Source organism: Streptomyces longwoodensis (assembly GCF_001514125.1).
GTDB lineage: Bacteria > Actinomycetota > Actinomycetes > Streptomycetales > Streptomycetaceae > Streptomyces > Streptomyces longwoodensis.
The window spans coordinates 280393-338063 of the sequence record NZ_KQ948552.1 but is presented as its reverse complement, the minus strand read 5'-3'; the positions used below and the strand labels follow the sequence as shown (position 1 = coordinate 338063).

The following is a 57671-nucleotide window of genomic DNA, read 5'->3' as shown; positions in this document are numbered from 1 at the left end:
CTCGTCGCCCGCGGCGGTGACGCCGTCACCGGCTTCCCCACCGACCGGGGCTGGGACGTCGAGGGCCTGTACGACCCCGACCCCGCCCGCAGCGGCGGGAACTACGTCCGCGGCGGCGGCTTCCTCGACGGCGTCACCGACTTCGACGCCGGGTTCTTCGGGATCTCCCCCCGGGAGGCCCTGGCCATGGACCCGCAGCAGCGGCTGCTGCTGGAAGGCGCCTGGGAGCTGTTCGAGCGCTCCGGCATCGACCCCGCGTCGCTCAAGGGGAGCCCCACCGGCACGTTCATCGGCTTCAGCTCGATGGACTACGGCTGGGAACTGCCGAGGATCCCCGAGTCCGTCGAGGGCTACTTCGCCACCGGCAACTTCGCCAGCGTCATGTCCGGGCGCATCGCCTACACCTTCGGCCTCGAAGGGCCCGCCGTCACCGTGGACGCGGCCTGCTCCTCCTCACTGGTCGCCCTCCACCTGGCCGCCCAGGCGCTGCGCTCGGGGGAGTGCTCCCTGGCCGTCGCCGGCGGCGTCACCGTGATGTCCACGGCCGTCGGGTACGCCGAGTTCAGCCGGCAGCGCGCGCTGTCCCCCGACGGGCGGTGCCGCGCCTTCTCCGCCTCCGCCGACGGCTTCGGCCCCGCCGAAGGGCTCGGCCTGCTGCTCGTCGAACGGCTGGGCGACGCCCGCCGCAACGGCCACCGCGTCCTCGCCGTGGTCCGCGGCTCGGCCGTCAACCAGGACGGCGCCAGCAACGGCCTCACCGCCCCCAACGGCCCCTCGCAGGAACGCGTCATCCGCGCCGCCCTGCGCAACGCCCGGGTGTCCCCCGACGAGGTGGACGCGGTCGAGGCGCACGGCACCGGCACCCCCCTCGGCGACCCCATCGAGGCCCACGCCCTCCTGGCCACCTACGGCGAACGCCGCCCGCAGGAGCGGCCGTTGTGGCTCGGCTCCGTCAAGTCCAACATCGGACACACCTCCGCCGCGGCCGGAGTCGCGGGCGTCATCAAGATGGTGCAGGCCCTCCGGCACGGCGTCCTGCCCAGGACCCTGCACGCCGACGAGCCCACCCCCCACGTCGACTGGTCGCCCGGCACCGTCCGCCTGCTCACCGAGCCCCGGCCGTGGCCCGACACCGGCGACCGCCCGCGCCGGGCCGGCGTGTCCGCGTTCGGCATCAGCGGCACCAACACCCACGTCATCCTCGAACAGGCCCCGGCCACCCCGCCCGACGACACCGAGTCCGCGCCCGCCCCCGGGACACCCTCCGGACTCACCGCGACGGCCGTGCCGTTGCCGCTCTCGGCACGCTCCGCACCCGCCCTGCGCGCCCAGGCGGAACGCCTCACCGCCTACCTCACCGCACACGCCGAAGCCCCCCTGGACGGCATCGGCCGCACCCTGGCCACCGCCCGCGCCGCACTCGACCACCGCGCCGTACTCCTCGCCACCGACCGCGACCAGACCCTCACCGCCCTGGCCGCCGTCTCGGCCGGGAACCCGGACGCGCACGTGGTCCAGGGTGTCGCGCTGACCGACGGAACCGAACAGGAACTGGCCGGTCGGGTGGTGTTCGTGTTCCCGGGTCAGGGGTCGCAGTGGGTGGGGATGGGGGCGGGTTTGTGGGAGTCGTCGCCGGTGTTCCGGGAGCGGCTCGCAGAGTGTGACGCTGCGCTGTCCGCGTTGGTGGACTGGTCGGTGACCGATGTGGTGCGGGGTCTGCCGTCGGCTGCTTCCCTGGACGATGTGGTGGTGGTGCAGGCGTCGTTGTGGGCGGTGATGGTCTCGCTCGCGGCGGTGTGGCGTTCGGTGGGTGTGGAGCCGGGTGCGGTGATCGGTCACTCGCAGGGTGAGATCGCCGCTGCTGTGGTGGCGGGCGGGCTGTCCGTCGAGGACGGTGCCCGGGTCGTGGTCCTGAGGGCGCAGGCGATCGCGGAGAGCCTGTCCGGCAACGGCGGCATGGTGTCGGTTGCCGTGAGCGCGGACCGGGTGCGGGAGCTGATAGCGCGGTGGGGCGAGCGCATATCGATCGCCTCCATCAACGGGCCCACGTCCACGGTCGTTTCGGGTGAGCCGGGTGCTCTGGACGAGCTGACGGCCGCCTGCGAGGCCGAGGGGATACGAGCGCGTCGTATCGCCGTGGACTACGCCTCCCACTCCGCCCAGGTGGAGTCCATCCGGGACCAGGTCGTCGAGGCCCTCAAGAACATCGAACCGGGCCCCGCGCAGGTGCCGTTCTACTCGACGGTGACTGGTGCGGTGATCGACACCAGTGGTCTGGATGCCACGTACTGGGTGACGAACCTGCGCCAGGAGGTGCGTTTCGACGCCACCGTCCGTGAGCTTCTCACCGACGGCTTCGGCTATTTCGTGGAGTGCAGTCCCCACCCCGTCCTGACCGTCGGTATGCAGGAGACCTTCGAGGACCACGCCGACGCCCAGGCCGCGGTTGCGCTGGGCACCCTGCGTCGCGACGAGGGTGGGCCCGAGCGGTTCCTGACCTCCCTCGCCGAGGGCTACGTCCGCGGGCTCACCGTCGACTGGATCGCCCTCTTCGCCGGGACCACCGACGCCGAGCCGCTGCTCGACCTGCCCACCTACGCCTTCCAGCGCAGGCGCTACTGGCTGGACGGGGGCGCCGCGGCCGTCACCGACCCGTCCGGGCTCGGGCTCGCCGACGCGGGCCATCCCCTGCTGGGCGCGACGGTCCACGTGGCGGACGACGAGCGGAAGTTGCTCACCGGACTGCTCTCCCGCCGGGCCCAGCCCTGGCTGGCCGACCACGTCGTCCACGGCACGGCACTCGTAGGTGGTGCCACCGTCGCCGAGCTGGCCTTGGCCGCCGCCGCGCAGGCCGGTGCCGAGCTGGTGGAGGCGCTGGTGGTGGAGGCGCCGCTGCCGCTGCCCGAGAAGGACGGCGTGCAGATCCAGCTGTCCCTCGGTGCTCCGGACACCGACGAGCGGCGCGAGCTGGCCCTGTACGCCCGACCCGGCGACGCGCTGCCGGACACCCCGTGGACCCGGCACGCCCGAGGCACCGTGGCCACCTCCACGTCCCCGACCGAGCCTCCCGCAGAGGAACCCTTCGGGACGTGGCCGCCCGAGGGTGCCGTGCCCGTGGGGACCGGTGGGGCGTACGAGCGGCTGGAGCCCGTCGGGTACGGGTACGGTCCCGCGTTCCAGGGGCTGCGGGCCGTGTGGCGGCGGGGGGAGGACCTGTTCGCCGAGGTGGCGCTGCCGGACGAACAGGCCCGGGACGCAGGCGCGTTCGGCCTGCACCCGGCCCTCCTGGACGCCGCCCTGCACCCCGCCCTGCTCGACCACCTGGACGGCGCCGACGACACGGGGCTGCGACTGCCGGCCGAGTGGCACGGTCTGGCCCTCCACGCCGTGGGCGCCACCGTGCTGCGCGTCCGGATCCGGCCCACGGGACCCGGCGCCGTGTCGCTGCTCCTCGCCGACGCCGCCGGCAACCCGGTGGCCTCGGTCGACGAGGTGCGACTGAGCGAGCACGCCCCCGAGGACGTGGCCGGCGCCGCGCGGTCGCTCCGGGACGCGCTGTTCCGGCTGGAGTGGACCCCGTTCGACCGGCCGCTCCCGGCGGTCGCCCCCGCCGGCTGGACCGTCGTGGGCCCGGACGAGCTGGGCATCGGCGCGGGCGCGGAGCAGGACGCCGAACCGTCCCTCGCCCTCGCCTCGTTCGTGTCCTCCGCGGAAGGTGCCCCCGGTGCCGCGCTCGCCCCGCGGGTGCACGAGGCGGCCACGGCCGCGCTGGGCCTCGTGCAGAAGTGGCTCGCCGACGAGCGGTCCGAGGCCGTCCCGTTGGTTTTGGTGACCGGCGGCGCGGTGGCCGCCGCACCGGGTGACCGGGTCACGGACGTCGTCAACGCGCCGCTGTGGGGCCTGGTCAGGTCCGTCCAGGCCGAGTACCCGGCCGGCAGGTTCCTGCTGGTGGACGTGGACGGGCACGAGGCGTCCCGTACGGCGCTCGCCGCCGCGGCCGCCGCGGCGTTGGAGGCGGGCGAGCCGCAACTGGCCGTCCGCAACGGCACCGCACTGGTGCCGCGCCTGGTCCGCGCGGAAGCCCCGACGCAGGACACCGCGACACCCTTCTCCGCCTCCGGCACGTTCCCCGCCTCCGGCACGTTCCCCGCCTCCGGCGCGTTCCCCACCTCCGGCACCGTCCTCGTCACCGGCGGCACCGGCACGTCCGGCGCCCGCGTCGCCCGCCACCTCGTGGCCGCCCACGGCGTGCGGCACCTGCTGCTGATCGGCCGGCGAGGACCGGACACCCCCGGGGCCACCGAACTCCTGGACGAGCTGCACGCGCTGGGCGCCGACACCGTGGACCTCGTGGCCTGCGACGCCGCCGACCGCGACGCTCTGGCAGACGTCCTCGCCTCGGTACCCGCGAGCCGTCCGCTCACCGCGGTCGTGCACGCGGCCGGAGTGCTGGACGACGCCCTCACCACCTCCCTGACCGCCCCGCAGCTGGAACGCGTGCTGCGGCCGAAGGCCGACGCCGCACTCCACCTGCACGACCTGACGCGCGACCGCGAGTTGTCGGCGTTCGTCCTGTTCTCGTCGGCCGCCGGCACGCTCGGCAACGCGGGACAGGCCAATCTCGCCGCCGCGAGCACCGTCCTCGACGCCCTCGCCGAACACCGGCGCGCCCTCGGCCTGCCCGCCGTCTCCCTGGCCTGGGGCCCCTGGACCACGGAGGGGAACGAGGAGGAAGACGGCGGGGCGGCCGGCGGGGGAGTGCTCCCGTTCTCCCCCTCGGAGGGACTGGCGCTGCTGGACGCGGCCCTCGCGGACGGCGCCGCCCTCGCCGTGCCGGTACGGCTCGACCTCCCCGCACTCGGCGCCGCGGCGGCCGCCGGGACGCTCCCCGCAGCCCTGCGCCGCTTGGTGCGCGTCCCCGCCCGGCGCGCCGCCGCCTCGGGACCGGGCACGGCGGCGGACACCGGTCTCGCCCGCGAGCTGGCCGCGGCGCCCGAGGCCGAGCGGCGCAGGATCCTGCTCGACCTGGTGCGCACCGAGGTCGCGGCGGTCCTGCGGCACGCCACCGTGGACGACGTGGAGGCCGACCGGGCGTTCAAGGAGCTCGGCTTCGACTCCCTGACCGCCGTCGAGCTGCGCAACCGGCTCGGCGCCGCGACCGGCCTGCGGCTGCCGCCCACGCTGGTCTTCACCTACCCGAACCCCACGGCCCTGGTGCGCTTCCTGCTGGACGAGATCGCGCCGGGCGCCGGGGAGGGGGCCACGACCCCGGTCCTCGCCGAACTGGACCGGCTCGACGCCGACCTGTCCGGCCTGACCCCGGACGACGCGACCCGCGACCGGATCACCCGGCGCCTGGAGGCGCTGCTGTGGAAGTGGAGCGGTGAACCGGACGGCGAGGAGGCGGTCCTCGGCCGGGAAACCCTCGAAGACGCCTCGGACGACGAGATGTTCGCGCTGATCGACCAGGAACTCGGCGAAGCCGGCTGAGGACCCGACACCCACCACGCGGCGGAACCGGCCGCGGGCGCACCCGCGCCGGAACCGCTCGAACGGCTTGCGAAGGAGTTCTGGGGAAGATGTCCAACGGCAGCACCGAGGCGAAGCTCCGCGACTACCTCAAGCGGGTCACCGCCGAGCTGGGCCAGACCCGGCACCGTCTGCGGGAGGCCGAGGCCGCCGCCGCGCAGCCGATCGCCATCGTCGGCATGGCCTGCCGCTACCCGGGCGGGTCCGACTCCCCCGAGGGGCTGTGGGACCTGGTCGCGCGGGGGCGGGACGCCATCACGCCCTTCCCCGCCGACCGCGGCTGGGACCTCGACGCCCTGTACCACCCGGACCCGGAGAACCGCGGCACCAGCTACGTCAGGGAAGGCGGGTTCCTGCACGACGCCGCCGACTTCGACCCCGCCTTCTTCGGGATCACCCCGCGCGAGGCGCTGGGCATGGACCCCCAGCAGCGCCTGATGCTGGAGACCTCCTGGGAGGCGTTCGAACGGGCCGGCATCGACCCCCTCACCCTGAAGGGCGCCCAGGTCGGCGTCTACACCGGCATCGTCACCTCCGGCTACGTCACCCGGCTGCGGGAGACCCCCGAGTCCGTCGAGGGCTACGTCGTCACCGGCACCATGGCGAGCGTCGCCTCCGGCCGCGTCGCCTACACCCTCGGCCTGGAAGGGCCGGCGGTCAGCGTCGAGACCGCCTGCTCGTCGTCCCTGGTCGCCCTGCACCTCGCCGTACAGGCGCTGCGCGACGGCGAGTGCGCCATGGCCCTCGCGGGCGGTGTCGCCGTCATGCCGGTGCCGGACGCCTTCGTGGAGTTCAGCCGCCAGCGCGGCATGGCCCCGGACGGGCGCATCAAGGCCTTCGCGGCCGCCGCCGACGGCACCACCTGGTCCGAGGGCGCCGGTGTGCTCCTCGTGGAACGGCTCGCCGACGCCCGCCGCAACGGCCACCCCGTCCTCGCCGTGGTCCGCGGCTCGGCCATCAACCAGGACGGCGCCAGCAACGGCCTGTCCGCCCCCAACGACCTCGCCCAGGAACGGGTGATCCGCGCCGCCCTCGCCAACGCCCGGCTCACCCCGGCCGACGTGGACGCCGTCGAGGCCCACGGCACCGGCACCACCCTCGGCGACCCCATCGAGGCCCAGGCCCTGCTGGCGACCTACGGCAGGGAGCGCCCCCCGGACCGGCCCCTGTGGCTCGGCTCCCTCAAGTCCAACCTCGGCCACTCCGGCCCCGCGGCGGGCGTGGCCGGGGTGATCAAGATGGTGGAGGCGCTGCGCCACGGCGTCCTGCCCAGGACCCTCCACGTGGACGCCCCCACCCCCCACGTGGACTGGTCGTCCGGCGCGGTCCGCCTGCTCACCGAACCCGTCGACTGGACCGGCCACCCCGACCGCCCCCGCAGGGCGGGCGTGTCCGCGTTCGGCATCAGCGGCACGAACGCGCACGTGATCCTGGAGGAGGCACCGGAGTCGGAGGCCGCGGAGGAGCCCCCCGGCGACCCGCGCCTCACCTCGGGTGCGCTGCCGTGGGTCGTGTCGGGGCGGTCGGAAACGGCGTTGCGTGCCCAGGCGGGGCGGCTCGCGGGGTTCGTCGGGGAGCGTCCTGCTCTGACGGTCGCCGACGTGGCTCGGTCGCTGGTGGAGACGCGGTCGGCTCTGGAGCACCGGGCGGTGGTCCTGGCGGACGACCGGGATGCCGCTGTGGAGGCGTTGCGGGCGGTGGCGGAGGGCGTGCCGTCGCCCGGTGTGGTGGCGGGAACGGTGTCCGGCGAGCCGGGCCGAGTCGTGTTCGTGTTCCCGGGTCAGGGGTCGCAGTGGCTCGGGATGGGGGCGGGGCTGTGGGAGTCGTCGCCGGTGTTCCGGGAGCGGCTCACCGAGTGTGACGCTGCGCTGTCCGCGTTGGTGGACTGGTCGGTGGTTGATGTCGTGCGGGGTCTGCCCACGGCTGCCTCCCTGGACGATGTGGTCGTGGTGCAGGCGTCGTTGTGGGCGGTGATGGTCTCGCTCGCGGCGGTGTGGCGTTCGGTCGGCGTCGAGCCGGGTGCGGTGATCGGTCACTCGCAAGGTGAGATCGCCGCCGCTGTAGTGGCGGGAGGGCTGTCGGTCCAGGACGGTGCTCAGGTCGTCGTGCTGAGGGCGCAGGCGATCGCGGAAAGTCTGTCCGGGAACGGCGGCATGGTCTCCCTAGCCGTAAGCGCGAACCAGGTACGCGAGTTGATCGACCGGTGGGGTGAGCGAATATCGATCGCCTCCATCAACGGGCCCACGTCCACCGTCGTTTCGGGTGAGCCGGAGGCTCTGGACGAGCTGACGGCCGCCTGCGAGGCCGACGGGATACGAGCGCGTCGGATCGCCGTGGACTACGCCTCCCACTCCGCCCAGGTGGAGTCCATCCGGGACCAGGTCGTCGAGGCCCTCAAGAACATCGAACCCGGCCCCGCGCAGGTGCCGTTCTACTCGACGGTGACCGGTGCGGTGATCGACACCAGCGGTCTGGACGCCACGTACTGGGTGACCAACCTCCGTCAGGAGGTGCGTTTCGACGCCACCGTCCGCGAGCTTCTCACCGACGGCTTCGGCTACTTCGTGGAGTGCAGCCCCCACCCCGTCCTGACCGTCGGCATGCAGGAGACCTTCGAGGACCACGCCGACGCCCAAGCCGCCGTCGCACTCGGCACCTTGCGCCGCGACGAGGGCGGGCCCGAGCGGTTCCTGACCTCCCTCGCCGAGGGCTACGTCCGCGGGCTCACCGTCGACTGGACCGCCCTGTTCGCCGGCACCGGCGCCCGGCGCGTGGAACTCCCCACCTACGCCTTCCAGCGGCAGCGCTACTGGCTGGAGGAGCCCCCGGGGACGGCGTTCCGGCAGGGTGCGGGGGAGTCGGACGGCGCGGACGCCGGGTTCTGGGCCGCCGTGGACGCCGGGGACCTGGAGACGCTGACCGCCGAGCTGGGCGTACCCGCCGACGAGCCGTTCAGCGGACTGCTGCCGGCCCTGTCGTCCTGGCGCGGTCGACGGCAGGAGGAGGCGCAGGCCGACGGGTGGCGCTACCGGGTGGTGTGGCGGCCCGCCCGCTTCCCGGCCGGCCCGGGACCGCGGGGGCGCTGGATCGTCGTCGTTCCCGAATCGTACGCGGACGACCCCTGGGCCGCCGGGTCCGTACGCGCCCTGGAGCAGTCGGGCGCCCTCGTGACGCGGCTGGTCGTGGACGGGGGGAGCACCGATCGCGGGCGGTGCGCGGAGGCGCTGCGCCAGGCGTTCGCCGGAGGCCGGAGCGATGGGGCCGAAGGCGAGGTGGCCCCGGGCGGCGTGCTGTCCCTGCTCGCGCTGGACGACGCCCCGCACCCCGCCCATCCGTCCGTGCCCGCGGGTCTGGCCGCGACCGTCGCGCTGGTGCAGGCGATGGTCGAGGTGGGGGAGGGGATGCCCGTACCGCCCCGGCTGTGGTGCGCGACGCGGGGTGCGGTGTCCACCGGCGCGTCCGACCCGCTGACCCGTCCGGCGCAGGCCCAGGTCTGGGGCCTCGGCCGGGTCGCCGCGCTGGAACACCCGCTGCTGTGGGGCGGTTTGGTCGACCTGCCCGGGGACGCCGGTGACACCGAGGTCGCCCGGCTGGCGGCCGCGCTCGCCGGGCCCGCCGACGAGGACCACCTCGCCGTGCGCGGGGACGGCCACGGCGTCTACGTCCGCCGTCTGGTGCGGGCGCCCGCCACCGGGGTGCCCGCGGTGCGTGCGTGGCGGCCGCGCGGCAGCGTCCTGGTCACCGGGGGTACCGGCGGCATCGGCGGTCATCTGGCGCGCCGTCTGGCGCGGGCGGGCGCCGAGCACCTGGTGCTGGTCAGCCGGAGCGGCCCCGAGGCGCCCGGCGCCACCGAACTGGAGGAGGAGCTGACGGCGGCCGGGGCGAAGGTGTCCCTGGTGGCCTGCGACGTCTCCGACCGGGACGCGCTCGCCGCCGTACTCGCGGCCGTCCCCGCCGACCAGCCGCTGACCGCCGTCGTCCACGCCGCCGCCGTACTGGACGACGGGGTGATCGACTCGCTGGACCCGGAGCGGATGGAACGCGTACTGCGGGTGAAGGCGCAGGGCGCGCTGCACCTGGACGAGCTGACCCGGGACGCGGAGCTGTCCGCGTTCGTGCTCTGCTCGTCGTTCGGCGCCACCTTCGGCCTCCCGGCCCTCGGCAACTACGCGCCCGGCAACGCCTTCCTCGACGCGCTCGCCGAGCGGCGCCGCGCCGAAGGGCTGCCCGCCACCTCCGTGGCCTGGGGCACCTGGGCCGGCACCGGCATGGCGGCCGGGGACGTCGGCGCCCGCGGCCGTCTGGAGGGCATCCACGAGATGGAGCCGGAACCCGCCTCCGCCGCCCTCGAACGCGTCCTCGACCGCGACGAGACCACGTCGGTCCTCATCGACCTGCGCTGGGACCGCTTCGCCCCGGTCTTCCACGCCAAGCGGCCCACCGCCCTGTTCGCCGAGATCCCCGAGGCCGTGCGGGCGCTGGCCCGCGGCGGCGACGCCGACGAGGACCCGGCCACGGCCGGCGAGGCGGCCGGCGGACTGCGGACCAGGCTCGCCGGGGTCCCCCGGGCCGAGCAGGAGCGCGAGCTGCTCGAACTGGTCCGCTCCCACGCGGGCGTCGTCATGGGCCACGTCACCCTCACCGGCAACGCGCGCGACGCCGTCGCACCCGACCGGCCCTTCCGCGACCTCGGGTTCGACTCGCTGATGGCCGTGGAACTGCGCAACCGGGTCGGCGCCGCCACCGGTGTCGCCCTGCCGGCCACGCTCGTCTTCGACCACCCGACCCCGGAGGCGGTGGCCCGTCACCTGCGGGAGGAGATGGGCCTGACGGACGCCGACGGCGCCCCGCCCGGCTTCGCCGAACTGGAACGCCTGGAGGCCGCGCTCGCCGCAGCGCCGGCCGACGGGGAGGCACGGGCCCGCATGGCCAGACGCCTGGAACGGCTGCTGTGGACGGTGAGCGGAGACGCCCCCGCGACGGCACCCGGAGAGGACTCCGGGGACACCGAGTTCTCCACCGTCAGCAACGACGAGATGTTCGACCTCATCGACCGCGAACTGGGGGCCTAGCCGACATGACCACCGACGAGAAGAAACTCCGGGAGTACCTCAACAAGGTCATGACCGACCTGCGCCGCACGCAGCGCCGCCTGCGCTCGGTCGAGGAACGGGACCACGAGCCGGTCGCCGTCGTCGGCATGGCCTGCCGCTACCCCGGCGACGCGGACTCCCCCGAGGGACTGTGGCGGCTCGTCGACGGCGGCGGTGACGCCATCTCCGGCTTCCCCGCCGACCGCGGCTGGGACCTGGACGGCCTGCGGCTGACCGACCCGGAGGGCAGGGAACTGGCGCCCGAGGGCGGCTTCGTGACCGGGGCCGCCGCGTTCGACGCCCAACTGTTCGGCATCTCCCCGCGCGAGGCCCTGGCGATGGACCCGCAGCAGCGGCTGGTCCTGGAGTGTGCCTACGAGGCGTTCGAACGGGCGGGCATCGACCCGTCCTCGCTCGACGGCACCGACACCGGCGTGTTCGTCGGCGCCTCCTACACCGGCTACGGCGCCGACGTGGAGCAGATCCCGGACGGCCTCGAGGGCTACACCATGACGGGGTCGGCCAACAGCGTCGTCTCCGGGCGGGTCGCCTACACGTTCGGCCTCGAAGGGCCCGCCGTGACCATCGACACGGCGTGCTCCTCCTCCCTGGTGGCGCTCCACTGGGCGGTGCAGTCGCTGCGGTCCGGCGAGACCGGCCTGGCCCTGGCGGGAGGGGCGATGGTCATGCCGAGCCCGATGGAGTTCGTCGAGTTCAGCAGGCAGCAGATCCTGGCCGCGGACGCCCGCTGCAAGGCCTTCGCCGAAGCGGCCGACGGCACCGGCTTCTCCGAGGGCGCCGGCCTGGTCCTCCTGGAACGGCTGAGCGACGCCCGGCGCAACGGCCACCGCGTCCTGGCCGTCATCCGCGGCTCGGCGGTCAACCAGGACGGTGCCAGCAACGGCCTCACCGCCCCCAACGGCCCCGCCCAGCGACGCGTCATCGAAGCGGCCCTCGCCAACGCCCGGCTCACCCCGGCCGACGTGGACGCCGTCGAGGCCCACGGCACCGGCACCACCCTCGGCGACCCCATCGAGGCCCAGGCCCTCATCGCCGTCTACGGCAAGGACCGCCCCGCGGACCACCCGCTGTGGCTGGGCTCGGTGAAGTCCAACATCGGCCACACCCAGGCCGCCGCGGGCGTCGCCGGCGTGATCAAGATGGTCGAGGCACTGCGGCACCGCTCCTTGCCCCGCACCCTGCACGTGGACGCCCCGACCCCGCAGGTCGACTGGTCCGCGGGAACGGTACGGCTGCTGACCGAGGCCCGCCCGTGGGACACCCCCGGAGGGCGGCCGCGCCGCGCCGCGGTCTCCGCGTTCGGCATCAGCGGCACCAACGCCCACCTCGTCCTGGAGGAGGCCCCCGAGGACGCGGGGACCCCCGACACCGCCGGGCCCGACGAGGGAACCCCGTCCTCGGCACGCCCCACCGGTCTGGTGGGCGGTGCCGTCCCCTGGCCGCTGTCCGGCCGGACGGCGACGGCCCTGCACGCCCAGGCCGCCCGCCTCACCTCGTACCTGGACGACCACCCCGGCACCTCGCCGCTCGACGTCGGCGCATCCCTGGCGCTCTCCCGGGGCGCCCTCGACCACCGCGCGGTGCTGCTGGCGACCGACGCGGAGACCACCCACACCGCCCTCACCGCCCTCGGCGAGGGCGTCCCCACGGCCGACGCGGTGACGGGCGCGGTCCTCCCGGGCGCGCCCCGGGTGGTGTTCGTGTTCCCGGGTCAGGGGTCGCAGTGGCTCGGGATGGGGGCGGGGTTGTGGGAGTCGTCGCCGGTGTTCCGGGAGCGGCTCGCGGAGTGTGACGCTGCGCTGTCGGCGTTGGTGGACTGGTCGGTGACCGATGTCGTGCGCGGCTTGCCGTCGGCTGCCTCGCTGGACGATGTGGTGGTGGTGCAGGCGTCGTTGTGGGCGGTGATGGTCTCGCTCGCGGCGGTGTGGCGTTCGGTCGGTGTGGAGCCGGGTGCGGTGATCGGTCACTCGCAGGGTGAGATCGCCGCCGCTGTGGTGGCCGGTGGGCTGTCCGTCGAGGACGGTGCCCGGGTCGTGGTCCTGCGCGCGCAGGCGATCGCGGAGAGCCTGTCCGGCAACGGCGGCATGGTCTCCGTCGCCGTGAGCGCGGACCGGGTGCGGGAGCTGATAGCGCGGTGGGGCGAGCGCATATCGATCGCCTCCATCAACGGGCCCACGTCCACCGTCGTTTCGGGTGAGCCGGAGGCTCTGGACGAGCTGACGGCCGCCTGCGAGGCCGAGGGGATACGAGCGCGTCGTATCGCCGTGGACTACGCCTCCCACTCCGCCCAGGTGGAGTCCATCCGGGACCAGGTCGTCGAGGCCCTCAAGAACATCGAACCGGGCCCCGCGCAGGTGCCGTTCTACTCGACGGTGACCGGTGCGGTGATCGACACCAGTGGTCTGGACGCCACGTACTGGGTGACCAACCTCCGTCAGGAGGTGCGTTTCGACGCCACCGTCCGTGAGCTTCTCACCGATGGCTTCGGCTATTTCGTGGAGTGCAGTCCCCACCCCGTGCTGACCGTCGGTATGCAGGAGACCTTCGAGGACCACACGGACGCCCAGGCCGCGGTTGCGCTGGGCACCTTGCGCCGCGACGAGGGCGGGCCCGAGCGGTTCCTGACCTCCCTCGCCGAGGGCTACGTCCGTGGCCTCCCCGTCGACTGGACCGCCCTGTTCGCCGGCACCGGTGCCGACCACCGGCTCGACCTGCCCACCTACGCCTTCCAACGGCAGCGGTACTGGCTGGAGTCCGGCCCCGGCGGTTCCGGTGACCCGGCCGGGCTCGGGCTCGCCGACGCGGGGCACCCGCTGCTGGGCGCGGCCGTCGAGGTGGCGGGCGGTGACCAACTGCTGCTGACCGGACGGCTGTCGCTGCACGCCCACCCGTGGCTGGCCGACCACGTCGTCCAGGGCACGCCGGTGCTCGCGGGAGCCGCCTTCGCGGAGCTGGCCCTGCACGCCGGTGAGCGGGCCGGGGCCGAAGTGGTCGAGAGCCTGACCGTGGAGGCGCCGCTGGTGGTGCCGGAGGCCGGCGGGGTACAGCTCCAGCTGTCCGTGGGCGCGCCCGGCGAGGACGGCGCGCGTGAACTGGCCGTCCACGCACGGCCGGAGACGTCGGAGGAGGCGGCGCCATGGGTGCGCCACGCCACCGCCCGGCTGGTTCCCGGAGGGGCCGACGACGACGCCTCCGGGCCCCTCGAACGGCTCGCGCAGTGGCCGCCCTCGGGGGCCCAGCCGGTGAGCGTCGCCAACTTCCACCAGCGGATGGCCGACGCCGGGCAGGGCTACGGACCCGCGTTCCACGGGCTGCGCGCGGTGTGGCGGCACGGCCGGGAGACGTACGCCGAAGTGGCCCTGCCCGAGGACCAGGAGAGGCGGGCCGCCGGGTACGGGCTCCATCCGGCGCTGCTCGACGCCGCGCTGCAGCCGGCCCGGCTCGAGGAGCGCGCCGGGGTGCTGTGGACCGACTGGTCGGGCCTGTCGCTGCGTGCCGTGGGGGCCACCGAGCTGCGGGTGCACGTACGGCCCGCGGACGACGGGGCCGTCACGGTGACCCTCGGCGACGCGTCGGGCCGTCCGGTCGGCACGGTGGCGGCGGTGGCCGCGCGCGCGGTCGCCCCCGAGGAGCTGCGGCGGGCCGCGGACGGCGTCCGGGACGCGCTGTACCGGGTGGAGTGGTCGCCGGTGCCCGCGCCCGGACAGACCGCCGACTGGGTGGTGCTGGGCGCCGACCCGGTCGGGGTGGCCGACGTGCTGGAGGAGGCGGGCGCCTACCCGCAGACGTACGAAGACCTGGACGCGCTGGCCGAGGCCGTGGACGCGGGCCTGCCGCTGCCCGAGCTGACCGTCGTCTCCCACGGCGGCCCGGTGCCCCCGGACGACGGCGCCCTGGCGCGGCACGCCCTGGACGCGGTCACCGACCTGCTGGCGGTCGTGCAGCGCTGGCTCGCCGACGAGCGGTTCGCCGGGGGACGGCTGCTGGTGGTGACCAGGGACGCGGTCGCGGCCGGTCCCGGGGGCGGCGCCGGCGACCTGGCCCACTCCGCCGCGTGGGGACTGGTGCGCTCCGCGATGGCCGCCCACCCGGGCCGGTTCGGGCTGCTGGACCTGGACGGGGACGACGGTTCGCTCGCCGTGCTCCCGGACGCCGTGCCCGCCGTCGTCGCCTCCGGTGAGCCCGAGATGGCCCTGCGCGCGGGTGTGGTCCTGGTGCCCAGGATCCGCCCGGCGTCCCCGGCGCCCGCCGCGGCCCCGGCCGCCTGGGACCCCGACGGCACCGTGCTGATCACCGGCGGCACCGGCGCGCTCGGCCGGGTGCTCGCCCGTCACCTGGTCAAGCAGCACGGTGTGCGCCACCTGCTGCTGCTGAGCCGCCGGGGCCGCGCCGCGGACGGCGTCGAGGGACTGGAGCGCGAACTGTCGTCGCTGGGTGCGTCGGTGTCCGTGGAGGCGTGCGACGCCGCCGACCGGGAGGCGCTGGCCCGGGTGCTGGCCTCCGTACCGGCCGACCGGCCGCTGACGGCCGTGCTGCACGCCGCCGGGACGCTCGCCGACCGGCCCCTGGAGGCCCTGACGCCGCAGGACGTGGAGCACGTGTTCACGCCCAAGGTGACGGCGGCCCTCAACCTGCACGAGCTGACCCGGGATTCGGACCTGGCGGCGTTCGAGCTGTTCTCCTCGGCGTCCGGTGTGCTCGGCAGCCTCGCCCAGCCGAACTACGCGGCCGCCAACGCCTTCCTCGACGCCCTCGCCGCGCACCGCCGGGCGGCGGGCCTCGCCGGCCGGTCCCTGGCCTGGGGCCTGTGGGCGGGGACGAGCGACATGGCGGGCGGCGCGGACACGGCCAGGTTCGCCCGCGCCGGCATCCTGCCGCTGTCCCCCGACGAGGGCACCGCCCTGTTCGACGCCGCGTCGGGCACCGACGACGCCCTGCTGGTGCCCGTGCTGCTGGACACGGCGGCGCTGCGCTCGCGCGCCGCCGAGGGCACCCTGTCCGGGATGCTGCGCGGCCTGGTGAAGGCGGCCCCCGGCAAGCGGGCCGCCGCCGCGTCCGGCGCCGCGTCGCAGGAGCCCGACTGGGCGGCCCGGCTCGCCGGGCTCACCCGGGACGAGCAGACGCACCGGCTGGTCGAGCTGACCCGCGCCCACGTGGCGTCGGTCCTCGGCCACGGCACCCCGGAGGCCATCGAACCCGACCGTCCGTTCAAGGAGATCGGCTTCGACTCGCTGACCGCGCTGGAGCTGCGCAACCGGCTCGGCGCGGCCACCGGCCTCACCCTGCCCGCCACCCTGGTCTTCGACCACCCCACGCTGAACGCCACCGCCGCCCTCCTGCTCGACCTGCTCGCCCCCGAGTCCGCGACCGCGGCACCGCCCGCGCTGGCCGAACTCGACCGGCTGGAGGAGGCCCTGGCCGCCGTCCCCGACGGCGACACCGCCACCCGCGCCCGGGTCAGGGAACGGCTCCAGGCCCTGCTGGCCGGGTGGTCCGGCGCGGCCCGGCCGGCCGACGACGGCGACGAGGAACTGGACGACGCCACCGACAGCGAGCTGTTCGCGCTGCTCGACGACGAACTGGACACGCCGTGACCACGGCCCGCCCCCGACACAGCGACCCGAGGAACCCGGCCATGGATGGGTGTGACAGCCGATGAACAGCGAAGACAAGCTGCGGGACTACCTGAAGCGGGCCACCGCCGACCTGCGCAGGGCGCGCCGCCGCATCCAGGAGCTGGAGGAGCCCGAGCCGGTCGCCGTGGTCAGCATGGCCTGCCGCTACCCCGGCTCCGCCGACACCCCGGAGGCCCTGTGGGAGCTGCTGGCGGCCGGCGGCGACGCCATCTCCCCGTTCCCCGACAACCGGGGCTGGGACCTGGAGGCCCTGTACGACCCGGACCCGGACGCCGAGGGCCGCAACTACGTGCGCGAGAGCGGGTTCCTGCACGAGGCGGGCGAGTTCGATGCCGACTTCTTCGGCATCAACGCCCGCGAGGCGCTGATCATGGACCCGCAGCAGCGGCTGCTGCTGGAGACCTCGTGGGAGCTGTTCGAACGGGCGGGCATCGACCCGCGCTCCGTCCGGGGCAGCCGTACCGGGGTCTTCGTGGGCGCCGCCACCGTCGACTACGTCACCGGGCACCAGTACGTGCCCGAGGGCCTGGAGGGGTACACCGGCGTCGGCTCGTTCGCCAGCGTCATCTCCGGCCGGGTCGCCTACTCCTTCGGCATGGAGGGGCCCGCGCTCACCGTCGACACGGCGTGCTCGTCGTCCCTGGTCGCGCTGCACCTTGCGGTGCGGTCGCTGCGGCAGGGCGAGTGCGCCATGGCGCTCGCCGGGGGCGTCGCGCTGATGCCGACGCCGCAGGGGTTCATCGCGTTCAGCAGGCAGCGCGCCCTGGCGCCCGACGGCCGCTGCAAGGCGTTCGCCGACGCCGCCGACGGCTTCGGGCCCTCCGAGGGCGCCGGGCTGCTGCTGCTGGAACGCCTGTCGGACGCACGCCGCAACGGCCACCCGGTGCTCGCCCTGATCCGCGGCACCGCCGTCAACCAGGACGGCGCCAGCAACGGCCTCACCGCCCCCAACGGCCCCTCCCAGGAGCGGGTCGTGCGCGACGCCCTCGCCGACGCCCGGCTGACGACCGCCGACGTGGACGCGGTCGAGGCGCACGGCACCGGCACCACCCTCGGCGACCCCATCGAGGCCCGCGCCCTGCTCGCCACCTACGGCAGGGACCGGGACCCGGCCCGCCCCCTGTGGCTGGGCTCGGTCAAGTCCAACTTCGGGCACACCGCGCACGCGGCCGGCGCGGCCGGGGTCATGAAGATGGTCCTGGCGCTGCGCAACGAGCTGCTCCCGCGGACCCTCCACGTGGACCGCCCCTCCACGCACATCGACTGGTCCACCGGCGCGGTCGCGCTGCTCACCGAGCCCGTGGCGTGGAAGCGCGAGGGCCGCCCGCGCCGCGCCGGCGTGTCCGCGTTCGGCATCAGCGGCACCAACGCCCACGTGATCGTGGAGGAGGCCCCGGAGCCTGCCGAGGGGGCCGAGCCCGCCGGGAGTCCCCGGGAGGCTCACGCGGCCGGCAGCGGCGGGAACGGCACCCCGACCGGGACCCCCGCCCGCACCTCCACCCCCGCCCCGCTCGCCCTGCCCGTCGTGCCCTGGGTCCTGTCCGCCCGGTCGCAGCCCGCGCTCGCCGCGCAGGCCGAGCGCCTGGCCGCCTTCGTGGAGCGGCGCGGCGAGGTGCCCGCCACCGACATCGGCTGGTCCCTGGCCACCGGGCGCGCCGCCCTCGAACACCGCGCCGTGGTGCTCGCGGGTGACCGCCCCACCGCCCTCGCCGGCCTGGACGCCCTTCGCCGCGGCGAGCCCGCCGCCGGGGTGGTGACCGGCACCGCGCGGCCCGGCGCCGCCCGCGTCGCGTTCGTCTTCCCCGGCCAGGGCTCCCAGTGGCAGGGCATGGCCGCCGAACTGCTGGAGTCCTCCCCGGTGTTCGCGCAGCGGCTCACCGCCTGCGACGCCGCCCTGCGGCCGTGGACCGGCTGCTCGGTGATCGACGCCGTCCGCGGCGGCGAGGGCGCCGCCCCGCTGGACGACGTGGTGGTCGTCCAGTCCGCGCTGTGGGCCGTCATGGTGTCCCTCGCCGCGCTGTGGCGCTCCGCCGGGGTGGAGCCCGCCGCCGTCATCGGGCACAGCCAGGGCGAGATCGCCGCCGCCGTCGTCGCCGGCGCGCTGTCCCTGGAGGACGGGGCCCGGGTGGTGGCCCTGCGCGCCCGCGCCATCGCCGGGGGCCTGTCCGGACGGGGCGGCATGGTGTCGCTGCCGCTGCCCGCTGAGCGCGTCGCCGAGCGCCTGGCCCGCTGGGAGGGCCGCGTCGGGATCGCCTCCGCCAACGGGCCGTCGTCGACCGTGGTCTCGGGCGACCCCGAAGCCCTCGACGAACTGCTGGCCGCCTGCGAGGCGGACGGCGTGCGGGCCCGCCGCATCGCCGTGGACTACGCCTCCCACTCCGCCCACGTCGAGGCCGTGCGCGACGAGGTCCTCACCGCCCTGCACGACATCCGGCCGCGCGGCGGCGACATCCCCTTCCACTCCACCGTCACCGCCGGCCCGCTCGACACGGCCGGGCTGGACGCCGGGTACTGGTACACCAACCTGCGGCAGACCGTGCGCTTCGAGGAGACCGTGCGCGGCCTGCTGGCGGGCGGCATCCGGTTCTTCGTCGAGTGCAGCGCCCACCCGGTGCTCGCCGTCGGCCTGCAGGAGATCTTCGACGACGCGGGCACCGACGCCGTCGCGCTCGGCTCGCTGCGCCGCGACGAGGGCGGCCCGCAGCGCTTCCTCACCTCGCTCGCCGAGGGCCACGTACGCGGACTGCCCGTCGACTGGGACGCCGTGTTCGCCGGCACCGGCGCCCGGCGCGTCCTGGACCTGCCCACCTACCCGTTCCAGCGGCGCCACTACTGGCTGGAGGCCGAGTACCGCAACGCGGGCGACGCCGGGGACCTCGGCCTCAGCGCCGCGGGCCACCCCCTGCTCGGCGCCGCCGTACGGCTCGCCGAGGGCGACCGGCTGCTGCTCACCGGGCGGCTGTCGCTGAAGACCCACCCCTGGCTCGCCGACCACGCCGTCGGCGGGACCGCCCTGGTGCCCGGCACCGCGTTCGCGGAACTCGCCCTGGAAGCCGCCGCGCGCACCGGCTGCGGCGGTCTCGCCGAGATGACCCTGGAGAGCCCCCTCACCGTGCCCGCACGCGGCACCGTGCACCTCCAGGTGGAGGTGGACGCCCCCGACGGCGCCGGACGGCGCGCCCTCACCGTGCACGCCCGCCCCGGCGACGCCGCCGACGGCGACCCCTGGACCCGGCACGCCACCGCGCTGCTCACCCCGCCCGGGCCCGCCGACGGCGAGGCGCTCACCGCGTGGCCCCCGCCCGGCGCGGAGCGCCTGGACACCGCGGGGATGTACGAGCCGGTCGAGGGCGGCGCCTACCGGTTCGGCCCCGCCTTCCAGGGGCTGCGCTCGGCCTGGCGGCTCGGCGACACCGTCTGGGCGGAGGCCGCGCTCCCGCCCGAACTGCACCAGGACGCCGCCCGGTTCGGCGTGCACCCGGCCCTGCTGGACGCCGCCCTGCACGCCATCGGCTTCGGCGGCTTCCTCGGTGAGGGCACCCACCTGCCGTTCTCCTGGCACGACGTCGCCCTGCACGCCGTCGGCCCCACCGCCGTCCGCGTACGGGTGCGCGCCGCCGGGAACGACGCGGTCACCGTCACCGTCGCCGACGCCGAGGGCGCCCCCGTGGCCACCGTCGGGCGCCTGGTGTTCCGTCCCCTGCCCGCCGGCGGCGAGGGCGCGGGCGACGACCTGCGCGACACGCTGTTCCACGTCGACTGGGCACCGCTGCCCGTCGACGCCGCCGCCCCGTCCGGCGCCCGCTGGGCCGTGCTCGGTGCCGACGGCCACGGCCTGGTGCCCGCCCTGCGCGGCGCCGGGGTGTTCGGCGGTGCCCACCACGACCCCGCCGCACTCGCCGCCGCCGTCGCGTCCGGCACGCCCGCCCCCGAGGTGGCGCTGCTGTCCTGCGTGCCGGACCCCGCCGCCGTCTCCGCGGAGGGACTGCCCGCCGCCGTCCGCCGCGCCGCCGAGGGCGTGCTGCGCGCCGCCCAGCAGTGGCTGGCCGAGGACCGGCTGCACGGCAGCGTGCTCGCCGTCGTCACCCGCCGCGCCGTGGCCGCGGGGCCCGGCGAGGACGTCGAGGACCTGGCGCACGCCGCCGTGTGGGGCCTGCTGCGCTCCGCGCAGATGGAGCACCCCGGCCGGTTCTTCCTCGTCGACCTCGACGGGCGCGACGAGTCCCGGGCCCGCACCGCGGCCGCCGTCCGGGCCGCGCTCGCCGCGCAGGAGACCCAGCTCGCCCTGCGCCTGGGCGCCGCCCGCGTCCCCCGCCTTGCCAGGACCCCCGCCGCCTCCTTCCTCGTGCCCCCGCCCGGCGAGGCCGCCTGGCGCCTGGACACCACCGGCCCCGGCGACCTGGACCAGCTCGCGCTGCTGCCCCATCCGGAGGCGCTGGCGCCCCTCGGGGACAACCAGGTCCGGGTCTCCGTGCGCGCCGCCGGCCTCAACTTCCGCGACGTACTGGTGGGCCTCGGCATGGTGCCCTCCCAGGAACGCCTGGGCAGCGAGGGCGCCGGCGTCGTCACCGAGGTCGGCCCCGGCGTCACCGGCGTCGCCGTCGGCGACCGCGTGATGGGCCTGCTGCCCGACCCGTTCGGGCCCGTTTCCGTCGTGGACCGGCGCCTGGTCACCCGCGTCCCGCGCGGCTGGAGCTTCGAGCAGGCCGCCGCCGTGCCCGCCGCGTTCCTCACCGCCTGGTTCGGCCTCGCCGACCTCGGCGGGCTGCGCGAGGACGAGACCGTGCTCGTCCACGCCGCGACCGGCGGCGTCGGCATGGCCGCCGTGCAGCTCGCCCGCTACTGGGGCGCCGAGGTCTACGCCACCGCCAGCGAGGGCAAGTGGGACACCCTGCGCCGGATGGGCTTCGACTCCGGCCACATCGCCTCCTCCAGGACCCTCGACTTCGAGGGCACGTTCCGCGCCGCCACCGGGGGGCGCGGCGTCGACGTGGTGCTGAACTCCCTCGCCCACGACTTCACCGACGCTTCCCTGCGGCTGCTGCCGCGCGGCGGCCGGTTCCTGGAGATGGGCAAGACCGACCAGCGCGACCCGCGCGAGGTCGCCGAGCGGCACCCCGGCGTCACCTACCGCCCCTACGACCTCATCGACGCCGGCGCCGACCGCATCGCCGAGATCCTCGCCACCCTCGTCCGGCTCTTCGAACGGCGCGTGCTGCGGCCGCTGCCGGTGCGCACCTGGGACGTCCGGCGCGCCCCCGAGGCGTTCCGGTTCATGAGCCAGGCCCGGCACACCGGCAAGCTCGTCCTCACCGTCCCCAGGCCCCCGGACCCCGACGGGACCGTGCTCGTCACCGGCGGCACCGGCACCCTCGGCGGCATCCTCGCCAGGCACCTGGTCACCGCCCACGGCGTGCGGCACCTGCTGCTGGCGGGCCGCCGCGGCCCGCAGGCGCCCGGCGCCGACGGCCTGCGCGAGGACCTGCTCGCGCTCGGCGCGCGCACCGTCACCGTCGCCGCCTGCGACACCGCCGACCGCGACGCGCTGTCCGCGCTGCTGGCCTCCGTACCCGGGGACCGCCCGCTGACCGCCGTGGTGCACGCCGCGGGCACCACCGCCGACGGCGTCCTCGGCTCCCTCACCCCGCAACGGCTCGACGAGGTGCTGCGGCCCAAGGCCGACGCCGCGCTGCACCTGCACGAGCTCACCCGGGAGTCGGACCTCACCGCGTTCGTCCTGTACTCCGCGGGCGCCGGCGTCCTCGGCAACCCCGGCCAGGCCAACTACGCCGCCGCCAACACCTTCCTGGACGCCCTCGCCCACCACCGCCGCGCCGCCGGTCTGCCCGCCGCCTCCCTGGCCTGGGGCTACTGGGCCGAGACCAGCGAACTCACCGGCCGGATGGACGACTCCCACGTGGAGCGGATGACCCGCTCCGGGGTGCTGCCCATCGACGCCGCCCACGGCATGCGCCTCTTCGACGCCGCCCTCGGCGCGGGCGAGGCCCTGCTCGTGCCCACCCGGCTCGACGTCCCCGCGCTGCGGGCGGGCACGTCCACGGGCCCCGGCCCCGCGATGCTGCGCGGACTGCTCGGCGGCGCCCGGCGCCCGGCACCCCGCCAGGCCGCCCGGGCCGGGACCGCCGCCGTGGAGGCCCGCTCGCTCGAGGCAAGGCTCGCCGCCCTGCCCGCCGACGAGCAGCGGCTCCTGCTGGAGGACTTGGTGCGCGGCCACGTCGCCGCCGTGCTCGGCGCCTCCGGACCCGAGGCCATCGGCGCCGAACGGGCCTTCAAGGACATGGGCCTGGACTCGCTCACCGCCGTCGAACTGCGCAACCGCCTCGGCGCCGCCACCGGCCTCACCCTGCCCAGCACCCTGGTCTTCGACTTCCCCTCGCCCCGGGAACTCGCCGGCCACCTGCACCAGGAGCTCGCCCCCGACGCGGCCGCCACGGCCGTGGACGGCCCCGACCCGGAGGAGGCCCGGGTGCGCGCCCTGCTCGCCACCGTCCCGCTGGCCCGGCTGCGCGCCGGCGGGCTGCTCGACCCCCTGCTGGGACTCGCCGAGGACCCGGCACCCGGCACCACCGGGCCCGCCCCGGACCGGGACGCCGGGGCGATCGCCGAGATGGACGTCGAGGACCTGGTGCGCGCCGCCCTCGGCAACAGCGGTCCGTGAACCGGCCACCGCCCGCGACGCGGCACCGCCGTACCCCGGCCGATCAGGAACGGCGCGCCGAGCGCCCCACAGAGAGGGAGTGACCGATGGCCTCCACCGAACAGATCATCGAGGCCCTGCGCGCGGCCCTCACCGACAACGAGCGGCTGCGCGAGCAGAACCGGCGGCTGGTCGCCGCGGCGTCGGAACCCCTGGCCGTCGTCGGCATGGCCTGCCGCTTCCCCGGCGGCGCCACCTCGCCGGACCTGCTGTGGGAACGCCTCGCGGACGGCCGGGACATGATGTCCCCGCTGCCCGGCGACCGGGGGTGGGACCTCGACGCCCTCCTCGGCACCGCCGGCGGCGGCCCCGCCGCGTCCGCCGCGCGCGAGGGCGGGTTCCTCGCCGACGTCTCCCGCTTCGACGCCGAACTGTTCGGCATCTCGCCCCGCGAGGCCCTCGCCATGGACCCGCAGCAGCGGGTGATGCTGGAGGTCTCCTGGGAGGCGTTCGAACACTCCGGCCTGGACCCGCTGTCCCTCAAGGGCAGCCCCACCGGCGTGTTCCTCGGCGTGTCCTACGCCGCCTACGGCTCCGACGTCACCCACGTCCCCGCCGAGGTCCAGGGCTACTCCATGACCGGCAACGTCACCAGCGTCGCCTCCGGCCGCATCGCGTACACGCTCGGCCTGGAGGGCCCGGCCGTGTCCGTCGACACCGCCTGCTCCTCCTCCCTGGTCGCCCTGCACCAGGCGGCGCACGCGCTGCGGGCCGGCGAGTGCTCGCTCGCGCTCGTCGGCGGCGTGTCGGTGATGCCCACACCGGCGCTGCTCGTGGAGTTCACCCGGCAGCGCGGCATGGCGGGCGACGGGCGCGCCAAGGCGTTCGCGGCCGCCGCCGACGGCACCGCCTGGGCCGAGGGCGCCGCCGCCGTCGTCGTGGAACGGCTGTCCGACGCGCGGCGCCACGGCCACCCGGTGCTCGCCCTGGTCCGCGGCTCCGCCGTCAACCAGGACGGCGCCAGCAACGGCCTGACCGCCCCCAACGGCGCGGCCCAGCGCCGGGTGATCCGCGCCGCGCTGGACAGCGCCGGCCTCACCCCCCACGAGGTGGACGCCGTCGAGGCGCACGGCACCGGCACCCGCCTCGGCGACCCCATCGAGGCCCGCGCCCTGTTCGACACCTACGGCCGCGACCGGGACCCGGCGCACCCGCTGTGGCTGGGCGCCGTGAAGTCCAACTTCGGGCACGCCGGGCCCGCCGCGGGCCTCGCCGGGCTGGTCAAGATGGTGCTGGCGATGCGCGCCGGGCGGCTGCCGAGGACCCTGCACGTGGACGAGCCCACCCCGGCCGTCGACTGGTCGTCCGGCACCGTACGGCTGCTCACCGAGGACGTCCCGTGGACCCGCGCCGGTCACCCGCGCCGGGCCGGGATCTCCTCGTTCGGCATCAGCGGCACCAACGCCCACGTGATCGTCGAAGAGGCGCCGGAGCCGGCGGAAGCGTCGGAGCCGTCGTCCGCCACGACCACGCCCCCCGTCACGACCACGCCCCCCGTCACGACCGCGCCCCCCGACGCGGGCGCGGCGACCCCGCGGACCACCGCGGTCGGGCCGGGCCCGTCCGGCCCCGGCCCCGCCGAGACCCCCCTGCCCCTTGCCGGGAAGACCGAGGACGCGCTGCGCGCCCAGGCCGCCCGGCTCGCGGACCACCTGGCCCGCCGCACCGGCGTCCCCCTCGCCGACGTGGGCTTCTCGCTCGCCACGACCCGCGCCCGGCTGCCCCGCCGCGCCGTCGTCGTCGCGGACGGCCGGGAGGAGGCCCTGCGGGCCCTGCGCGCCCTCGCCGCGGGCGAGCCCGACCCGGCGGCCACCGAGGGGGAGGCGCGGGCGGAGACCCGGCCCGCCTTCCTGTTCACCGGACAGGGCGCCCAGCGCCCCGGCATGGGCGCCGACCTGCACGCCGCCTTCCCGGTGTTCGCGGCGGCGTTCGACGAGGCGTGCCGGGCCCTGGACCGGCACCTGGAGCACCCGCTGCGCGAGGTCGTCCTCGCCGCGCCCGGCACCCCGCGGGCCGCCCTGCTCGACACCACCGCCTACACGCAGCCCGCCACCTTCGCCCTGCAGGTCGCCCTCCACCGGCTGTGGGAGTCCTGGGGCGCCGCCCCCCGGTTCCTCATCGGCCACTCCGTGGGGGAGATCTCCGCCGCCCACGTCGCCGGCGTGCTCTCCCTGGACGACGCGGCCACCTTGGTCACCGCGCGGGGCGCCCTGATGCAGGCGCTGCCGCCCGGCGGCGCCATGTACGCCCTCCAGGTCACACCGGACGAGCTGGCCCCGCAACTCGTCGGACAGGAGGCCGAGTTGTCCCTGGCGGCGGTCAACGGGCCCCGCGCCACCGTGCTGTCCGGCGACGCCGAGGCCGCCGCCCGCGTCGCCGGGCACTGGGCGGAGCGCGGCCGCAGGACGAAGCGGCTGCGCGTCGGCCACGCGTTCCACTCGGCCCGCATGGAACCCGTGCTGGACGCCTTCCGCGAGGTGGCCGCCGGCCTCTCCTACCGGCCGCCGACCGTTCCCGTCATCTCCAACGTCACCGGGCGGGCGGCCACCCCCGGCGAACTCGCCGACCCCGGCTACTGGGTGCGGCACGTGCGCGGCACCGTCCGCTTCCTCGACGGGATGCGCGCGCTCGCCGACGAGCACGTCACCGCCTACGTCGAGCTCGGGCCCGACGCCGTCCTCACCGCCATGGCGCGCGAGTGCCTGGGCGGCCGCGCCGCCGCCTGCGTCCTGGCCCCCACCCTGCGCCGCGACCGGCCGGAGACGCGCACCGCCCTCACCGCCGTCGCCGCCCTGCACGCCCACGGGGTGCCGCTCGACTGGGAGGCGGTGTTCGCCGGGCGCGGCGCCCGCCGCACCGACCTGCCCACCTACCCCTTCCAGGGCAGGCGCTTCTGGCTGACCGGCGCGCCCGACCCGGACGCCGGAGACCTCGTGCCCACCGTCCTGGCCCAGGCTCCGCACCACGCCCCGGCCGCCACCGGGACCGGCGCACCGCCCGGGGGAACCGCGCTGCCGAACGCCCGCGAGCGGCTGGCGGCGGAGCTGCCCGGCCTGGACGAGGAGGCCAGGACCGCCCTGCTGACCGGGCTGGTCCGCCGCCACGTCGCCTCGGTGCTCGGCCACACCTCCCCCGAGGAGGTCCCCGTCACCCGCGACTTCGGCGAACTGGGGCTGGACTCGATGCCGGCGGCCGACCTGCTGACGCGGCTCCAGGCTGCCACCGGGCTCGACCTGCCCGCCACCGCCGTCCTCGACCACCCCAGCTGCGAACGCCTCGCGGCGCACCTCGCCCAGCACCTCGCCGACGGCGTCCCGGGGGCCGAGCCCGCCGCGTCCGCCGTGCCCGGCGTCCGGGCGGAAGGACTCGGCGGGCTCTTCCTGCGGGCCTGCCGCGAGGGCCGGGCGCGCGAGGTCCACGAGCTGACCGCCGGACTCGCCGCGTTCCGGCCGTCGTTCACGGACGCGGCCGGACTCGACCGGGCGCCGCGCACCGCCTGGCTGTGCGACGGGCCGGACGAACCGGTGCTGCTGTGCTTCCCCTCGTTCGTGTGGCAGCAGAACTTCTACACCTACGCCCGGCTGGCCTCCGGCTTCCGCGGCAGCCGCGCCGTCGCCGCGATCGGGCTGCCGGGCTTCGAGGCGGGCGAACCCCTGCCGGCCTCGGTCGACGCCCTCGCGCAGGCGCTGGCCGACGCGGCCGTGCGGACGGCGACCGGCCGGACGTTCGCCCTGCTCGGGCACTCCGGCGGCGGCAACATCGCCGCGGTCGTCGCCGCCCGGCTGGAGGCGCGCGGCACCCCGGCCCGGGCCCTCGTCCTGCTCGACACCCCGGCGTGGGGCGGCGAGCACGGCCTCGGCGGCGAACGGTGGGGCGACGCCGTACAGCGCGCCCTCGTCGAACGGGCCGACCTGGTGGCACGGGCCGGGGACGGCACCGCAGAGGCGTGGATCACCGCACGGGCCCGCTACGCCGGGTTCGACTACGCCGTCCCCGCGCTCGGCACCCCGACGCTGCTCGTGCGCGCCACCGAACCCCTCCCGGCCCAGGGCGCCCCGGACCCGGCCGACGACGGCTGGCGCGTGACCTGGACCCTGCCGCACGCCGTCGCCGACGCCCCGGGCGACCACTTCTCGATGCTGGAGGCCGACCACGCGGCCAAGACGGCCCAGGCCGTCGACGACTGGCTGCGCGGCCCCCGGTGAGCCCCGACGCCGCGGCCCCGGTGCGCCCCGCGGCCGCACCCCCGGTGCGCCCCGACGCCGGCCCAGGAGCCGGCGCCCCCTCCTCGCCCCACCCGCCCCCGCGACAGAAACGGACACACGGCATGACCCCCTGGGACCGCGGAGCCGGAGCATGGCTGACGCGCTACACCCCGCACCGGCCCGGCGGCGGCCGCGTCCAGCTCGTCTGCCTGCCGCACGCCGGCGGCTCGGCCACCTTCTTCCAGCCGCTGGCCCGGGCGTTCGAGGCGCTGCCCGACGCGCCGTTCGAGGTGCTCGCGGTCCAGTACCCGGGCCGCCAGGAGCGCCGCTCGGAACCCCTCGTGGACGACCTGCTGGTCCTCGCGGACCGGGTGGCCGAGGCGCTGCGGCACGCGGGGGACACCCCGGTGCTGCTGTTCGGGCACAGCATGGGGGCGCTCGTGGCCTGGGAGGCCGCCCGCAGGCTGCGCCGCCCCGGCGACACGCCCCCGGTCGGGCTGGTCGTCTCCGGCCGCGGCGCGCCTTCCCTGCACCGTGACGTACGGCTGCACCTGCGCACCGACGCCGAGCTGGTCGCGGACCTGCGCTACCTCAGCGGCACCGCGTCCGACCTGCTGACCGACCCGGGCGTGCTCGGCATGGTCCTGCCCGTGCTGCGCGCCGACTACAAGGCCGTGGACGGCTACCGCTACCAGCCCGCGTCCCCGCTGGGCTGCCCCGTCTCCGTCTTCCTCGGCGACCGCGACCCGTGGGCCAGGGAGCGGGAGGCGCGCGGCTGGCGGGAGGAGACCACCGGACCGGTCACGTTCCGCACCTTCCCCGGCGACCACTTCTACCTCACCGCCGGGTGGGACGCGGTGGCCCTCGCGGTCGCCGGGTCCCGCACCGGCGTCACGGCCGGCTGACGGCGCCCACCCGCACGATCGTCTTCCCCGAAAGGAACGTGAGAGGAACGATGTCCGAAACGACACGGGCGGTGGTCCTGGGCGCGGGTATGGCGGGCATGCTGGCCGCCACCGCACTGGCCCGCCACGTCGACGCCGTCACCGTGCTCGACCGGGACCGGCTGCCCGGCAACGCGGACCCCCGCCGCGGTGTGCCGCAGGCCCGGCACACCCACGTGCTGTGGTCGGGCGGCGCCCGGGTCATCGAGTCGCTGCTGCCCGGCACCACGGACCGGCTCCTCGACGCGGGCGCGCACCGCATCGGGCTGCCCGAGGACCTGGTGTCGCTGACCGCGTACGGCTGGCAGCGGCGCTTCCCCGAGACCCAGTTCATGATCGCCGCCAGCCGCTCCCTGCTGGACTGGACCGTGCGCGACCAGGCCATGGCGGACCCGCGGATCACGGTGACCGGAGACACCGACGTCATCGGCCTGCGGGGCGACGCGACGGCCGTCACCGGAGTCACCTACAAGCCGCGCCGGGAGGGGACGGTGTCGGTGCTGGACGCCGACCTCGTGGTGGACGCCACCGGCCGGGGGTCCCCGGTCAAGCGCTGGCTCGCCGGGCTCGGCCTGCCGCCGGTGCAGGAGGACGTCATCGACTCCGGCATGGCGTACGCCACGCGCGTGTTCCGGGCGCCCCTGGGCGCGCGCAAGAAGTTTCCGCTGGTCAGCGTGTACGCCGACCACCGCGCCGGGATACCGGGGCGCAACGGCATCCTGCTGCCCATCGAGGACGGCCGCTGGATGGTGACCCTCTCCGGCACCCGCGGCGGCGAACCCCCGACCACCGAGGACGGCTTCACCGCCTACCTGCGCACCCTGCGCCACCCGCTGATCGCCGACCTGGTCGAGCGCGCCGAGCCGCTCACGGGCGTCCAGGCGTCCCGGTCCACCGCCAACCGGCGCCTCTACTACGACCGGCTCGTGCAGTGGCCCGACGGGCTGGTGGTGCTCGGGGACGCGGTCGCCGCGTTCAACCCCGTCTACGGGCACGGGATGAGCGCCGCGGCGCTCAGCGCGGCGGCGCTCGGCGGCACCCTGGCCGCGGACGGCCTGCGGCCGGGCACCGCCCAGGCCGTGCAGCGGGCCGTCGGCGCGGTGGTCGACACCCCGTGGTCACTGGGCACGTCCCAGGACGTCTGCTACCCGGACGTGTTCGCCAGCACCGACGACCCGCGCCTGACCCGGCACGCGGCGCAGCGGCGCGCCCAGGCCGACCTGATCGGCACGGCGGCGCTCGCGGACGCCGCGGTGTGCGCGGCCGCGATGCGCGTCAACACCCTGTCGGGCGTCGCCGACGACGCCTTCCAGGCGCCCGAGGTGCGCGCGGCGCTGGCCTCGGCCGCCGCGCTCGACCTGCCCGGCAGGCCGACGCTGAGCGAGGAGGAGTACGAGGCGGCGCGGATCGCGGTGCCCACGGGCCACTGACCGCAGGGGGACGACTGTCCGAGGGGCACCCCGATCGGGTGGAGCACTGAACGGGTGCTTCCCCTTGCCCCGTTCAGTCGTTACAGTGATGACTGAAACGACTAGAGCTCACTAGGAGCTTCAGGAGGTGCTGCAGCATGTCGTCGTCGGACGACGCCAGGACACCGCAGGATCCCGACGGGGAGCGGCTCAGCGCCTGGATGGAGCGGGTGACGGCATGGTTCATGCAGCAGGCCGGCTGGCCGCCGATCATGGGCCGGACCATGGCGTGGCTGATGGTCAGCGAGCCGCCGGAGCAGACGGCCGCGCAGATAGCCGAGGCGGTGCAGGCCAGCCGCGCGTCGCTGACCACGACCCTCCGGCTGCTCACGGAGGCCCGCATGGTGCAGGCCGTCACGCGCGCCGGTGAGCGGGCCACGTACTACCGGATCACCGAGGACGCGTGGTCCGGGGTGCTCAAGCGGCGCCTGGAGAGCCTCACGTCCTTCGTGGACATCACGGCCGAGGGGCTGCGGCTGTTCCCCGAGGACGGGGTGCGCGCGGCCCGGATGCGCGAGGCCCACCGCATGTTCAGCTGGCTGGACTCCGAGGCCGAACCCATGTGGAAACGCTGGGACGCCGTCAACGGCGGCGACCGGGCGGACGATCCGAACGACGAGGACGGGATGCCGTGATGAGTGATGAGCAGAGCCGCAAGTGGTGGGCCCTGGGGGCCATCGGCTTAAGCCTGCTGGCGGTCGGCGTGGACGCGACGATCCTCAACGTGGCGCTCCCCACGGTGAGCGCCGACCTCAACGCCTCCACCAGCCAGCTCCAGTGGATCGTCGACGCGTTCACCCTGGTCCTGGCCGCGGTACTGCTGCCCGCCGGCCTGCTGGGTGACAAGTTCGGCCGCAAGAAGTTCCTGGTCGCCGCCCTGGTGCTGTTCGGCGCGGCGTCCCTGCTGTGCGCCTACTCCGGCTCCTCCGGACAGCTCATCGCCGCCCGCGCCACGCTCGGCCTGGCCGCGGCGTTCCTCGTACCGCTGTCCACCTCCGTGCTGCTGAACCTCTTCGAGACCGAGGCGGAGCGCACCAAGGCCATCGGTGTCATCGCCGTCTCCCAGATGCTCGGCCTGCCGCTCGGCCCCATCGTCGGCGGCGCCCTGCTCGACCACTACTGGTGGGGCTCGGTCTTCCTCATCAACGTCCCCCTCGTGCTGCTCGGCGTCCTCGCCGTGGCGAAGCTCGTGCCCGAGTCCCGCAGCAGCGAGCGCGTGACCATCGACCTGGGCGGCGTGGTCCTCTCCAGCGCCGGCCTGACCGCGCTCACCTACGGCGCCATCGAGGCGGGCGAGAAGGGCTGGGACAGCACCGAGACGGTGGTCTCGCTGCTCGTCGGCGCCGCCCTCATCGGCCTGTTCGTCCTGTGGGAGCTGCGCGTCGCCGCGTCGGGCAAGGACCCGCTGGTCGACCTCGGCCTCTTCCGCGGCCGCGGCTTCGTCTGGGGCTCGATCCTCAGCACCATCGTCAGCTTCGCGATGTTCGGCCTGATCTTCGCCCTGCCGCAGTACTTCCAGGCGGTCCTCGGCACCGACGCGCTCGGCACCGGCCTGCGGCTGCTGCCGCTCATCGGCGGGCTGCTGGTCGGGGCCAGCGTCATCAACAAGATGCCTGCGCAGCTCGGCCCGCGTACCGTCCCCGCCCTGGGCTTCCTGCTGGTGAGCGTGGGCCTGTTCATGGGCACCGCCACCGAGACCGACTCCGGCTATGGCTACGTCGCCATCTGGCTCGTCGTCATCGGCGCCGGCCTGGGCCTGGCCATGACCCGCTCGATGGCGGCCGCCCTCAACTCCCTGTCCAAGGAGCGCAGCGGCGTCGGCTCGGCCGTGGTGCAGGCGCTCCGTCAGGTCGGTGGCGCCATCGGCGTCGCGGTGCTCGGCGCCGTCGCCAACTCCGCCTACCGCGGCAACCTCGACCTCGACGGCACCCCGCAGCAGATCGCGGACGCGGCCGGGCGCAGCGTCTCCACCGGCGTGGCCGTCGCCGCCAAGCTCCGCGACGCCGCGATGCTCGAAGAGGTGCGGGACGCGTTCATGACCGCCATGCACACCCTGCTGTACGTCTGCTCGGCCATCTCGCTGGTCGCGGCGCTGCTCGCCCTGGCCTTCATGCCCAAGCGGGCCGCCGTCCCGGCCGAGGACGCCAAGGACGCCACGGACTCCAAGGACACCGAGGAGGGCGCGGGAGGGACCCGCATCACCGGCTCGGTCGCCTGAGGATAAATCCCCCGGTTCCAGGCGACCGTGGAAAGGGCCGCGGTACGGCCGGCACCCGCCGGCGGTACCGCGGCCGCCGCATGCCCCCGCCCCCGTCCTCCACGCCGGTCCCGGTACCCGGCCGCACCCCTAACCACCGCCCGCGCACCCCTGTCCCGTGGGGGAACGCGGCCCACAATTTAGGGGTTCTGGCCCCTCGCCGCCGGTCCCTACAGTCACAGACGGCGGTCAGTCACTCCTCACGCCAGAATCGGGGACCTCGTGGAAGCCATAGTCAGCGCCGTACTCTCCGACGATGCCCGGCCCGAGGACTTCGCGGCCCTCCCGGTGCCCGAGTCGTACCGCGGGGCGGTGATCCTCAAGGAGGACGCCACGATGTTCGAGGGGCTCGCCACCCGGGACAAGGACCCGGCCAAGTCCCTGCGCGTGGAGGAGGTGCCGACCCCGCAGCCCGGTCCCGGCGAGGCGCTGATCGCGGTCATGGCCAGCGCCATCAACTACAACACCGTGTGGAGCGCCATCTTCGAGCCGCTGCCCACGTTCCGGTTCCTGGAGCGCTACGCCCGCTCGGGCGACCCCGACGCCGCCCGCCACGACCAGCCGTACCACGTGCTCGGCTCGGACCTGGCCGGCGTGGTGCTGCGCACCGGCCCCGGGGTGCGCGGCTGGAAGCCGGGGGACCGGGTGGTCGCGCACTGCCTGTCCATCGAGCTCCAGTCACCGGACGGGCACGACGACACCATGCTCGACCCGGAGCAGCGCATCTGGGGCTTCGAGACCAACTTCGGCGGCCTGGCCGAGCTGTCCCTGGTCAAGGTCAACCAGCTGATGCCCATGCCCGACCACCTCACCTGGGAGGAGGCCGCGGCGTCCGGGCTGGTGAACTCCACCGCGTACCGGCAGATGGTCTCGCGCAACGGCGCGCAGATGAAGCAGGGCGACACGGTGCTCATCTGGGGCGCGGCGGGCGGCCTCGGCTCGTACGCCACGCAGATCGCCCTGAACGGCGGCGCCGTTCCGGTGTGCGTGGTCTCGGGGCAGCGCAAGGCGGAGCTGGTGCGGTCCATGGGCGCCGAGCTGGTCATCGACCGGGCGGAGGAGGACTACCGGTTCTGGAAGGACGAGTCCACCTCGGACCCCGCCGAGTGGAAGCGGTTCGGCGCCCGGATCAGGGACCTGACGGGCGGTGAGGACCCGGACGTCGTCGTGGAGCACCCGGGCCGGGAGACGTTCGCCGCCAGCGTCTACGTGACCCGGCGCGGCGGCACGATCGTGACGTGCGCCTCCACCTCCGGGTACCGGCACGAGTACGACAACCGCTACCTGTGGATGTCCCTCAAGCGCATCGTCGGCAGCCACTTCGCCAACTACCGCGAGGCGTGGGCGGCCAACCGCCTCATCGCCAAGGGCATGATCCACCCCACGCTCTCCACGGTGTACCCGCTCACCGCCGTCGGCACGGCCACCCAGGACGTGCACCGCAACCGGCACGCGGGCAAGGTCGGCGTGCTGGCCCTGGCCCCGGAACCCGGCCTCGGGGTGCGCGACGGCGAACTGCGCGCGCGGCACCTGTCCGCGATCAACCGCTTCCGCACACCGCCCGCCTGACGGTCCGTCAGCCAGCGCCCCGCTCACCGGCCTCGGGCCGGACGGGCGGGGCGCCTCCCGTCCCGGCCACGCCCGGAAGGGTCCCCGCCCCGCCCGGAGGGGACCCGCCCGCAGGGTGCGTCAGCCCGTGGCCGACGTCTCCTTCGCGAAGGCCGCCACGTACTCGCCGATCGTGTCCGCCACGGACGCCTGGTGGTCGTTGAGGTAGAAGTGCCCGCCGGGCAGGACCCGGAAGTGGAAGCCGCCCGTGGTGTGCCGCCGCCACGCCTGCGCCTCCTCCGGCGTCACCCGCGGGTCCGCGTCCCCCGTGATCACCCCGACGGGGCAGCGCAGCAGCGGCTCGGGCGCCGGCTCGTGCGTCTCCACCGCCCGGTAGTCGGCCCGCAGCCCCGGCAGGATCATCCGTACGATCTCCTCGTCCTCCAGGAGCCTGGAGGCGGTGCCGCTGAGCGAGCGGACCTCGTCGAGGAACTCCTTGTCGCCGAGCCGGTGCGCGTTCTCCACCCGGTGCACCGACGGGGCCCTGCGGCCGGACGCGATCAGACCGAGCGGCACCCCGTCCGCCTCCCGTTCGAACATCCTGGCCACCTCGTAGGCGATGACCGCGCCCATGCTGTGCCCCATCAGCACCAGCGGGCGGTCCGTCCAGCCGCGCAGCGCCCGGTGGACGCCGTCGGCCAGTTCGGGCAGGGACGCCAGCGGCGGCTCGTCACGCCGGTCCTGGCGCCCCGGGTACTGCACGCTCAGCACCTCGACGCGGCCCGCGGCGGCCAGCGCCGCCGAGAAGGGGAAGAAGAACGACGCCGAACCACCCGCGTGCGGCAGGCACACCACCCGCGCCGCCGGGGCCTCGACCGGGTGGAACCGCCGGACCCACAGGCTCTCCCCCGCCGCACCGCCCCGCGCGCCCGTTCCCGTGCTCCTGTCCGTGCTCATCCACGTGACTCCTCACCGGAGGCGCTCCGCGGTGTCAGGGCACCGGAACGCTCCGCCTCGCTCACCGGGCGGCCCCGCGGGCCCGCACACATGACGGCGCCAGCCTAGGCGGACCCGTCCCGCCGCCCGAACCCCTAATTCTGGCGGGGCACTTGGCGCGGCCACCCCTACCCGGTGGCGGAGGAGACCTGGATGGGATGATCACCCCTGACACGGGCACCGGGGCGGATCTCCCCGGGAGGGGAGGGACGCGGCATGCCGAAGCGACCGAGGGGACGAGCAGCCGGCGGAACGGTGCCCTGCCGGGTCGTCGTGTGCCGGGACTGCTGCTGCGGCAGTCCCAAGGTGACCGGAGTGGACCACGCGGCGCAGAGCGCGCGGTTGCGGGCGGAGGTGCCGGTCCGCATCTCCGACTGCCTCGACGTGTGCGACCAGGCCAACGTCATCGTCGTCCAGCCGTCCGCCGCGGGGCGTGCCGCCGGCGCGCGGCCGGTGTGGCTCGGACTCGTCAACGACGCGGAGGCGACGGAGGACATCGTCGACTGGGTGCGTGCCGGGGGCCCGGGAGTGGCCCCGCTGCCGGACGTCCTGGACCTCTACGCCTTCACCCCGCCCCGGCGCGCCGGACGCCCGTAGGGGCGCCCCCCGCCTACCGGGGCCTCGCGGGGGAGGCGGTCTTGGCCATGTGCGCGTCACGCGGTACGGTTCGTCCGAATCGACGACGGCGAGACGGAAGCCGGTGGGAACCCGGCACGGTCGCGCCACTGTGTGCGCACCTCCCTCAGGGGGCGCGCGAGTCAGACCCGTGGCCGTCGTCCACTGCACCACCGAGTGGGGACGCGAGCTCCCCGAGGAGGTTCTGCCATGGCGCAGACCGTCGCACCGCCGACAGCCAACACCCCCGCCGTTCCCGCCAGGCTGCCCCTGAGGGCCATCGCGCCCTGGGCGGTCTTCTTCGGCGTCCTGATGCTGGTCCTGCTCTACTTCGTCGGCGCCGAACAGGGCGCCACCTCCGTGGTCAACGGCACGGACGTCCACGAGTGGGTGCACGACGCCCGCCACCTGCTCGGCTTCCCCTGCCACTGACCCGGGGGACGCCGCACCGCCCATGAACTCCGCAACGGTAAGGAACCTCCTCGTGCGGGGCATGCTCGCCGGCCTCGCCGCCGGCGTGCTCGCCCTCGTCGCCGCCTACCTCCTCGGTGAGCCGAGCGTCGACCGGGCGATCGCCTTCGAGGACGGCCACTCCCACGAGCACGAGGTGGAAGTCGTCTCCCGCTCGCTGCAGTCCACCGCCGGCCTCGCCACCGGCGTCCTCGTCTACGGGGTCGCCTTCGGCGGGATCGCCGCGCTCGCGTACTGCTTCGCGCTGGGCCGCGTGGGCCGCTTCGGCCCGCGGGCCACCGCGCTGCTGCTGTCCGGCTGCGCCCTGCTCGCCGTCTACGTCGTGCCGTTCCTGAAGTACCCGGCCAACCCGCCGTCGGTCGGCGACCCCGACACCATCGGCAAGCGGACCACGCTGTACTTCCTGATGATGCTGCTCAGCGTCCTCCTCGCGGTCGCGGCCACCCTCCTGGGCAAGCGCCTCGCACCCGGTCTGGGCACCTGGTGGGCGACCGTCACCGCGGTGGCCGCGTTCGCCGTCGCCGTCGGCGTGGCCTTCGCGTTCCTGCCGGTCGTCAATGAGGTGCCCCGGGACTTCCCGGCCGCCCTGCTGTGGCGGTTCCGGCTGTCCGCGCTGGCCATCCAGTCCGTCCTGTGGGCCGGCTTCGGCCTGCTCTTCGGCGAACTGGCGGAACGCCTGCTGAACCCCGGACCGGCGACGACCGCGGGCGGCCGCACGGTCCCGGCCGCGCGCTGAGCGGACCCCGCTCGACCTGCTCGCCGTACTCCTCCCACCCGACCGAGTGCCGTTTCCCGTCATCGAAAGCGACACCCTGCAAAGCCTCGACGCCCTCATCGGCCTCGAAGTGCTGTATAGCCGCCTCGGCCCACTCCTCGACCTCCCCGCAGCAGCTCTCGACAACTCCCTGGACGAACACCGGGCACGCATCCTCCAAGCACTCCGCGAACACCGCGGCAATACCCCCATCAGCGGCTGACCACCCCCGACCGGGCCCTCCACAAGACGGAGTAGCAAGCCATGACAGACAATCCGTTCGCCCTCGGACCCGAGCAATGGCAGCGCCTCGCCTCCGCCCACCAGGCCTACACCGACACCGTCAGCCCTCACTACGACGAGACGCTGCACCAGGTAACCCAACGCGCACGCGAGTGCGGGGACATCGGCAAAGCCGATATCGGAGCGCTGCTGATGTGGAAGCGACTCCGAGCCGATACGCCCTGGGCCTCTGAACTCATGGCGCTCGCGGACGCCGACGTACGCTGCGCAACCGCCGCAGCCACGGCCGCCGTTCGGGACACCACTCGCAACCGCAGCTCGGCAGCACAAGCTGGCCGAGCCGCCCTGGCCTCACTACCGGGTTTCCGCACCGGTGACGCCCTCGCGTCCGCCATCCTCACGGCAGCCGCACCGGAACGCATGGCCGTCTACGATCAGCGAGCCCACAGCGGACTGCTCACCCTCGGCATCCCCCTCAGCCACGCACCCGGCCGCTACCGCCGCTACATAGACGCGATCGACCGACTCCTGGCCGCCACTCCAGCCCCGATCGGCCACTGGACCGCACGAGACATGGACACCGCCCTGTACTGGCTCAACCACCCCACCAACACCACAACCAGCGCATAGGAACGCTCAACAAACCTGATCACCACTTAGAAACACTGACCACAGGTCGCCAAAAGCCACTCCACCTAACGAAGCACACCGACTCAGCACACAGCCCAATGGCTTCGAACGAGTCCACTGGCCGCAGAGGAACGACTCCGCTGGCCCCGATTAGCGATCTTGGGTACTCGTCGTGAACGAGTCGATTGGCCCCACCTGAGCGAGGGTCGAGTCAGGTGTCGGCCGCGGGTTCAACCGCTCGCGACCGTAATCCGGTCGCTGCCGTTCTGGGCTCGCTGATACTTATGTGCGATGGCAGGCGACGACTCCGGTGAGTTTCAAGCAGGGCGGTCGGGACTCATCGTGAGGATCCCCGAGGCAGAACCTGTTGTTCGAGCGTGGCGTGACCGGCTGGACCCGTCAGCCCGTGCGGGTGTTCCGGCCCATGTCACCGTCCTCTTTCCGTTCCTCGACGAGAGTCGCGTCGACCACGAGGCTTGTGCTGTCATCGGAGAAGTGATTGGGCGTCACCGGTCCTTCGAGACGCGGTTCGAGCACTGCGGGCGATTCCCGGGGATCTTGTATCTCGTCCCCGAACCGGACATCCCGTTCCGTCGGCTCACCGAGGCGATCACGGACCGGTGGCCGGAGACCCCGCCGTTCGGCGGGCGGTTCGACGAGGTCATCCCGCATCTGACCATCGCCCAGGGGCAGGACGATGCCGTGCTTGAGGAGGCCGAGGCCGACCTTCGCAGCCGGCTTCCCGTCACTGCCAGTGTGTCGTCGGTCGATCTGCTGGTCCACGACGGAACAAGGTGGCAGCAGCGGGCGTCGTTCGCGCTCCGGTGATCCCTTCGCCGGCACCTTCAACTCTGTCATCAGGGTCTGACAATCAGCTCTGGGCGCTGGTGCGACCAGGGCGAGCAGGACTGGCTGCGGCAGGTGGGGCACTCGGTGCCCAGAGCGTGACGGCCTCGTCCCGCCGTCGTTGAAGACCACGACTCCATATGCCGGGCCCCGGGGATGCTTTTCCTCCCCGGGGCTCTTGGTCGGACCGGATGCGCGACTGATCTCCCAGGCTCGTGGCGGGTGAGCGAGCCGGCGGCTTGTGCGTCGTTCATGTGCTGCGCGGGGCAGGAGGGCGGCGGTCGGTGCGGCGAGCCGCGCTTTGGTGACGGTGTGTCACTGCCGGTGGGGCGTGTACGGGAGTGCGTGGGGGGCGCGTTTTTCCGCGTTGCGCGCTCCGGGTGTGAGCTTCGGCACGTTGATCGTCGGAACTGCCACAGCCTTCAAGACGTACCGTCAGACAAATTCCCTGCTGAGAGAGTTGAGCTTCACCTGAGCTTGACGGCCGGTAGGTATGCGACCGCTCAGGATGTCACGAGGTGTGGCATCCGGTTCTGCTAGTGCGGATGTTGGCGTGATTCGGGATCCGTTGCGCTCCGGTAAGGTCGCATCACCCCCTTAACCCCTGGGCCTGTGCACACGCGTGGACTGCCCCGCGCGGGGTCCACGAAGGCTGTGGGCTACCGCGGAGCTGCGAAATCCGCAGCCTCCAGAGGAGATGGGGAGAGGGTCCCGATGACCGAGCTGGACAAGTCGGGGCACTGCCTGTGCTGCAGCAAGCGGGACCGGCCCGAACCGGCCACCCGGTGGCTGGGGCTCCTGGTCCGCGCGATCTACGAGATCGTGTGGAACTGGCCCTGGTAGCGGAAAGCCCCGACCTGACGGCCGGGGCCTGACCGACTGAACAGGTCGGCCGCCTGCACACGGTGTGCGAAGAAGAGCTCCACCTGGTTGCTTCGCGGGCGACGGGTGGGGCTCTTCTTATGTCCGAATGCGGTTACCACCACGTACGCAAGTAGAACGGAACCTTTGTGAGGCCAGTCACATGCAGCGGAGGTGATGTCCCCACTATGCCTTGCCTTCCTGTGCTCATGCGACAGGTACCCACATGTTGATCGAGGCGCAACAAGCACCCAGTACGCAAAAGCACGCTGGTAGACATTGGAAAACGCGCTAATAGTTCCCCATTTTCACCAAGCAGACGTGACTGACATCACACACTCGTCCGGGTGGGTTGCCGGACGTACGTCCAGCGGTTTTTGAGGGGATTTGCCGGGGGTTCACATACCGCCAGCCCATCTCGGGACGGCCCGAGAGCGGAGCCAGCGAACGATACACGCCCCCACCGACAATCGACCGCGCCAAACACGGCTGCGGCGCACTGTGCTGACAATCCAGTTGCAGATCCCGCCACAAGCCGCCCACTGAGGTGTGTGAGGGCCGGGCTTCCTTGCCTGCAGCCAGGCAACGTCTGGTGCCTGCCGCGCCCTGCACGACACTGCGGGCTCTTCACAGCGACGGGGGGTGAAAGGTCCGTGTATAGCGCTGAGCGGCTTTGGTGCCGAGGCCGAACAGGAGAGCAAGGGCTTTGGCATCTCCTGCGGTGGCACGGGCTTCGTCGAGGTAGCGGTCCTCGCGCAGCCGGCGGGGGGTCAGGGCGGGCCCCAGGGTGCGGTTGATCCACAGCGGTCCGACCGGCTGGTCACTGGCGGCGGTGCGCAAGTGGATGAACAGATGCGGATTGGTGGTGGCCGGCCAGCGCTGCGAGCGGTACTCCAGGTAAGCCGTCATGCGCTGCATGACGGGAGCAGCGAGGGGGATGGAGCGGTCGTTCACGGTGAGATGGGCGTGGTCGAGGTGGGTGAGGTGCAGGTGCTGCAGGTGCCGGGAAGTCAGGCCGTGGAAGGCGATCAGGGCGGTGAGCAGGGCTCGGGCGGGCTGGGGTGAGGTGAGGGCCTGGCGGATGTCGTCGGTGGGCACGGGCAGGGGGATTTTCCCGGGTACGCCTCCTGTGCTGATGCCGCGGGTGGGGTCGGTGAAGGTCAGTTTCTGGGCTTTGAGCAGGGAGAAGATGGAGCGCAGCGCCCGGCCCATCAGGGAGCGAGCGGTGGGGTTTTCGGGCAGGGCTGCGCGGACGTCGTCGGGGGTGATCTCGCGCAGGGACTGCCGTCCGGCCGCCACCCAGTGGGTCAGGGCCGGAAGGGCCCAGGCCACGTAGGCGCGGGCCGTGATGGCAGTGCGTGGCCTGCGCCGGGGCGGGGTGTCCTGGCCGTTCAGGGTGATGTGGACCCAGGTGTCCATCTCGGTGCGGATCGCCGCGGGCAGATCACGCAGGCGTCGGCGCGCCCAGAGGATGACGGCGGGCAGGCGGTCGTCGGTGAGCAGGCCCGCGTCGGCCAGAACGGTCCGGGCATGGGTGACCGGCAGGCCGGCCAGGGCCAGCACAGTGGTGTCGTTGGCGGCGATGAGAGCGCCGGGGGCGCTCTGGAAACCGAGCATGATGGTGACCGGGGTGCTCCGGCTGCTGCGCGGCCAGCGCACCCCAGTCCTCACCTGCCCCATGGTGGCCGGACTCCAGCCAAGCTGCCGGGCCTGTGCGGTGGTGAACTGCTCCGCCCAGTTGGCGAGGCGGGGATCGGCGCGGGCGGTGAGCTCGGCGACACCGCGCGGGCGCAGGGTGCGCGCGGTTTCGAACAGCAGCAGCTGAGTGAAACCCAGCAGCGGCGCGGGCGGGGGCGGCTGCTGCGGGCAAGAGGAGGGGGCGGCCGACGGTACGCAGGGACGGCCGGGGCACCCGGCGCGTGGTCTGGGGCGCCGTTGCGGGTGAACAGGTCCGCGATGAACAGCTGCTGCCAGCCGCGGCTGGTCTCCTCCAGCGGGACGTGCACACCGTAGGTGGCGCGGTAGAGAGCGGCCTGCTTGCGGCACAGCCGGCACAGCCCCTCAGGATCCAGGACACTGTCGTGCCCGCACAGGCAGCAGGCCCCGCGCCGGGGATGGGTACGGCACCAGCCTTTGCAGCCCTTGCACAGCCACTTCAAATGCCGCCTCGCCCCCCAGGCACCACAGTTGCGGCACGCATCCGGCGGCGGGATCGCCGAAGGATGGCAGTGCTGGCACAGCCCCGAGGCGTAATACAGGCTGCGCGAGCCGCACCGCAGGCCAGGCGGCGGAGTGACAGGGCCGCCCGGCCAGCAGGTGAAACAGAACTCCACCCGCGCCATCGCCACGGGCCGCACCGCGCAGACACAGCACATCGTCTGCGGCTGGGTGCTCATGCCGGCGGCTCCGGCCGCTGCACCCGCCAGCGCGGGGAGGGCACACCGGCCGATCCCCTAGGCGCCAGCGGGCGCGTACGGGCGGCAACGGCATCCTGCGCGCCTGAAGACGGCGGCGGACAGGCGTCATGCGGCCGGCTCGGCGACGAGCATCCGCAGTCCGGCTCCGGACCTGCGGGCCGGTCCTGCTCCGGGCATGCAGGCCGGGCGGGGCCAGACACGGACGCCGGTGCGCTGTGCACCGCGCCGCACCCAGTGCGAGAGCAGGCGACGCCTTCGACCGGTACCGCCGCGGCGGCCGAGGTGGCTGCGGGTTCCGCCTGGGGGGCCACCTGGGGGGCCGTCTGCCGATTGTGGGCCGGTGGTGCAGCGCAGGCCGGGGCCTGTTCCCGGTGCAGCAGGTCGCACGGCTGGCAGCCCAGCACCGTGCAGATCACCTCGAGGTCATCCAGCCGAACCGAGACCGGCCTGCCCGACCACAGCCCCGACATCTTGCCCGCACACCAGCGAGGACAGATCCCCTTCGCCGACCGCACCCCCGACGACGGCAAGAAGCCCCGCGTCCTCGAGTACCACTGGTACCGCGAGACCGTGAACAACTTCATCCGCAGCCGCAAAGGCTCAGGCAACTTCGAACCCCGACATACACAGGCGTAAGCCAGCACGGTCAGCCGCCCCTGCGGTGCACAGGGGCGAGTGCTGGGCTGCAGCCCAAGAGCGGCCGGTATCGCCCGGCAACCCGGCAGCAGTGCGCCAGAAGGTCCCGGCGTGCGTCCACGGCTGGCCGGACACTGCGCTCGGCATCCTGGACTAGGGGAGCACGCTACGAGGGTCTGCGTCCTGGCCACGCTCCCGACACCCCCACCGCCCGGCCCGGATTGCCATGATCACCTTCAGCGCCGTATCCGGCGGGAGACTTACCGGCGGCGCAACACGATCGAGCGCTGCTTCAACCGGCTCAAGGGCTTCCGCGGGATCGCCACCAGATACGAGAAGACCGCCACTTCCTACGAAGCGGCGGTCACGCTCGCGTCATTCCTGCTCTGGGCAAGATCCGTTTGAAGACGGACCCTAGCCTCAGCCGATGGCGATCCGGGTTTTCCAGTAGCTCACCGTCCCGATGATCTCTGTGCCGGAACCCGACAGGGCCGTGCGGCTGCCGGGGTAGAACCGTACGGTGCCATTGGTGTGGACAGTCCAGATGTCGGGGATGGAGTCGCCGTTGGCGTCTGGCGTGCCGATCAGCAGGTAGATGTTGCTGCTGCCCCAGCCCGAGCCGCCGTAGACGCTGTCCTCGCCGTCGGCGGAGTTGGCGGCGGCAGCCAGGGAGTTCAGGTCGGTGCCGCCGCTGCTCGCCTTTATGCCCTTTCGGAAGAGGAGCCGGCCAGAGACATCGGTGCGGTACACCATGTCCGTCACGCCATCGCCGCTGATGTCCGCCACGTCAACGATGTCCCGCTCGGTCCAGGACACTGAGGACAGCCGAATCGCCTGGTCGATGGTGGCGCCGTGGTATCCGGTGAAGGCCCACAACTCATCTCCCATGGTGGCGAAGAAGTCCGTGCGGCCGTCCCCGGTAGCATCCCCCGCCGAGACCATCTGGGTGAGGGACGCAGGGCTCGGTGCGTTGGACGGGAGGAGGATTTCCACGCGGCGGTCAATGTTGAACGCGCCGTAACCGTCGCCGGGGTACACCCACAATTTGTCGCCCAGCCGGACGACCAGGTCCTGGAGGCCGTCACCGCCGTAGATGTCACCGTTGTGGGCGATCAGAGCACCTTTGAAGTGACCGGAGGGCGCGGAGACGAACGGTGGCAGGTCGTCGCCGTTCGGGTCCTTGTCGGGGTTGGCCCGATAGGCGCCGGGCATCGAGTAGTCCAGGTCGCCCGTGCCCTTGGTCAGGTCGTTGCTGGCCTGGGAGGGGTACATGGAGAGGTTGCCCGCCTCTGTGACGACCATGAGGTCAGGCATTTTGTCGCCGGTGAAGTCGCCCGGAGAATCAGCCTGGTCGCGGGGGGAGACGTAGAAGAAGTATTTGGTCGGCTGCGAGGGGTTACCCGCGCTGTCGACAGCTCGCACGTACAGCACATTGGGTCCGGCTGTCGGTGGCTTCGCGTTCGCGAGCGTCGCACTGACGCTCGTCGCCGTGCCGGAGGTGCGGTTCAGGGAGAACGGATAGCTCGCCGAGTTGAAGCCGTACTCGTAACGGACGACGTCCGTGTTGAGCGCACGTACGGTGAAGGAACCGGCCGTGCCGAACTTCTTCTCGGACCAGTTGCTGTCCTCGGTGTCGTTCCCGAAGCCATTCTCGTCGCCGTCAGCATTCGGGAAGTCGGTGGAGCTGACCTTCGGCGGCTTGGGCGCAGTGGTATCAAGGACGAACCGGCATGGCGTCTTCGGCGGCATGTACGCGGAGCTGGCGTTCGCATCGTCCACGGCCCGTACCCGCCAGGAGTAGAGCGTGCCGTTGGTCAGTTTGCTCGTCGAGAAGCCGCTAGTGGTGCGCAGCGCTGTGTCTTTGTCGCCGCCAACCGACACATTGCCCGTGGAGCCGAGCAGGTCACCGGTGGTGTCCCACTTACCGTGCGGCCACAGGTCGAAGTCCAGGTGGTCGAGGTTCTTGTCCTTGTCAGACCCACGTGCAGTGAACATCAGGTTTCCCGAACCCATGCGGACGTACGGCTCGGTGGTCGTGCACTTTGCGTCCGGGCCGAGGTCGAGCGACTTGGCGTCGACTATCGGCTTGCGGTTGTAAACCAGTTCCAGGACCGGCGCGTTGTCGCCATTCGCCTGGAACTTCTTCCACGCGTACTGCGAGTTCTCATCGGCAGCCCGCAGACCGAACGTGATCGAGTCCTTTCCCTGGTCCGCTCGTTTCTGGGCGGCTCCGCGTACATCGAAGGTTTCGTACGCGTCTCGGCATCCGGACTTGTAGCCGTGCGCGAAGCTCTTGGACGCAAGCTTGTTGCCGTCGTACAGCTTGGGCGCATTCTTCCAGTTGGTATGTCCGTCGATCGCGCCCGTGAGGTGCACGCTCATTGAGCGGGCGCTGCACGACCAGGAGTATGTTTCGAGCATGCGCAACTTGGCGCTCGTGATCTTTGTGCCCTTGAGGTCTTCGTCGAAGGCGATGTTGAAGTACGAGCGCGAGGTACCCCAGGTGTCGGACTCGAAGCCGACGCGGGCCTCGTGGGTGCCGCCCTTGTTGAATCCTTTGCCATTGTAGAACGTGGCGTTGGGGTGGCGGCTGTACGCGGTGGTCCAGTTCTGAGTGTGCTTTTTCACCGAAGGGTCGATGAACACCGGGTACTTGGTGGCAGGGTCGGTGAGGAAGTCCGGGGCGGGGGTGAGCAGCCAGTTCGCGCCGGACAGATCGGCCTCGACGAGTTCACCACGCGAGTCCGGCGAGGGCCCGTCGAGGCCGGACAGGCTGAGCGTGGCCGAGGAGCCGGTCTGCGAAGGTGCGGGTGTCGGCTCGGCCGGGGCGGTCGGCAGCGGTGACTCCGGCACCGCGGGTTCGGGGCCGTCTGTGGCAGGCGGCAGCGTCTCGGGGGCGGTGTCCCCCTGCTCATCGGTCTCGATCGGTTCCTCGGCCGGGCCTGCACTCCCGCTCGGCTCGCCAGAGGCCGGTGTGCTGGGCTGGAGGCTTTCCTCGGTGGTTGGCTGCGCCGTGGCGCCGACAGCGCCGTCGGTGACCGCCGGCGTTCCGGTGCTGTCCCACATCAGCGGGGTCGGCGAGACCGCGATCTCGTTCCCATCGGCGTTCTCCGCGCTCAGCACGCCGGTGACCGGATCAAGCCGGAACGTCAGGTCGGCGGAGGTCAGCCCATAGGACAGCTGCCGGGCTCGAGGGTCGGCCGCGGCCGTGCGGTCCTTTAGTACGAGCAGTTGAGCGAAGCCCTCATCGTCGGCGGTCAAGACGAGATCAGCACCAGGGAAGACCTCCGGATACAGCGCGCGTGAGCCGTCGATGATCGGGGTGGGGACCGGACCCGGCCAGGTCAGCTGGATGGTGTACCCGTCGACGGTGAGGGTAACCAGGGGGCTCGCGGTGTCGGCGGCGGTCGCGGTGCGGGCACCCTTGACCAGGGAGATCCGGTGGATGACGGACCGCGAGGCGCGGTCGTCACCGCTGCGGATCGCCGGGGGATCACCGGCTTGGGAGGCGTTGCCGTTGGCCTTCGTGCCCGCCGAGAACACCATCCGCGCGTTGGTCGCCTTCGGCTCCCAGCCTGCTTTCGTGCGCTGGAGGTCGTAGTCGATGGGCTTCCACTCGCCGTCCACCTTGGCCTGGATCGGGGAGGAGTACAGCTTCTTGGCCAGGAACCCGTCGGGCCGCGCCCAGGTGGTCGACCTGGCGGTACGCAACGCGGTGACCTCGACGGCCTTCCCGGTGTTCGCCGCCTTCGTCAGCGCGTCGGCCTCTGTGACCGGCCTGGGCTTCTGATCGGCCCCCGCAGCATCCGCCGAACCGGAGTCGTCCAGGCGAAGGCCGATGAAGGTGAGGCCGGTGGCGGCGAGCGCCGCAGTCAGTACAGCGGCGGTGGTCCGTCTTCCGGGCACACCATGCCGGTTGCGCTCCTTGCGCGTCATCGGGCGAGTTCCCCTTCCCCCCTCGGAACCGGCACGAATCAGGGCTCGGCCGGGCGTGCCGATGATGGCCTATGGGCGCGCTGTCGTCACGCTTTGCATCCAGGGCAGGAGGTTGAGCGCCTCAGTCGGGCGGGTCCGTGTGACTGGTGGAGTGCGTGGCATACAGCCCTCTCGCCGGTCGTCTCTGCGAACAGTAAAAGTCGTAAAATGGGCCTTACCCCCACAACCAAACTGGCCGCTTGCAGCGAAAGCCGCTGATTTGTGCGATTAGCTAGACAATGGCTCGCCTTTCCTATACCGCTGATTTACCGTTCTTCGGCTATTACTAACCGTTACATCCAGTTGCGCACCGTGCCGATCATCACATCTGCACTGTTGATCTAGCGGAACTTCACAGGGTCGCCACAGAATCACGGCATCTGATGTGTCATCACGCGTGGTCCGGTCCTGGTCCCGCCTCGAGTGGTCCGGGGGGACCTCGCCGTGTTCGCTCGCTTTCCGCATGTCCGCCGTCGCCGGGTGCGCCGCCTGCGCACGGTCGCCGTACCGGCCGTCGGCGCGGCCCTGCTCATCGCCCTGCTGCCAGCCCAATCACTGGCTCTGCCGCCCAATCCCTCGGTAACTGAGAAGGGTCGCGAGACCCTCGATCTGGAGACGCTCGAACAGGACAAGACCGTCACAGGCGATACCTTCGAGCGTGACCTGGAGTCCCTGAAGGCGAAGGTTCCCGACGATCTGCAGCAGGCCCCGGCCGGCACCGCCACGGCCCCCGCACCCGACACCGGCACTGTGAGCTTCGGTGCGACGGCAACCGTGAGCCAGGCGAGCATCTCGACCCGACAAGCCGGCCTCACCCCCGTCGAAGACCTGCCCGTCAGCCTCGGCCGGGCTCCGGACCAAGCCGCGCCGACCGGCACTTGGAACGTCCAGGTCTATGACCGTGCCGCTGCCGTCTCCCAGGGCGTCGACGGCGCCGTCGTCAAGGTCCAGGCTCCCGCGACCGGCTCCGTCCCCGTCTCCGTCAAGCTCGACTACACCAGGTTCAAGAACCTTTACGGCGCCGACTGGGCCTCCCGACTCCGCTTCGTGCAATTCCCCGAGTGCTACCTGACCACGCCGGACGTCGAGACGTGCCGGGAATACGAGGAACTGGAGACCACCAACGACACCAAGACCCAGTCGATCACAGCGACGGTGGACACAGCGGCGGACGGGACCGTCTCCCAGACCTCCTCCACTTCGGGGACGACCGCCTCCAACGGCCCATCAGCCGTCCAAGCCGCCTACTCCACGTCGAAGACCGCCTCGGTCACCCCGATCACGGCGACCGGCGACTCCGCGGTGATCGGCGCAGTCGACTCCGGTGCGGGTCCGGGCGGCACCTTCAAGGCCACCCCCCTAGCCTCCAACGGCAAGTGGCAGGCCGGCAGTTCGTCGGGCGCCTTCACGTGGTCGTACCCTCTGTCCATTCCAGCTGCCCCCGCGGGTCCGGTCCCCGGCGTCTCCTTCACATACAACTCCCAGACCGTGGACGGCCGCACCGCGATCGCCTCGCCTCAGTCCTCCTGGATCGGGGAGGGCTGGGAGTACGACCCCGGCCACATCGAACGCCGTTACCGGACCTGCAAGGACGACCGCAAGACGCTGAACTCCGGCACACCCAACAACACCGCCAAGAAGGACAAGACGTCTGATCTGTGCTGGGCTTCCTACAACGCGGTGATGTCCCTGGCGGGCATAACCACGGAACTGGTCCGGGACGCGACGGCCGGAAGCAACCCGGAGAGCGACACCGAGGTCTACCGCCCCCAGCAGGATGACGGCACCCGCGTCGAGCACAAGACGGGAGGCAGCAACGGCGACAATAACGGTGAGTACTGGGTCGTCACCACCGTGGACGGCACCAAGTACTACTACGGCCTCAATCAGGTCGGCGGCGGTCACACCGACACCAGCTCGGTCTCCACTGTCCCCGTCTTCGGCAACCACCCGGGCGAGCCCTGCCACGCCACGGACTTCGCCGACTCCCGCTGCGGTGCCGGCAAGAAGCAAGCCTGGCGCTGGGGCCTGGACAAGGTCGTTGACGTGCATGGCAACACCATGGTCGTCAGCTGGAAACAGGAGTCGAACTACTACGCAGTCAAGAAGAAGTTCGCCTCGCCCGAGCAATACGACCGCTTCGCCTACCCGACAGTCATCGAGTACGGCATGCGCTCGGACCTGACCAAGCCCTCGGCGACAGTCGAGTTCGGCGTTAAACAACGCTGCCTGAAGTCGGATACCGCCTGCGACGCGGCCAACTTCGCCAAGACCGACGATCCCGGCGCGTACCGCCCCTGGTGGGACACCCCCGGCAACCTCAACTGCAAGTCGTCGTCGAAGCTCTGCCCGCCCTTCCCGTCCTTCTGGACACAGATGCGCCTGGACACGGTCACCACCAAGGGCGCCCGCGCTGGTCAGAGCGGCCTCGGCAAGGTGGACACCTACGAGCTCCACCAGTCCTTCCCCGAGGACTGGTACGACAATGCCCCGGGCCTCTGGCTGAACTCGATCACCCGCCGCGGCTTCGCCCCCAGCGACACGACCGGCACCCTCCAGCACAAGGATGGTGTCAGCTTCGCCGCATACTCCGTCGGCCCCAACTCGCCGCTTCGCACGCGGCTGCTTGACCGACAGCTTCCGAACCTGGTCCCGAGCGGTTCGAACGACCAGCGTCCCGGCTTCACCCGGCCCCGCATCGGTACCGTCTCGACAGAGTACGGCGGCGACATCGAGGTCGAGTACGCAGGCGGCTGCACGAGCGAACCAGCCGAGGACAAGGGCAGGAACAACGGCACCTGCTTCCCGCTCCGCTGGTCACCCGACGACGACGAGAAGACGCCCGCGAAGTCCTGGTTCAACAAGTACGTCGTCCAGTCCGTGACCGAAACCGACAAGGTCACCTCGCACAGCAAACCCATCCTCACCTCGTATAAGTACAGCGGCCCCGCCTGGGCCAAGAGTGTCGACGAGTTCACCCGGCCCGCCCTGCAGACTTACAGCGACTGGCGCGGCTACCGCGAGGTCGCCGTCACCAAGGGCAGCAAGTCCAGCTCCCAACGGGGCGACCCCCAGTCCCAGTCGTACTCCGTGACGCGCTACTTCCAGGGCACCGGCGGCGCGGTCAAGGACTCCACGGGCGCCTACACCCTGGTGGACGACGACGCACCGCAGTACGCGGGGCTGACGGCAGAGAGCATCACCTACCTCAACTCCGACAAGCGCGTCCAGCAACGCACCCTGAACTACCCTTGGTCGATACAGACCGCGTCCCGTGCCCGAGAGGCCGAGACCGGCACAGACCTCGAACCGCTGCTCGCCCATCGCGCCGCCGTCAAGCGCACAGATGAGATCCAGACGGTTGGCACCAGCTGGCGGTCCGTGCGCACGCTCACCTCGTTCGAGGACACCTACGGCCTGCCCTACCAGGTCGAGACCGCCGTGGTGAAGCCGGACGGCTCCGGCAGCGAGACCTTCTCCGACCAGACCTGCACGAAGACGTCGTACGTCCACAATACCTCCGCATGGCTGATCGGCCTGACCAAGGAGCGGCGCACCACAGGCACCTCTTGTTCGACCTACGCCGCGGCGGAACCTGCCAAGCAGCTCAAGTCTGCGGTGCGCTACAGCTACGACAAGCAGGCTTACGGGGCGAGCCCCACAGCCGGCCTGGTCACTTCGGTGGCGGAGATCGACGGCACCGGTACCGCGTACTCGAAGGTCACCGGACTGACCTACGATGCGCTGGGCCGCAAGCGGATCGTCACCTCGCCCGGCGAAGGGACAACCGAGACCCAATACACGCCGGAGGACGGCGGCCCGGTCACCTCGATCAAAGCGATCAACGCCAAGGGCCACGCCACCACCACGACCTTCGACCCCGGCCGAAGCCTGGCCCTCACAGTCACCGACCCCAATGGACGGGTGACGAAGACCGAGTACGACGCCCTCGGACGCTCGGTCAAGGGCTGGTCGGCGTCCCGGTCGTCCGGCGGCAAATCCGCAGACGTCTTGATCGAGTACCAGAGTGCTGTCGCCACCTCCAGCACAACGCGGCCGCCCGCGATCACTGTCAGGACGCTCAAGGACGACGGCACTTACAGCAAACAAGTCACAGTCTACGACGGCCTGATGCGCAAGGTGCAGACCCAGGAAGACGCCCACGGCCCGGGCCGGATCGTCACGGATACCTCATATGACGACCACGGACTGGTGGACGAACAGACCGCCGGCTATCTGGCAAAGGGCGATCCCGCAGCCGAGCTATTCACTCCCAAGTCAACCCGATCGATACCGAGTTGGACCAAGACCCGCTACGACGGCATGGAGCGGCCGGTCCGCCAGTCGACCTACTTCGACGGCGACTACAGATACGCGACATACACCTCCTACAGCGACACCAGCACCTACGTAGACCCCGCTGGCGGGACCGCCCCGCGGACCCGGACCTACACCGACGCCCTCGGCCGCGTCACCTCCGTACAGCACTACAGCCGCACGGACTCCTCCGACGCCGGACGCTCCACCACCTACGACTACGACGCCCGGGGCAACCGCACCAAGGTCACCGACCCCGCAGGCAGCATCTGGTCATACACCTACGACGCGCGCGGCCGCGTCACCTCCGCCACGGATCCGGACACCGGCACAACGGACACCTGGTACGACGCAGCCGACCGGCCCAACAAGGTGACCAACTCCCGGGGAAAGACGACTTACACCGAGTACGACGAACTGGGGCGGGTCACCAAGGTCCGTGAGGGATCCGAGACCGCAACGCCGGTCAAGGAGTTCACCTACGACACCCTGCCTGGCGGCCTCGGCAAGCCCGTGGCCTCGCTCCGCCACACCACGAACGGCGACTACATCAACCGGGTCACAGGCTACGACACCGAGTACCGACCCACAGGCCGCGAGACGGTCATCCCCTCCAACACTATGACGACGGGATTCTCCGGCACCTACGCCTACGCGTTCACGTACACACCGGTCAGCGGCAAGCCGCAGTCGGTCACCCTGCCCGCCCTGGGCGGACTGCCCGCAGAGAAGGTCATCACCCGCTACAACGGCGACGGCCTGGCTGAGTCCACCTCCGGACGTGCCTGGTACACGTCGGACGTCACCTACTCACCGTTCGGCGAGCCCTTGCGCACAGTCTCTGGCTCCCAACCGGCCCGCGTATGGACCACCAACTTCTTCGACCCCCACACCGGCCGCCTCCAGCGCACGGTCGCCGACCGTGAGACCGCAGCCCTGCACCGCATCACCGACGGCTACTACTCCTATGACGCCTCCGGCACGATCACCTCGAACGCCCGCAGCCTGACGGAGACATCGGGCACCAGCTGGGACACCCAGTGCTTCACCTACGACGCCATGGGCGAGCTGGTGAACGCCTGGACGTCAAACATCACCCCGGACGGCAAGGCCACCGGCTGCAAGTCGAGGAACGGCACCGCTTGGGGGCCCCGCACCGATTACGAGGCCTCGACAGGCCCGGTGGCCGACGCCCCCGACGCGGCGACCGACACCTCAAGTCCCGATGCATCACTCTCGTCGACCCTGGCCGCCGCGGCACCCGACACGGCGTCCGTCGCCACGGGCGCCACCGCATACCGCCAGTCCTTTACCTTCGACTGGCTCGGCAACCGCGCCGCGATGACGGAACACAACCCGGCCGACGCCACGAAAAACGTCTCCTACAGCTACAGCTATGACGGCAAGCAGCCCCACACCGCGGACTCGATCACCTCCAGCCCGTCCGGCAAGGGCAGCTCCTACAGCTACGACGCGGCCGGCAACACCGAGGTCCGCAACCTGTCCAACACCACGCAGAACCTGACCTGGACGCAGGAGAACCGCCTCGACACGATCACGGACAACGGCAACAAGACAACGTACGTCTACGACGCCGACGGCAACCGCCTCCTGGAGAACTCGGCGACGGGCTCGACCCTGTACCTGGGCGAGACCGAGGTAACAACCAACGCAAGCGGAACAATCACCAACACCGTCCGGGCCTACGCCCAAGAGGGCGCCCCGACCGTGATCCGCAGCACCACCAACGGCGCGACCACCGGCCACAAGCTCGACGTCCTGCTCGCCGACCACCTCGGCACGGCCAACACCACCGTCGAACTCTCCGGCACCCAGCCGGTAACACGCCGCGCCTACAAGCCCTACGGCGAGCTCCGCGGCTCCAAGCCGTCCAGCTGGCCCAGCAAACGCGGCTACCTCGGGGTGGGCATTGACGACCCGGCGACCGGCCTGACCCACATCGGCGCCCGCGAGTACGACCAGGCCTCCGGCCGCTTCCTCTCAGCCGACCCGTTGATCGACATCGCCGACCCGCTCCAGACGAACGGGTACTCCTACAGCAACAACAGCCCAATCAGCAAGAGCGACCCGACCGGACTCTTCCCCATCCTCATCCCCGGCTCGGCCATAGGCGGCGGGGGCAACTCTGGCAAGCCGGTTCCCAAGCTGACAAAAACGAAGTTGTCAGACGGCCGTACGGCAATCTACGACGAATACGGAATCGGGCACATCATCGCCCGCCAGCCGGACAACGACGCCGCAAAACGCGCTTTGGAATTGCTCAACAACGACCTGAAGGCAGCGGGGCTTTTCACCGACGGCACCAATAAGGGAACCGGCGAGATCTACTTGGCGCAGGATGACACCAAGCCGCTCGTGAGCAAGGGCTCGTTCACCGACAAGGACGGAAAGACCCGGCTCAACGGAACCACGTCCGACTTCATTAAGGTCACCTACCGGGACGGAAAAATCGTCGACGTGATCGACTTCGACGCGACCAGCTCCAAGGATGGAAAAGCCCTTCACTACATCCAGGGTGACATCAACGGGAAAATGAATCCCAATGGCAAGGGACAGGCAAACAACGTCATTTACGTCGCCACAAGCGCCAACCAGGCCAATGACGTAGCCAACAGCTACGCCAACGACCCTCGCGTCCGGGTGCTTCACCCCGACACCGGATTCGACACCGGCCGAGTCTTCAACGGGGCGACAGGAAAGGCAAACTCCGCCCGGATCAGCCCAAGAATTCGCGGCCGCGTGCTAGGCATCGCGGGATCACTGATGCCCTTCGCGCAGACCAACAGCTACGTCCGAAGCTTCGGATTCTGGGGCGGCCTTGCGGAAATGGGCAAGGACTTCTTCGACCCGTTCGGATTCCATGAGGCCGTGGAAACACCAAACTACAACGGCGCCTGCGATCCGAGAAACTGCGCCTAAGAATCACCCACGTGTCGCTGCGCCCCGCCGGAAAGTTCTGGCGGGGCGCACAGCCGTTCGCGACGGGCACTCAGTACGGGGCCATCACCAAGTCGCCGATCACCGACAGCCCGACCTGCGCGGCCAGCCACGGCGCACGTTCGGCTTCGACCTGCTTGACGTGGACGAATACCGTGTGATCGGTCGCGGGTTCCTCCAACTCGAGATCGTGAGCATGCACGCACAACGTCACGAACGCCCCCCTGGCCCCCCCGATGTCCAAGCCCACCTCAGGAGCGGCGGGCCAGCCCATGAAGTCCCACCGCACCGTGGCAGGGCTATCGCCCAACGCTTCTAGGAAAGCTCCCACGCTCTTCGGTGACCTGGCCCAGCTCTTCAACCGGATGGGTAGGTGCGCCGCCGGTTCGTCGCCTTTCGCCGACGAGCCATCCCCCTCACCTTCGGCCCACCACTCTGCGTTCGGCAACAACTTCAGCAGCGATGACAGGGTTTGCGCCGAGGAGATTCGAACCTCGTAATCGACTTCGAGCCCCTCGAGATCGGCGATGTTGAGCAACCGTTCGACAATTCGCAATGCTTCCGGAAGTTCGGCCGTTCTGAGGATGGGCTGCGCATATGAGTTGGACATGGCGACCATTCTGCCACTTGCTGGCACGTCGCAGCCCACAGAGGTTTTCAGCCGCAGGATAGTGAGGATGTCGTAGCGTCGGTGGTCCGACAGGATATGGAGCGGCCCGTGTACACGACGCTGAACGAAGGCGTCTGCCTCACGTGCGCCGACGACCTCATGTGGGCCTCGGACTTTGACACGCGCTCTGACGTACGTCATGGCCACCGGCCTGACCTTGCGCTGTCCCGGGACGGCCGGACGGTTTGGGTCTACGGACCGGATGCGATGGCGGGCCGGTGCATCGACGAGGACGGGGCCGGGGGCGAGCACTCCCTGGACAAGGCGACGACGGCCGTTCGGCACGAGAGCTGCACGGTTCCGCTTGTCTGCCCTGCCGCAGCCGCGTTCCGCCGGGGTGCGGAGCCTGCTCGGATGAGGTGGCTTGACCGGGTCGGCGTCACTCCGATGGCGGTCCCGGCCACGCCATGAGGTTCGCGAGCAGTCCGCCTGTTCCACGGCGTCGTCCAGCGCGTGGTGCGTGTGGCGTCGGCCGGGCAGTACTTCCTTCGGCATCGAGCCGCCCGTCGGCCGACGGCGCTGCCGCCCGACTCCCTAGGGGGTGTCCGCCCCGGCCGCCGGGCGTCCGAGCCGCAGGTTCCAGCGGCCGGCCCGGCCGCTGAGCTCCGTCACCGTGAGGGGCGGCACGTCGAGCCGCCAGAAGACCGCCGCGGGCAGGTCCAGCGCCACGGTGACCGCCGCCCGCACCACGTCCGGCTCGACCACGGCCACCACACGCCCCTCGACGGCCGCCGCCCCCGCCAGCCACCGCGCGACCCTCGCGCACAGGGCCTCGACGGACTCACCCCCGTGCGGTGCGCTGCCCGGGTCGCCGAGCCAGCGGGCCACGGCCTCCGGCTCGGCCGCCGCCACCTGCTCCAGCGTGCGGCCCCGCCAGCGGCCCACGTCCAGCCCGTCCAACTCCGGCGCGTCGTCCCCGTCGAGGCCCAGCGCGGCCGCCGTCTGCCGGCAGCGCGCACTCGGGGACACGACCACGCGCGCGGCCCCCGGCAGCGCCCCGGCGGCCTCCCGGGCACGGGCCGCGCCGCCCTCATCGATCGGGCCCCCGTCGTAGAACCGGGCCCGCCGCAACGACGGGCTCATGGCGGGCGAGACGAAGCTGACGCGACTGGTCACGTGGCTGCTCCTGCGGTCGGTGGGTCATCGGCGCGGACGGCTCCCGCGTACGGTACGTACTCCCACGGCGGGAACCGGCCGCGCGGCCGCCACTCGGTCGACACGGCGGCGTCGGTCGGCCCGGGCGGACGGTGGTCCGCGTTCCCGGGGAGCGGGGTCGGGTGCGGGGGCGCCCGTCGCGCGATGCGTGACGTGATCGGGTACTCAGGGACGATGGACCATGACGCGACCGACCCCTTCGTGCGTGTGCGCGGCGCCGGGGAGAACAACCTGCGGAACATCGACGTGGACGTTCCGCGGGACGCCATGGTCGCCTTCACCGGCGTCTCCGGCTCGGGCAAGTCCTCGCTCGCGTTCGGCACGCTCTACGCGGAGGCCCAGCGGCGCTACTTCGAGTCCGTGGCACCGTACGCGCGACGGCTGTTGCAGCAGGTCGGCGCACCGCACGTGCAGGAGATCACCGGACTGCCACCCGCCGTGGCCCTGCAGCAGCGGCGCGGCGCGCCCAGCTCGCGCTCGACGGTCGGCACCCTCACCACGCTGTCCAACCTGCTGCGCATGCTGTACTCCCGCGCCGGCACCTACCCGCCCGGGGCCGCACGGCTGGAGGCCGAGTCGTTCTCGCCCAACACCGCGGCCGGCGCCTGCCCTGAGTGCCACGGACTGGGCGTCGTGCACGACGTCGCCGAGGACCTGCTCGTCCCGGACCCCTCGCTGAGCATCCGCGAGGGGGCGATCGCCGCCTGGCCGGGCGCCTGGCAGGGCGCCAACCTGCGCAGCGTCGTGAGCGGCCTGGGGATCGACGTCGACCGGCCGTGGCGCCGGCTCAGGAAGAAGGACCGGGACTGGCTGCTGTACACGGACGAACAGCCCTCGGTGTACGTCGAGCCGGAGGAGGGCCGCGTCGACCACGGCTACCAGGGCACGTTCTGGAGCGCCCGCAAGCACGTCATGCACGTCCTCGCCGACTCCAAGAGCGAGAGGATGCGCGAACGGGCGCTCCGGTTCGTCAGGAGCGTGCCCTGCCCCGTCTGTCACGGCAGCGGACTGCGACCCGAGGCTCTCGCCGTGACCTTCGCCGGACGCTCCATCGCCGAGGTCAACGCGATGCCGCTCACCGAGGTCGTGACGCTGCTGCGGCCCGTGGCGGGGCGGTCCGAGGCCGACGCCACCACGTCGACCGCCCGCTCCGGGGAGACCACCGAGGTCGCGGTCCGGATCTGCGGCGACCTGGTCGCGCGGGTCGAGGTGCTGCTCGGCCTGGGCCTCGGCTACCTGAGCCTCGGGCGCCGCTCGACGACCCTGTCGCCGGGCGAGGCGCAGCGCCTGCGGATCGCCACCCAGCTGCGCTCGGGACTGTTCGGCGTCGTCTACGTCCTCGACGAACCCTCCGCCGGCCTGCACCCGGCCGACGCGGAACCGCTGCTGGAGGTGCTGGACCGCCTCAAGGCGGCGGGCAACTCGCTGTTCGTCGTGGAGCACGACATGGACGTCGTACGGCGGGCGGACTGGGTGGTCGACATCGGCCCCGGGGCGGGCGAGGGCGGCGGACGCGTGCTGTACAGCGGCCCGGTCGCCGGTCTCGAGCAGGTCGGGGAGTCGGCCACCGGCCGGTACCTGTTCGGGCGCGCCGAGCCGCTCGACCACCGCCCGCGCACCCCGCACGGCTGGCTGCACCTGCGCGGCGTGTCCCGCCACAACCTGCACGACGTGTCCGTCGACGTACCGCTCCGCGTCCTGACGGCCGTGACGGGCGTGTCCGGTTCGGGGAAGTCGACGCTGGTGACGCAGGTGCTCGCCGAGGTCGTCCGCGGCCACCTGGGGCTCGTGCCCGAGGAGCCCGACGAGGCGCGACTGGAGGTCGACGTCCAGGACGCGTCGGGCGTCGAGTCGTTCGACCGGCTGGTCCTCGTCGACCAACGGCCCATCGGCCGGACTCCCCGGTCCAACCTGGCCACGTACACCGGGATGTTCGACGCGGTGCGCAAGCTGTACGCGGCGACGGACGAGGCCAGGGCGCGCGGCTACTCGGCCGGGCGGTTCTCCTTCAACGTGCCCGAGGGGCGCTGCGAGACCTGCCAGGGCGAAGGGTTCGTCGCGGTGGAACTGCTGTTCCTGCCCGGCACTTACGCGCCGTGCCCGACGTGCGGCGGCGCCCGGTACAACGCCGAGACGCTGGAGGTCACGTACCGCGGCAAGAACATCGCTGACGTCCTGGCGCTGTCCGTCGACTCCGCCGCCGAGTTCCTGTCCGCCGTCCCGGCCGCCGCCCGCAGCCTGCAGACGTTGCGGGAGGTGGGGCTCGGGTACCTCAGGCTGGGCCAGCCCGCGACGGAACTCAGCGGCGGTGAGGCGCAACGCATCAAACTGGCCACCGAACTGCAGCGGGCCCGCCGCGGGCACGCCCTCTACCTGCTCGACGAGCCGACGGCGGGCCTGCACCCCGCGGACACCGCGCTGCTGCTGCGCCAGCTGCACCGGCTCGTCGACGCCGGCAACACGGTCGTCCTCGTCGAGCACGACCTGGACACGATCGCCACCGCCGACTGGGTCGTCGACCTCGGTCCGGGCGGCGGCGACGCGGGCGGGCGGGTCGTCGCGGCGGGCGCACCGGCCGAGGTGGCGAAAGCCCGCCACAGCGCCACCGCGCCCTACCTCGCGGCCCGGCTGGCCCGCTCCTGACCACCGGCCCGAGGGGCCGGGAGGCGGGCTGCCGGCCCGGTGCACGGGCCGCCCGCGCCGCCCT

The 57671-nt window shown here is 72.7% G+C and carries 24 protein-coding genes and 2 pseudogenes (1 of these 26 running past the window's edge); 20 read left to right on the top strand and 6 right to left on the bottom strand.

The features are described 5' to 3' along the window. The 10 genes and pseudogenes from AQJ30_RS13885 to ccrA all read left to right on the top strand — a co-directional run. Nucleotides 1-5490 (top strand): annotated as a pseudogene (locus tag AQJ30_RS13885) (type I polyketide synthase) (its annotated part extends 132 nt beyond the left edge of the window); the annotation flags it as partial. 80 nt (nucleotides 5491-5570) lie between these two features. Continuing rightward, nucleotides 5571-10601, top strand: a complete 5031-nt coding sequence (locus AQJ30_RS13880; protein ID WP_425424148.1) for a type I polyketide synthase — start codon at nucleotides 5571-5573, stop codon at nucleotides 10599-10601. Between the two features lie 5 nt (nucleotides 10602-10606). Then, complete coding sequence (locus AQJ30_RS13875; protein WP_067233221.1) at nucleotides 10607-16237, top strand: type I polyketide synthase; 5631 nt, start codon at nucleotides 10607-10609, stop codon at nucleotides 16235-16237. 61 nt (nucleotides 16238-16298) lie between these two features. Continuing rightward, complete coding sequence (locus AQJ30_RS39800) at nucleotides 16299-22958, top strand: type I polyketide synthase (protein ID WP_067233219.1); 6660 nt, start codon at nucleotides 16299-16301, stop codon at nucleotides 22956-22958. An 86-nt stretch (nucleotides 22959-23044) separates the two neighbouring features. Further along, nucleotides 23045-27172, top strand: a pseudogene (locus tag AQJ30_RS13865) (type I polyketide synthase); the annotation flags it as partial. 152 nt (nucleotides 27173-27324) lie between these two features. Continuing rightward, on the top strand, nucleotides 27325-28107 hold the full coding sequence (locus AQJ30_RS13860) for a thioesterase II family protein (protein WP_067233216.1): 783 nt from the start codon (nucleotides 27325-27327) through the stop codon (nucleotides 28105-28107). Nucleotides 28108-28157: 50 nt separating this feature from the next. After that, a complete protein-coding gene (locus AQJ30_RS13855; protein WP_067233214.1) occupies nucleotides 28158-29576 on the top strand; it encodes an FAD-dependent oxidoreductase in 1419 nt (472 codons plus the stop codon). A 137-nt stretch (nucleotides 29577-29713) separates the two neighbouring features. Further along, a complete protein-coding gene (locus AQJ30_RS13850) occupies nucleotides 29714-30250 on the top strand; it encodes a GbsR/MarR family transcriptional regulator (protein WP_067233212.1) in 537 nt (178 codons plus the stop codon). Further along, entirely contained in the window at nucleotides 30250-31833 is a 1584-nt protein-coding gene (locus AQJ30_RS13845; RefSeq protein ID WP_067233210.1) for an MFS transporter, read from the top strand. Before AQJ30_RS13850 ends, AQJ30_RS13845 begins: the two co-directional genes overlap by 1 nt. Before the next feature lie 261 nt (nucleotides 31834-32094). Further along, a complete protein-coding gene (ccrA, locus tag AQJ30_RS13840; protein ID WP_067233208.1) occupies nucleotides 32095-33441 on the top strand; it encodes a crotonyl-CoA carboxylase/reductase in 1347 nt (448 codons plus the stop codon). Nucleotides 33442-33561: 120 nt separating this feature from the next. On the opposite strand, the gene AQJ30_RS13835 is transcribed toward ccrA, so the two are convergent. After that, on the bottom strand, nucleotides 33562-34377 hold the full coding sequence (locus AQJ30_RS13835) for a thioesterase II family protein (RefSeq protein ID WP_067233207.1): 816 nt from the start codon (nucleotides 34375-34377) through the stop codon (nucleotides 33562-33564). 255 nt (nucleotides 34378-34632) lie between these two features. Here AQJ30_RS13835 and AQJ30_RS13830 point away from each other — a divergent pair, with 255 nt between their 5' ends. From AQJ30_RS13830 to AQJ30_RS39795, 6 genes are all read left to right on the top strand, one after another. Beyond that, nucleotides 34633-35013, top strand: coding sequence for a hypothetical protein (locus tag AQJ30_RS13830; RefSeq protein ID WP_067233205.1), 381 nt, complete (start codon nucleotides 34633-34635; stop codon nucleotides 35011-35013). 228 nt (nucleotides 35014-35241) lie between these two features. After that, nucleotides 35242-35463 (top strand): CbtB domain-containing protein, encoded by a 222-nt coding sequence (locus AQJ30_RS13825; RefSeq protein ID WP_067233203.1) that lies wholly within the window; start codon nucleotides 35242-35244, stop codon nucleotides 35461-35463. Nucleotides 35464-35485: 22 nt separating this feature from the next. Further along, the gene (locus AQJ30_RS13820) at nucleotides 35486-36238 is read left to right on the top strand and encodes a CbtA family protein (RefSeq protein WP_067233201.1); all 753 of its coding nucleotides are present in this window, start codon (nucleotides 35486-35488) and stop codon (nucleotides 36236-36238) included. A 282-nt stretch (nucleotides 36239-36520) separates the two neighbouring features. Further along, nucleotides 36521-37129, top strand: coding sequence for a hypothetical protein (locus tag AQJ30_RS13815; RefSeq protein ID WP_211278977.1), 609 nt, complete (start codon nucleotides 36521-36523; stop codon nucleotides 37127-37129). 291 nt (nucleotides 37130-37420) lie between these two features. Continuing rightward, nucleotides 37421-37957 carry a 2'-5' RNA ligase family protein gene (locus AQJ30_RS13810; protein ID WP_067233200.1) on the top strand — a complete coding sequence of 179 codons (537 nt, stop codon included), beginning with the start codon at nucleotides 37421-37423 and terminating at the stop codon, nucleotides 37955-37957. A gap of 732 nt (nucleotides 37958-38689) precedes the next feature. Beyond that, entirely contained in the window at nucleotides 38690-38818 is a 129-nt protein-coding gene (locus tag AQJ30_RS39795; RefSeq protein ID WP_281200930.1) for a hypothetical protein, read from the top strand. Between the two features lie 645 nt (nucleotides 38819-39463). On the opposite strand, the gene AQJ30_RS36860 is transcribed toward AQJ30_RS39795, so the two are convergent. Further along, nucleotides 39464-40507 (bottom strand): site-specific integrase, encoded by a 1044-nt coding sequence (locus AQJ30_RS36860; RefSeq protein ID WP_159052321.1) that lies wholly within the window; start codon nucleotides 40505-40507, stop codon nucleotides 39464-39466. Nucleotides 40508-41228: 721 nt separating this feature from the next. After that, nucleotides 41229-41723 (bottom strand): helix-turn-helix domain-containing protein, encoded by a 495-nt coding sequence (locus AQJ30_RS40115; protein ID WP_425424145.1) that lies wholly within the window; start codon nucleotides 41721-41723, stop codon nucleotides 41229-41231. Here AQJ30_RS40115 and AQJ30_RS40110 point away from each other — a divergent pair. Together AQJ30_RS40110 and AQJ30_RS39790 are read left to right on the top strand one after the other, a co-directional pair. Beyond that, nucleotides 41659-41889 carry a hypothetical protein gene (locus tag AQJ30_RS40110; RefSeq protein ID WP_067233198.1) on the top strand — a complete coding sequence of 77 codons (231 nt, stop codon included), beginning with the start codon at nucleotides 41659-41661 and terminating at the stop codon, nucleotides 41887-41889. The genes AQJ30_RS40115 and AQJ30_RS40110 overlap by 65 nt on opposite strands. Nucleotides 41890-41928: 39 nt before the next feature. After that, on the top strand, nucleotides 41929-42294 hold the full coding sequence (locus tag AQJ30_RS39790) for a transposase (protein WP_079084016.1): 366 nt from the start codon (nucleotides 41929-41931) through the stop codon (nucleotides 42292-42294). A 15-nt stretch (nucleotides 42295-42309) separates the two neighbouring features. On the opposite strand, the gene AQJ30_RS13795 is transcribed toward AQJ30_RS39790, so the two are convergent. After that, nucleotides 42310-45825 (bottom strand): DNRLRE domain-containing protein, encoded by a 3516-nt coding sequence (locus tag AQJ30_RS13795; protein WP_067233197.1) that lies wholly within the window; start codon nucleotides 45823-45825, stop codon nucleotides 42310-42312. Between the two features lie 483 nt (nucleotides 45826-46308). On the opposite strand from AQJ30_RS13795, the gene AQJ30_RS13790 reads away from it, so the two are divergent. Then, the gene (locus AQJ30_RS13790) at nucleotides 46309-53121 is read left to right on the top strand and encodes an RHS repeat domain-containing protein (RefSeq protein ID WP_079084051.1); all 6813 of its coding nucleotides are present in this window, start codon (nucleotides 46309-46311) and stop codon (nucleotides 53119-53121) included. 70 nt (nucleotides 53122-53191) lie between these two features. On the opposite strand, the gene AQJ30_RS13785 is transcribed toward AQJ30_RS13790, so the two are convergent. Together AQJ30_RS13785 and AQJ30_RS13775 are read right to left on the bottom strand one after the other, a co-directional pair. After that, nucleotides 53192-53749, bottom strand: coding sequence for a hypothetical protein (locus AQJ30_RS13785; protein ID WP_245726916.1), 558 nt, complete (start codon nucleotides 53747-53749; stop codon nucleotides 53192-53194). A gap of 594 nt (nucleotides 53750-54343) precedes the next feature. Then, nucleotides 54344-54925: a histidine phosphatase family protein gene (locus AQJ30_RS13775; RefSeq protein ID WP_067233192.1), complete on the bottom strand. Its 582-nt coding sequence runs from the start codon at nucleotides 54923-54925 to the stop codon at nucleotides 54344-54346. 213 nt (nucleotides 54926-55138) lie between these two features. On the opposite strand from AQJ30_RS13775, the gene uvrA reads away from it, so the two are divergent. Further along, complete coding sequence (gene uvrA / locus AQJ30_RS13770) at nucleotides 55139-57607, top strand: excinuclease ABC subunit UvrA (RefSeq protein WP_067233190.1); 2469 nt, start codon at nucleotides 55139-55141, stop codon at nucleotides 57605-57607. Nucleotides 57608-57671 lie beyond the last annotated feature (64 nt).

Coding starts and splice junctions, on each gene's coding strand:
- AQJ30_RS13875 (WP_067233221.1), top strand. CDS start 10,607: ATGACCACCGACGAGAAGAAACTCCGGGAGTACCTCAACAAGGTCATG.
- AQJ30_RS39800 (WP_067233219.1), top strand. CDS start 16,299: ATGAACAGCGAAGACAAGCTGCGGGACTACCTGAAGCGGGCCACCGCC.
- AQJ30_RS13860 (WP_067233216.1), top strand. CDS start 27,325: ATGACCCCCTGGGACCGCGGAGCCGGAGCATGGCTGACGCGCTACACC.
- AQJ30_RS13855 (WP_067233214.1), top strand. CDS start 28,158: ATGTCCGAAACGACACGGGCGGTGGTCCTGGGCGCGGGTATGGCGGGC.
- AQJ30_RS13850 (WP_067233212.1), top strand. CDS start 29,714: ATGTCGTCGTCGGACGACGCCAGGACACCGCAGGATCCCGACGGGGAG.
- AQJ30_RS13845 (WP_067233210.1), top strand. CDS start 30,250: ATGAGTGATGAGCAGAGCCGCAAGTGGTGGGCCCTGGGGGCCATCGGC.
- AQJ30_RS13835 (WP_067233207.1), bottom strand. CDS start 34,377: ATGAGCACGGACAGGAGCACGGGAACGGGCGCGCGGGGCGGTGCGGCG.
- AQJ30_RS13830 (WP_067233205.1), top strand. CDS start 34,633: ATGCCGAAGCGACCGAGGGGACGAGCAGCCGGCGGAACGGTGCCCTGC.
- AQJ30_RS13825 (WP_067233203.1), top strand. CDS start 35,242: ATGGCGCAGACCGTCGCACCGCCGACAGCCAACACCCCCGCCGTTCCC.
- AQJ30_RS13820 (WP_067233201.1), top strand. CDS start 35,486: ATGAACTCCGCAACGGTAAGGAACCTCCTCGTGCGGGGCATGCTCGCC.
- AQJ30_RS13815 (WP_211278977.1), top strand. CDS start 36,521: ATGACAGACAATCCGTTCGCCCTCGGACCCGAGCAATGGCAGCGCCTC.
- AQJ30_RS13810 (WP_067233200.1), top strand. CDS start 37,421: ATGGCAGGCGACGACTCCGGTGAGTTTCAAGCAGGGCGGTCGGGACTC.
- AQJ30_RS39795 (WP_281200930.1), top strand. CDS start 38,690: ATGACCGAGCTGGACAAGTCGGGGCACTGCCTGTGCTGCAGCAAGCGG.
- AQJ30_RS40115 (WP_425424145.1), bottom strand. CDS start 41,723: ATGTCGGGGCTGTGGTCGGGCAGGCCGGTCTCGGTTCGGCTGGATGAC.
- AQJ30_RS13795 (WP_067233197.1), bottom strand. CDS start 45,825: ATGACGCGCAAGGAGCGCAACCGGCATGGTGTGCCCGGAAGACGGACC.
- AQJ30_RS13785 (WP_245726916.1), bottom strand. CDS start 53,749: ATGTCCAACTCATATGCGCAGCCCATCCTCAGAACGGCCGAACTTCCG.
- uvrA (WP_067233190.1), top strand. CDS start 55,139: ATGGACCATGACGCGACCGACCCCTTCGTGCGTGTGCGCGGCGCCGGG.